We start from the raw sequence: 57,671 nt of genomic DNA on the forward strand, positions 1-57,671 counted from the left end.
ATGATGAATTGGATTTGTGATAATGGAAAAATATTGGGTGTTAAAATTGTGCAATCATACAAAAAATATAAAAGATGCACAAAAAAATGAATTGCAAGCTTGAAAATTTGTGCGAGTAGTTATACAATGAAAGTACGAAAACGATTACGAAAATTTTAGGAGGCATACCTATGGTTTCGATGAAAGAAATTGCGAAAAAGTGTAATGTCTCTGTGGCCAGTGTCAGCAAAGCATTGAACGGTTATTCCGATATCAGTGAGGAGACGAGGAAGCTGATCTTACGAACTGCTTCGGAAATGGGCTATCTTCCTAATTCCTCTGCGAGAACGTTAAAGACGAAGAGAAGCTATAATATCGGAGTCATGTTTGTTGATGAAGCGGCCAGTGGACTTACGCATGATTATTTTAATCATGTGCTGGAAAGCTTCAAAAGGACCGCAGAGGAGAAAGGGTACGATATTACCTTTACGAGCGGAAAAATTTCCGGACAGAAACTAAGCTATTACGAACATTGCCGTTACAGAGGGGTAGATGGAGTTGTGATCGCGTGTGTGGATTTCTATGCAGATGAGGTGCAGGAGCTGATTCGTTCGGAAATTCCGGTGGTAACGATCGACCATGTGTTTGATGGAAATATTGCAGTTGTTTCCAATAATACACAGGGAATGGAAGATCTTGTTTCGTATGTTTATGAGCAGGGACACAGACGCATTGCTTATATTCATGGAGATAATACTTCTGTAACCCGTATGAGACTTTCTGGCTTTTACAGAACCTTACAGAGACTGGGAGTAGAGATACCGGATGATTATATTAAGGAATGTCCTTACAGAGATGCGGATACCGCTGCAATGGTGACAGGGGAGCTGTTAGATCTTCCGTTGCCGCCGACCTGCATTCTTTATCCGGATGATTATGCTGCGATAGGTGGAATTAATGAGATCAGGGAGAGAGGACTTCGCATTCCGGAGGATATTTCTATTGCAGGGTATGATGGAATCACGATCGCGAAGATTCTGGAACCTAAGCTGACTACACTTTGTCAGAATACGGTTGCAATTGGCAGAATCGCAGCGGAGAAACTGATCGATCTGATTGAGAACCCGAAGACGACATTGATCGACCGATTCACAGTAGATGGTACTTTGTTTAAAGGAGCATCCGTAAAACAGTTGTTGCCGGATAAGTAAAATATTATGCGGGATATTGCCAGCGAACAGTAATATATGTTATTCTGGATATTAGAGTCAGAAGAAGAGGAAGAATGTCTTTTGGCTCTGATATTATGTTAAAGAAAAATAATCAGGAGTTAAATTAGATATGGATTATCAGTCAATCATGACATTTATTATGGAAATGGCAGGTACGATCGCGTTTGCAGCTTCCGGAGCAATGGTAGGAGTAGAGCGTAATATGGATATTTTTGGCGTCAGCGTTCTTGGAGTAGCAACTGCGGTGGGAGGCGGCATGATCAGAGACGTGGTGCTGGGGGTCATTCCACCGGCTGTATTTACAAATCCGGTATATGCACTTGTATCTGTGCTTACCTCGTGCATTGTTTTCTTTATTTTTTATTTTAAGAGAGAACTTCTGGAAGGACACAGGCGTGAGACATACGATAAGTTTATGCTGGTGCTGGATTCTGCGGGACTTGGTATTTTTACGGTAGTGGGTGTTAATGCAGGAATCCGCCAGGGTTATATGGATAATGCGTTTCTGCTTGTGTTTCTTGGAACGATCACAGGAGTTGGCGGCGGTCTGCTGCGTGATATGATGGCAAGTGTGCCGCCTTATATTTTTGTAAAGCATATTTATGCCTGCGCTTCTATTATCGGTGCGATCGTATGCGTGTACATGAATCGTTTTGTGGGAAATGTAGAGGCTATGGTAGTGTCATCGGTGGTAGTAGTGTTGATCCGTTATCTTGCGGCTCATTATCACTGGAATCTGCCGAGATTGTCACCGCGGAAATAACAAGAAAAACCCAGGAAATGATTTTGTATCAATTTCCCGGGTTTTTCTTGTTTTATTTGGATATTTATTATGAGTGGAGGCCTATTTAGTATCCTGGAGAGCGAGATAACCTTCTTCTCCGGTACGGATCTTCACTACATTTTCGATATCATATACGAATACTTTACCATCACCAATCTCACCTGTGTGAAGGACAGCTTTTGCAGTTTCAATGACTTTCTTAACAGGTACGAGGCTGACAACGATTTCAATCTTGATCTTCGGAAGAAGATTCATTTCCATCTCAACACCACGGTAGTAAGCAGGAGCACCTTTCTGTACACCGCATCCTAAAACGTTTGTGATTGTGATACCGGTAACGCCGATCTCATTCATTGCCTGCATAAACTCATCAAGTTTGTTCTGACGTGTGATGATAACGACTTTTGTAAACTTCGTTCTCAGGTTGGTACAATGTATGGAACTCTGAAAAAAGGACCTCGTTACCTTGAAATGGCAGAAGGTTATGTAACAGGTATTGCTCTTGATGCAGATGATGAGATCATCGGATATCAGTTCGTAAGCCTTGGAAAAATGACTGATTTCATCAAAAAAGGCGATGACCCGAATACTGCATGGGAAAAAGCAAAAGGTCAGTACGGCCGTGTTGCAGACGCTGTTAAAATTATCGACCCAAGAAAAGAATAATTTAGGAGGTAACAGGAAATGGCTTTATTTGAATCATATGAGAGACGAATTGACAAGATCAATTCTGTTTTAAACAGCTATGGCATTGCTTCTATCGAAGAAGCTGAGAAAATCACAAAAGACGCAGGTCTTAATGTTTACGATCAGATCAAAGGCATTCAGCCGATCTGTTTTGGGAACGCTTGCTGGGCATATACAGTAGGTGCTGCGATCGCAATCAAAAAAGGATGTAAGAAAGCAGCAGATGCAGCAGCAGCTATCGGTGAAGGACTTCAGGCATTCTGTATTCCTGGATCCGTTGCTGATACACGTAAAGTAGGTCTTGGACATGGTAACCTTGGCAAGATGCTTCTTGAAGAAGAAACAGAGTGCTTCTGCTTCCTGGCTGGACATGAGTCCTTCGCAGCAGCTGAAGGTGCTATCGGTATCGCTGAGAAAGCTAACAAAGTTCGTCAGAAACCATTACGTGTTATCCTGAACGGTCTTGGTAAAGATGCTGCTCAGATCATCTCCCGTATCAACGGCTTTACATATGTAGAGACAGAATACGATCCATACAAGAACGAAGTTAAAGAAGTATTCAGAAAAGCATACTCCGAAGGACTTCGTGCAAAAGTTAACTGCTACGGCGCTAACAGCGTTCCGGAAGGTGTTGCTATCATGTGGAAAGAAGACGTTGACGTTTCTATCACAGGTAACTCCACAAACCCGACACGTTTCCAGCATCCGGTTGCAGGTACATACAAGAAAGAACGTCTTGAAGCAGGTAAGAAATACTTCTCAGTTGCTTCCGGTGGTGGTACAGGACGTACACTTCACCCGGACAACATGGCAGCAGGTCCAGCTTCCTACGGTATGACAGATACATTAGGACGTATGCACTCTGATGCACAGTTCGCTGGTTCTTCTTCTGTACCGGCTCACGTAGAGATGATGGGTCTCATCGGCGCTGGTAACAACCCGATGGTTGGTATGACAGTTGCAGTAGCTGTTTCCATTGAGGAAGCTGATAAGGCTGGAAAGTTCTAATCAAACCTTTTTAATCAAAGAGTCAACAAACCTAGAAAGTACCGTAGTTCCAAGGGCTGCGGTACTTTTCTTAGTTTAGATCAAAAAATGAGAAAGTAATTTGAGACACGGTGAGAAGCCTTGAAAATGGCAAGATAGGCAAACAGGTAGGTAACAAGTAGGCAACAGAGCGAAGGAAACAAAAAGAAGAGCCGATCACAGGAAAAGAAATGCCGCAACCACAAGGGTTACGGCATTTTTTCTATCTCATCTCTGAGTCACTCAATATCACGGATTGTATAGACCGCCTCGGTTACGTCTGTGATCTTGTGACCGGCAAGACGTTTCACAACGTACTCATCTACGCCCGCTTTTTTCGCCATCGTAATGAATGTTGTTCGGGGATCGTGCGGCCGATGTTCGGAACGAAGGTGCAGTGCGGCAACGACCTTGTTAAAACGCCCAGCGGATGCTGCATTATCTCAAGGGATATGGGCAGTATTGGCAGTATTTCTTTTGATCTACATTGTGAAATCAAATGAAAGATTTTCGGCAAGACAGGAAGAGCGGGAAAAACAGTATCAGGAATTACTGTCAGCATTAACAGAAAAATTTAATGTATTAAGTGTTATCGAGAGGGATATTACAGAGGTAAAAGAGTACATTATGGCAGATACAAAAGAAATCAATAAAAAAATATAAAAAGCAGTTTCCGAAAATAGAGAAAACGGGTTTTTATTTTATGTAAGCGCTTATGAAACAGACCAATAAAACTATAAGGGTCTGCAAAAAACAGAAGGAGGATATTTTATATGCCAGGAACATTTAATGGAAAAACACTTGTTATTTCAGCGACACCTACAGCAGGAGCAAAAATTGTGGATGCAGGAGCTGCGACGAATGTAGCGGGAATTACAATCAGCGGAGACACTATGTACAGTGTGAAAACAAGCGGAAAGGTAACAACCTTATATAAAACACCGGATTATTCAAACGCAGATGCACAGGCTGTGGCAGTTAAAACCGGTTTGGGATATTTTGCATTAGGGCTTAGCAAAATCGGCACAGAATTATTTATGCTTGCTGAAGATACAGCGGGATATGGAAATACTGCAAAGATTGTAAAAATGGATACTGCCGGTAATGTTATTAAGGAGTTTGATATTGTAAGTGAATTTCAGTATGGAGCGCTTGGAATTGCACATACAGGTGCGGCAAATGAATTTTTCATTCTTGCACGAGGCTCCAACGATGCAGATAACGATACTCTGATTGTAAAAAAACTGAGATTGGAGAGTTCTAATAGTTATGAAGTAGTTCATGAATTTAAGGTTACAAACAGAGGATATGGATATACAAGCCGTATCCAGGATATTTATTACCATTTAGACTACGGTCTGTTTATTCTGACAAATGATGAATTGTCTGCCGGAAGAAACAGAATTGTACATGTGGATTACAGAAGTAATGTGAATTCATATATTCCAGACGGAGTTATTAATGTTGAGATGAAAGGGTATAAGCAGTATAATCTGGAATCTATTTGTATGAAAGCAGGTCATCTTGTACTGGCTGCAAATGTAATTACAGGAACCGGGAAAGCAGAGGACCGTTTTTCTGTCCTGAATGGAATTACTTATGAAAAAGGTACTTATAGTTTTAACTGCGCTCTTGCCAAGGGAATGAAAGTAGACAATAAGGAAATAGGAAATATTAAAACGACAAATTTTGGCGCGTTAGCATTTGATGGGGATGACAGAACTCAAAAGTTGTATGGTATAAAAGCCGGTACAAATGGAGAATATAAAGAACCGAGTAAGTGCGCAGCAGCCATTTGGGAATTTGAGGATTACACAAGCAGTACGAAGGGCGTAAAAAGACTGGCTAATAAGGTAGTACCGGGAGAGAAAAAATGTCTGTATCATGCCAATGGAATGGATATATACAATCATGAATTGTATGTTACCTGTGCGGAACCTAATGGAAAAGGTGAATATTCGGTTGTGAAGCTTACTATGGGCAGTACATCTGAAGAATGGCCCTATAATAGGTATACCTGGGAAAACCGGACAAACGCAATCAGCCATTACAAAGGCAATCAGTTTATTCTTCTTACCGAAACCGGTGCAGAGGGTGAAGAAGATAAAAAAATATATAAACTGTGTATTGTACACTTCTCAGCAGGAAAAGTTGTGGTTGATCAAACAAAATATTTTATGAATACCGGTTATGAAGTGCTTCAGGGAATCAATTACAGTGACAAATACGGATTATTTATTGTTACGACGAAAAAACTGGAATATTTTCCTAATGGTGATGTGCAAACCAGTGGAAGCAGGGTACTACACATTGATATGAGCAGAACTAAAACAATGAAATTTAAAGATGGCAAGAAATATCCTGTTTTAATTCCGGATTTTGCCTTTAACAATGAACTGGATGAATCAAAGTTCTTTAGTTTTGAAATGGAATCCGTAGCGATTGACAGAAATACAAACAATATGATTGTGTCGGTTAATGCGAACAGTCCGATTGCGGGCGATAATGGTAAACATCCGGGGGAAGACTACATCTACAGATTTTCTTCCATTGAATTTAAATAACGAAACTTATCTTTACAGAGATTGGGTTCCTGCAAAGGTAGAAAAAAGCGGCTTTTCAAGCCGCTTTTTCTGCATAGTTAAATATGTTAAATAAAAAAAGATTGTTGAAAAAATATTACATATATGATACAATTGTTAACATAAACGTAACATTATAACGAGGTATAATGATGGAAAGAAGGCAAAGTATTATGAGAAGGAGAGGCAAAACATTTTTATCGCTGTTTCTTTCTGCTGTGATCGTTACCGGTCAGCCGGTATTGGCAGCCGATTTTTCTGCTGGAGAGGAAACATTTATTTCGGAAACCACAGAGCAGGAAGGCAATGTATCGGAAGCTTCAGCTATTTTCGAGGATACTGTGGATTCAGACAGTGAAATGAGATATGAGAAATATGAGGCGACAGTTTCTAGTGAAATCCTTGATTTGGGACAGACTGGAGTAAACGGCAGTGGTTGGGAAAGGCTAGAGATAAAAAATACAGGTACAGAGAGCTGGCAGATCAAATCCATTTCAGAATTGAATGATTTTAGACTTGAACATTTAGAGCATCCATTATTATATGAGGGAAGACTTCCGATGAAAGTTGGGAATAAGGTTAAGCCCGGAGAAGCTGTTGCAGTGGATATTTATGTAAAGCCAAATCTTTCTCAGGGGATTCATGAAGAAACTTTTGTCATGGAAACAGAAGAAGGAATTCAGGCAGAGTGCAGGATACGGGTTCTCGTTCGTGGGGAATCAGAGGAGGATTACGAGGTTAACTGTGTACCAAATAGTGGTACGAGATTTCTCACAATTACTCAGGAAGAGTACGATTCATGGGATGATGTAGAACCAGAGCCGGATATGTTGATGTGCCCATCACGGTTGATTACAATATGCAACAATGGGCAAAAACCTGTCACAGTTGATTTTGAGGATACGGAACATTTCAGGGCATGGTTCTATATTGACGAAGACACGGGAGTTGTTATGCCGGGGGAAAATACGATAATTCAGGTTTTTCCGAAAGCAGAAGAACAGGTAGCTACTGATATTTTTAAGGTTTCCATCACAGGAGGAATAGAATTATCTTATATAATTTCCCAGAATTGTCCTCATATTGCACCGCCTTATCCGGAAGGAGCAACGATAAAAGATGTGAAAGTACAGGGGTCAACTATTAAGGCAGCGGCTTATGACTGCGCAAACAGCGAAGGTTTCGATGCGGTTCTGACAAAGAAAAGCTGGGTTGACAGACCTGAGAATTATGTGAAGGTGGCGAAGAATCAGGATGCAAAGACCATCACCTTCACAAATGTAAAAAACGGCACGTATTATCTGGGAATCCATGCGTACAACAGGGATTATTATGATGGAAATGTGTCCGGGAAAAGGTTTGGGGCATGGAGTTATCCAGTAAAAGTAGTAGTAAAGAACGGAATTCCCACAGAGAGGGTGAAGATTAAAACTGTAAAAACAAGTAAAGGAGCTGTGTCTGTAACAGTTGGCGTACCAAAAGGATTTGCAAGAGCAGATATGGAACTGAGATCTACAGGCGGAACCACCGTATATAAACGGAACAATCGGACAACCTATACAAGGATTACAGGCGTGAAGCCCGGAACCTATACTCTGAGAGTCCGCCCATGGGCCAAAATTAACGGAAGGAAAGCTTACGGAGACTGGGTATCCTGGGGAAGAAGAATCAGGGTAAAATAAAAAGAAACAGACAACGGCCCCTTGTTTAGAAAAGTTTAAATTGGTTTGAGAAAGAGAAAAGTAAATTCTGTAAAGTTGACTTCACAAAACCTGAAAAACAGAAAGAGAGCTGCCAGACAGCAGAAGAAAAAACAGAACGGACAAAAAAGACGGATTGATTACATAATAGGAAACTGAAAACATGCGACAATCTGCAGGGATACCGGGGTTAGGCTGAAACACTATATCACGGAACCGTCTATGTAGTACAGCAAAATAGGCTGTCCTCATACCGAGGGTTTCCACTTCAGTAAGCCTGAGAAGTGTCAAACTGACACTTCCTCAAACATACTAAGGTCACAACTCTCATTGCATCCACAGTCACAACAAAAAATAGAGTATTCCCTTCAATGCGTGCGATATTTCACTTGTGATTGTGATCTCGTGTTTCCATACAGCCGCACGGACAAGAAATATATTCCTTTCCCTCTTTGATTTCAATAATTTCCCAGGTATGTTCATGAGAAGTGAAGGGTTTATCCAAACAGACATGTCCATGCACAGTTGAAATAGTTGCAACGATGGCCATTGTAGCAATGCACCCAATAATTAGGTTTTTTGATTTTGCTTGCATATATTTGTCTCCTTTCATTTAGTGAATACGTATAGGCGTTTGCGAAACGCCAAACACTGCATAAATACGGTGTTTTTTGTCGTTAAAATAAAATATCTCCTCAAGGTTTATGGTAAAATAGAATTGACTAGAAACTAATTAACTAATCCACCTAAAGGAGATATACCTACATGATAACATATAAACAGCTCACTTTGGCAGAAATTTTTGAATATAGAACGAAAATAAGTTTCTGCACCATTGGGGGAATACTACGAATTGTAGATGAAGATAAGAGCATGAAACAGAAATTTGAAGAGAAAGCGTAACCAAAGCATAAGAAATACGATGTTTATTATGAGAGCCTTTTTTGTTATGATATTTGCACAGGATGTTTGAAAGTACGAAATCGGAGAACGCTGTATGGAAGATACTTATATTATAGACTTGTTCTGGAGAAGAGATGAAAATGCAATACAATTAGTTGATAAAAAGTATAATTCCACTTGTTATTCTATTGCGTGGAAGATTCTTATGAATAGGGAAGATTCCGAGGAGTGTGTAAATGATACATGGTTTGCGGCATGGCGGTATATCCCACCCCAAAGGCCGCCAAAACTGGTAGCTTTCTTAGGAAAAATTACAAGAGGATTCGCAATTGATATGTTAAGAAAAAAGCATGCGGCAAAACGGATGGATATGCATATTGCAAACATAACGGAAGAGGTAGAAAGTTTAAATACCGCTAGAACGCATATTTTAGATGAACATATGGAAGCTGAGGAACTGATAGAAATCATCAATCGTTTCCTGGGCGGTTTATCTGACAGGGACAGGGATATTTTGTCCAGAGATATTGGGTAATGGAATCCATTAAAAATATTGCCGCCAGACATAAGATGTCAGAAGGGGCAATTAAGCAGAATCTGCTGCGGAATAAAAGGAAACTGAAAAAGATATGTATAAATTTATCATACATATATTTTTATCAATGTCATTTAGATAAGCATTTCGTCTGATAAAAACAGTATATCACGTTATTTGACTTTAGAAAACATGGTTCAGTTAAGAAATATTATGTTCAATGGGAAGTCCTGTCTGCCCCCCCAGATGACTACCTGTGAAGAACATAAAATACAATTTCGTATACCAAAAAGACAGATTGCAGATCTGTCTGAAAAAGAAGTATAATAGTGATGATATTTAAGCCGCTCGATACATGAAATCCCTATTTCTCTTTGGACGGAGGCGGATAGGATATTTACGGTTGCTCCTGACTGGTGTCAGGTGCTTTTGTATGAGAAGCATGGTCTCAATTTCGTCACTGCTATGTTTTAAATATGCTCTGCATATGTTGACTGCGGTGGCGAAATTTATTTTGTAGATATGCTTTGTGTTATCTCGTGTTCTCACAACGGCCTGAGCTGTCACAAATTCGCAGAAGTTATATAGTATCATCCGGGCATTGAGTTCCTGAAGGATCCCGTCATACTTGCTGCTATGCCAGTTAACAAGACCTATGGTGTATTTCAGCTCACGAAAGCTTGTTTCCTCGCTCCAGCGCATTCTGTAAAGCTTTTTAATCTCTTCTAAGGGGAAGTCTTCTTCCGAAAGATTTGTGGCAATGCAGATGTAGGTCCCATTATCAAGAAGAATACGAACAATACGGAATTCGATATCATAATATGTACAGTTTTCATCCAGGAAATCCAGATCGGTAGTCTGCTGAAGAATGGTATACGTATTGGGATCCCCAAGAGTTTCTTTTGTATGGCGTCTGGTAAGAGTGGTTTTTATATGGGTATCGAACTGACTGTCAGGTAGATCATAAGCGGAAAGAATGCCGTTACTGTTGATGTCTTTCATGCGAATAATGAATTTCATATTCTTTTGAATAAGATGAGCAAAGACATTGAAGCTTTCATATCCCCGGTCTGCCATTAAAATTGCCGGCACAGAATCGGGATAACGGTCAGTTATGGTATTCAGTGCAGCACGTTCATGAAGCTTCTTTTTTCCCTGAACCAGAAAATCACAGTAAGTATGGTTCATGATATCGTAAAGAGCATTGACGTGAATCGCATTGTAACCCTTTTCGCCTTCATGGATAAAAGTTCTTTCATCCTCTGGGTCTCGTGCTATATTGACATCGGAACCATCACATGCTAAAAGGCGATAGCCGTGATAGGGCTGATCAGAAAGTTCCCTGCACTGTTCCACAAAAATATGGAACAGAAAGCTCCATCCTTCCGGTTGGAGTTTGAAATGCTGCTGGGTAAAAGAAGATTTTGCAGGGGCTGCAAGTGAATGCTCAAAGAAATCCAGGATTTCATTTGAAACAGATTTACTCTGCATTTGAACCATAAATTGAATATAATCATGGAAAGAAAGTTTACGATTTCCTGTGAAATCAGCTTCCGGGTTTTGGCAGAACATGAAATGAAGTTCATCCAGTTCAGCAATGCAGTTTTCGAGTGTTGTTTTTAAGTCAGCTAAAAAGTTTTGAGTCATAGGGTGCCTCCTTGAAATGTGTTTATATTCAAGGCTTACACAACATATATTGCTTATCCTGTCAAGTGTTTTTTGAAAAAAATGAGGATAAAAACTAAAGGAAGAGAGAAGAAAAATGCAGTTATATCAGTTTGAAAAAATATACTCTCAAATGGAAAAAGAGTTTGGAAAAATCAGAAAAAGTGATGAGGAAACTTACAGTATGCTTCTTTTGCCGATGGAAAGTAATGCGTTAAAAATCCATCGAAAGTTTCCCGCTTCAAACAGCAGAAGAATGAAAGAGGCAATTGCCCTTGTATTGTTTGATATTAAATCAAGATGTACCGGAGAAAGTTTTGACACGGGAAACTTTCGCAATGAGGATAATGAACGGCTTGAAACTGCCCTGCTTATGGCATTTGATCCATACACGAATAGTGAAATAAAGGAGCTGCTTATTTCCAGAGGGAGGCAGCATGAGTTAGATTTAAAGAAAATGCAACAATACTATAAGATTCCGGTAATGTGTCTGCTAAGGATTAAGGCTTCGATAGATACTTGGGAAAAGAATGCTGGAACGAATGGATACTTCGATTTTATAGAGGGATACATGGGAACATCCATTACGGGAGATGAAATGAAATATTCGGTGATGATGCAAGATTTGTACTATTTATCGTATAGCCGTCGTCTAAACAGAGTGTGTTCAAATATTCAACAACACTCTGTTTAAATTGTCACGCAGGCTTAACTAAATGACATTGAGGAATTATTATTTGTGTTAAAGATTTGGAAAAACACAATAATTCAGTTAATAAATCTGAAAATATGCAGTAATAGAAGAGAAAGAAATGACAAAATCATGAAAAAAGCTACACTATATTTACTGATGATTTCTTTGATAGGAATGCTGGAAGTGCCTGTACATGCGGCAGATGTGTATGCGGATGAATCAACGGAGTTATATTCTTTTGATGAAGGAGCAATGTGCGATGATGATTTCGCAACGGAGTGTCAAGCAGACGTGAGCGATAAAAAACTACAGCAAGATTTTGAATCGGCCATGAAAGATGGAATTGGTCTGGGACTGGATGATTTTTTAGAAACTTCATATTCTGGAAACAGCACTGGCTCAACGCAGTCAGACAGTGAGGCCGAAGTATTAGAGGCAGATTTTGAAGCTGCTATGCAGGATGACAACATAAAACTATCAGAAGCAGGAATTGAATCCATGAATTTGATTTCCACTAATGACGACAATATAGACGCAGAATATGCCGCTGAAATTAATGAGTGGGAATCAAAGCCAATTTTAACAAGGGCTGCTTCGACAGTGAGCAGGGTAGAGTATGGACAGCAGTGGAGAATATACAGAAAAAGTGACAATGCAACGATGGTACAGTGGGTTTTAAGGGGACTGTTCTTATATAATGGCTAGCCAGTGTAAACAGACATCTATGAACTGATATAATAATGCATCTAATACTTTTACGGTTACTTCAAAGTCACACTATCCATCCGGAATGTATGCAGTGGGAAATTGCAAAGCGGTACAGAAAAAGGGTGGAAAATTGTATTCACATGTTCTCCGGATTGGGGTAACACCTACAGGAAAAGTAGTTAAGTAACAATGATGTTGGAAATGGCAGAAGTAAAAAATACCATTTAAGACCTGGAAGAGGATGCATGATTCTCTTCCTGTTTTGTCGAAAAAATCTTATTGCATAAGTATAATGAAAGCACTTATAATAAGAATATGAAAAGAAAGTGAATGAATGCAGGTGTTGAATTTAGACGAGAAAAATACAGAACGCATGGACGCCATTAACAAGTTTACGTTAATGGATGATACGTTTATGACACAGGTGTTTTCCAGTGATTTAGAGTGTACTGAGGAACTCTTGAAGATCATTTTAAAAAGAGATGATCTGACGGTAACGAAATCTGTTACACAGTTGACGATTGGAAATTTGTTTGGACGATCTGTCAGATTAGATATATACGCTAATGATTCCGAAGGAAAACAGTACGATATCGAGGTCCAACAGGATGATAGTGGGGCAGTACCAGAACGTGCCAGATTAAACAGCTCATTATTTGATACCAGACTTACAACATCAGGAAGTAAATATACAGAGATGCCAGAGACATATATCATATTTATAACGTCTAATGATGTGTTGGTAGGTGGACTTCCGATTTATACAATAGAAAGAACAGTACAGGAAACAGGGAAACTGTTTAATGATAAAGCACATATTGTATATGTAAATGGCTCTTACAGAGGAGATGATGAGGTTGGCTGGCTAATGCATGATTTTAACTGTGTTAATTATCACGAAATGCATAATGCAAAAATAGCTGCGAGAGTAAGATATTTTAAAGAGGAACCGAAAGGAGTGGCTGATATGTGCAAGACGATGCAGGTAATTGTAGATAGAGAACGTGATGAGGCAGAAGTAAGCAGAAGTAAAAAAATCGCATGGAATATGTGGAAAAATGGAGAGCATGATCTTGATAAAATTGCAGAGACCACATTGCTGTCCGTTGAGCAGGTACGAGAGGCTATTACACAAAAGAAAGCGTAAAATCTATTACAGAGGATGTTGCAGTTCAGGGTTCTTCCGATACTGAAGCGGCTGTCTGATGATATTTCTATTGCAGGTTATGATGGAATTGATATTGCGAAAATTCTGGAGCCAAAGCTCACCACCCTTTGTCAGGACACAGCGGCAATTGGCAGGATAGCTGCGGAGAAGCTGATCGATCTGATTGAGAATCCCAAGACTACGTTGATTGATCGTTTCTCAGTAGACGGAGCTTTGTTTAAGGGAGCGTCTGTGAAGAAAATAAAAAAATAAGATGTCTAAAAAAGCAGGATCCTGCTTCACATAAGTTATAAAAAATGATATAATTTATGAACTAAAATGTAAAAGTCAGAGGTTAATATGGATTATCAGAGTATTATAACTTTTTTATGGAAATGGCAGGTACGGTTGCTTTTGCTGCTTCCGGGGCAATGGTAGGTGTAGAACGGAATATGGACATTTTCGGTGTGAGCGTACTGGGTGTAGTTACAGCTGTAGGCGGAGGTATGATCCGGGATATTGTGCTGGGGATTATTCCACCTAATGTGTTTACAAATCCGGTATATGCCTTGGTGGCTACCATTACTTCCTGTGTGGTTTTTCTGGTTTTTTACTGGAAACGGCAGCTTTTGGAAGGGCATATGCGGCTTACCTATGACAGAGTCATGTTGGTGATGGACTCTATCGGTTTAGGAATTTTTACGGTAGTGGGAGTGAATACAGGAATTCGCAGTGGATATATGGATAATGTGTTTCTCCTGGTATTTCTGGGAACGATTACCGGAGTAGGGGGAGGCCTGATGCGTGATATGATGGCAGGAGTACCGCCTTATATTTTTGTAAAGCATATTTATGCATGCGCATCTATTGTAGGAGCGGTTGTATGTGTGTACATGAATCGTTTTGTAGGAAATGTGGAAGCTATGATGGTAGCCTGTTTCGTAATCATACTGATTCGGTATCTGGCAGCACATTATCGCTGGAATCTGCCCAGATTGCATAATGGTAGTGAACAATAAAAAGGAGTCCGGAATAAATCCGGGCTCCTGACCTTATAGCAGGATATTTATTGATTGCTTATTTATTTTGTATCCTGGAGAGCGAGATAACCTTCTTCGCCTGTACGGATCTTAACGACATTTTCAATGTCATATACAAATACTTTACCATCACCAATCTGACCGGTATGGAGGACTGCCTTGGCAGTTTCAATAACCTTCTGTACAGGCACGAGACTTACAACAATCTCAATTTTGATCTTAGGAAGAAGATTCATTTCCATCTCAACACCACGATAGTAGGATGGAGCACCTTTCTGTACACCGCATCCGAGAACGTTAGTGATAGTGATACCTGTAACACCAATCTCGTTCATTGCCTGCATAAATTCATCAAGTTTATTCTGACGGGTGATGATAACAACTTTTGTAAGCTTATGAACGCCTTCTTTCGGAAGTTCAGGAACTGATTCAGCAGGAGCAGAAGGTCTGGCTGTAACAACAGGAGCTTTTACGGAAGTTCCCATAGGAGTCGGAACACTTGCCATTGCAAAACCGTCATAAGCACTTGCAAGACCATGTTCTTTGGAGTCAAGACCTGCGATCTCTTCTTCAGCTGAAACACGAAGTCCGATTGTATGCTTGATTACCTGGAAGATAATTGTCATAGTAACAACAACCCATGCGATTGTGATGATCATACCTGTGAACTGAACACCAAATCCGTGGAAGCCGCCGCCTGTAAGGAGGCCTTTCCAGTCTGTGCCTGAACCGTCGGAGAAGAGACCAACTGCAAGGGTACCGAAAGCACCGTTTAAACCATGAACACCGACAGCACCAACAGGATCGTCGATTTTCAGAACCTTATCAATAAATTCAATACCAAATACTACGATGAAACCGGAAGCAATACCGATAATCGCTGCAGATGTAGGAGAAACTGTATCACATCCTGCTGTAATTGCTACAAGTCCTGCAAGAGAACCATTCAGGGACATGGAAACATCCGGTTTTTTGTAACGTACCCATGTGATGATCATAACAGTTACAGTTGCAACAGCTGCTGAAAGGTTAGTAGTAACGAAGATTTTACCGGCACTTACGATTGCATCGCCTTCCATACTTACTGTGGAAGCACCGTTAAATCCGAACCAACAGAACCAGAGGATAAATACACCTAAAGCGCCAACTGTAAGGTTGTGTCCCGGGATAGCCTTTGATTTGCCGTCCTTTGTATATTTACCGATACGAGGTCCAAGGATGATGGCACCAATCAGAGCTGCCACACCACCTACCATATGTACTGCACAGGAACCTGCGAAATCATGGAATCCCATCTGGCTGATAAATCCACCGCCCCAGATCCAGTGTCCGGATACCGGATATACAACAAGACTGATCATAAGGCTGTAGACACAATAGGAAAGGAACTTGGTACGTTCTGCCATTGCACCGGAAACAATTGTTGCGGATGTTGCACAGAATACTGTCTGGAAGATTAAGAATGCCCAGAAAGGAACTCCGTCAGGAAGCATTCCTGAACCATAGTGTGCTTCTGTTGCAATACCACCGATCTTTCCGATAAATCCATTACCTGCACCGAACATCAGACCGAAGCCGACCAGCCAGAAGACCGGGGTTCCGATACAGAAGTCCATCAGGTTTTTCATAATAATGTTACCTGCGTTTTTGGCTCGTGTGAAGCCTGTTTCTACCATTGCGAATCCGGCCTGCATAAAGAAGACCAGCGCGGCGCCAACCAGCACCCATATTGTGTTTACTGCGGAAAATTCCATAATAATATTCCTCCCTCATAAAAAATTTCCTAATATTTTATATAAATCAAAAAGCGCGATGTCCTGATCTTTACAGGTTCATCGCGCTTTTGCGAATATAAAATCCATATTTAATTTTATTGGCTTTATAGTGCAGAACATATCTGATGCAAAAAGATGCGGGTTATCTGTTATGTAATGCATGAAAGCTACAATTAATTATATGTAAAACAAGGGAATATCCGTATATCGTGTGATTAATGGATGAGGAAATCGATAATGAATTATGAAGTAGAGTTCATAAGGATATTCCCCTGTTATTACCTGATATCTGCGGATTGCTCCGCTGCTTTGCAGCTCCCGCAATCCTACAAATTATACGGAAAACAGAAGCTTATCATATGTAGGATATGGAAGCAGTGCATCCGGAATCAGAACCTCTGCAGCATCTACAGATTTTCTCAGTGTTTCCATATCGGAGAGAACAACTGTCTGATATGCTTTTGCATTTGCCAGAGGATCTTCGGTAGCCAGAGCTTTTGCTGTGTCTGCCTTTAAGGTGTCAAGACCTGTGGAAATCTCGTCGGCAAGCTGTGAAAGCTCTTTGATTAGTTTTCCTTCGGAAGCTGTGCTTACATCTGCGACAACTGATTTCTTGGCAACAGCAGTAGCTGCAATCTTATCAATGTATGCAAATACAGATGGAAGGAAGTCCTTCTGTACCATTTCAACCATAGTATTGGACTCAATGTTAAGAATCTTGGAATAAGTTTCCAGCCAGATCTCATAACGGGACTCAATCTCTTCTTTTGTGAAAATATGATATTTGGTAAAGAGTTCAATATTCTTATCTGCGATCCACTGTGGAAGAGCATCCGGTGTGGATTTCAGGTTGTAAAGACCACGCTTTTCGGCTTCTTCAATCCATTCGTCGGTATATCCGTTGCCATTGAAGATAACGCGTTTGTGATCTGTGATTGTTTTCCTGATCAGTTCATGGATTGCATCGTCCATCTTGTCATCCGGAACATCTTTTAACTGTTCTGCAAACTGGTGTACACACTCAGCAACCGCAGTATTTAAGATGATGTTCGGGTTGGCGACAGAAGCCTCGGATCCAAGCATACGGAACTCGAATTTGTTTCCTGTGAATGCGAATGGTGAAGTACGGTTTCTGTCTGTATTATCCTTTACGAAATGAGGAAGTACTTTTGCACCGATATCCATCTGGACAGCGCGGCTTCCTGCAAAGTATTCACCATTTTCGATAGATTTTAAGATCTCTGTCAGCTCATCGCCAAGAAATATGGATACAACAGCAGGCGGAGCCTCGTTTGCGCCAAGACGGTGATCATTTCCGGCACTTGCTACAGAAATACGAAGTACATCTGCGTATTCATCAACAGCCTTGATAACAGCTGTCAGGAAAATCAGAAACTGTGTATTCTCAGCAGGTGTTTTGCCTGGATCAAGGATGTTTACACCTGTGTCTGTAATCATAGACCAGTTGTTGTGTTTACCACTTCCATTGATTCCCTCGAAAGGCTTCTCGTGAAGGAGGCATACAAGATCATGTTTGTCTGCGACTTTCTTCATGACTTCCATTGTTAACTGGTTATGGTCAACTGCAACGTTTGTGGTATCAAATACAGGAGCCAGCTCATGCTGTGCAGGAGCAACTTCGTTATGTTTTGTTTTAGCCGGAATACCAAGTTTCCAAAGCTCTACGTCCAGGTCATGCATGTAAGCTGCAACACGTGGTTTAAGAGCACCGAAGTAATGATCTTCCATTTCCTGTCCTTTAGGAGCAGGGGCACCAATCAATGTACGTCCGCAGAATACAAGGTCTTTTCTCTGTTTATATAATTCTTTGTCTACCAGGAAGTATTCCTGTTCAGGACCTACGGTTGTATTGACGTGTCTGACTTCTTTATTTCCCATTATATGAAGAAGATTTGTAGCTTCTTTATCAAGTGTTTCCATGGAGCGAAGGAGAGGAGTCTTTTTATCAAGGGCTTCACCGCTGTAAGAACAGAATGCTGTAGGAATGTAAAGTGTTCCATCTTTAATAAATGCCGGTGAGGTAGGATCCCATGCTGTATATCCTCTTGCCTCGAATGTGGCACGAAGACCGCCTGACGGGAAACTGGAAGCATCTGGCTCACCTTTTACAAGTTCTTTACCGGAGAAATCCATGATGACCTGTCCATCTCCTGTAGGAGAAATGAAGCTGTCATGCTTTTCAGCAGTTACGTTTGTCATTGGCTGGAACCAGTGAGTATAATGGGTAGCTCCGTTTTCGGTAGCCCATTCTTTCATTGCAACTGCAACGGAGTTAGCAACATCAAGTTCAAGATGTGTGCCGTTCTCGATTGTTTTCTTTAATGCTTTGTACATGTCTTTTGGCAGTTTGCTTCGCATTACTTTGTCGTTGAAAACTAAGCTGCCGTACAGTTCAGGGATATTCTGTGCCATATAGGTACGCTCCTTTCGGTTTGTGATTTCGCTGATAAAATGAATATGTGTAGTCCGGCTACAGATCACGATAAAATCTGTAACGGATTTCGTCTCATAGAAAATTCCTCATCGAAAATTTTCTATAAAGCGAAAAGTATAAAACGAAAAAGGCGCCTTGGACTCATCTCAAATCCAAAGCGCCTTTGCTTTATGTGCTGTACTATAAACGAAATGAAAACAGATGTCAAGCACTTTTTTTGAAAAAATTCAGAAAAAATTTTTGAGATGTGGCAAAAAAAGGATAGGTTGACAAATTTGTTTCAATTATTATAATTTGGGATGTCAGGGTTTAAGTGACGAAAAGCTGTTCGTGCCTGCACGATAAGATTTTTTGGATTTGAAACCTGCCAGACAAAAGAACATTTGAATAGAATCGGAGGAAATCAGATGGCTGGAATAAAAGAAGAGTGCGGCGTCTTTGGAATCTATGACCTGGATGGCGGCAATGTAGTTCCGTCCATATATTATGGACTGACTTCTTTGCAGCACAGAGGTCAGGAATCCTGCGGACTTGCAGTTTCTGATACTAAGGGAGAACGTGGAAATGTGAAGTTTCATAAGGATCTCGGTCTGGTAAGCGAGGTTCTCAGACAGGATGTTGTCCGTAAATACGAAGGAGACATCGGAATTGGTCATGTAAGATATTCTACCACAGGAGCTTCTGTTGCCGAGAATGCACAGCCGCTTGTTTTATCATATGTAAAGGGAACTCTTGCACTTGCACATAACGGAAATCTGGTAAATACACCGGAGCTGAAATGGGAACTGATTCAGAATGGAGCGATTTTCCACACGACTACAGATTCAGAGGTTATTGCATTCCATATTGCAAGGGAGCGTGTACATTCTAAGACTGTAGAGGAAGCGGTATTAAAAACTGCCAGAAAAATCAAAGGTGCTTATGGCCTGGTTGTCATGAGCCCGAGAAAACTGATCGCAGTTCGTGACCCTTATGGTTTAAAACCGTTATGTCTTGGAAAAAGAGGAAATACATATGTGGTTGCTTCTGAAAGCTGTGCACTTACTTCTGTCAGTGCGGAATTTGTCCGTGATATTGAGCCGGGTGAGATCCTTACGATCACAAAAGATGGGCTGAAATCCAATATGGAACTTGCGACTCTTGCAACTGCAAAGAGAGCCCATTGTGTATTTGAATATATATATTTTGCAAGACTGGACAGTACGATTGACGGAGTGAAGGTTTATGACGCCAGAATCCGTGGCGGAAAGTCTCTTGCCAAGTCTTATCCTGTAGATGCGGATATCGTAACGGGTGTTCCGGAATCAGGACTTCCGGCAGCGAAGGGATATTCAGAAGCTTCTGGTATTCCGTTTGCTTTTGCCTTCTATAAGAACAGCTATATTGGAAGAACTTTCATCAAACCTACGCAGGAAGAACGTGAGTCCAGCGTACATCTGAAACTGAGTGTACTGGAATCGGTTGTCAAGGGTAAGAGAATCGTACTGGTGGATGACTCTATCGTAAGAGGAACGACGATTGCCAATCTGATTCATATGCTAAAAGAGGCAGGAGCAAAGGAAGTTCATGTGCGTATCAGTTCACCGCCGTTCTTGCATCCATGCTATTTTGGAACCGATGTTCCATCCAATGACCAGCTGATCGCTGCAAGTCACAGTACAGAAGAAATCCGAAAGATGATCGGTGCGGATTCTCTGGGATATATGCAGACAGATTATCTGGAGGGAATGGCAGGCGGTCTGCCATTATGCAAGGCATGCTTCGATGGAAATTATCCAATGGATATTCCGGATTATAGTCATGCGGAGTTTGCTGATATTGTGAAATGTTGATGATTCATATTTGAAAGGTGCAGTGTGCTGACAGTGTACTGCATCAGTTGTAGTGAATCTGATTTATAGATAGAGGTGGGATTACCTGCCTCTATATTTTTATGCTTATATACAAAATTTGTTTTAGATACATACATGCATTGTTGTTCATGTGTCAATGCTTTACAAAACGTACTATTAAGAACGGAGTGAATAGTAATATTTATTTCGTGAAAAATTGCAGAAACTTGTCACAGATTATGGGATCAATCTCACATAGTGGTATAACCAATATAGAGGATGGATGAACAATAGTGACAAAAAATAACACTTATTATATGATAAAAATATACTGAATGTATAAAAATAACGTTCCTATGGATAAAATTACATGCTCGAAATAACTTGACAAAATTCGCAATGAGGAAGATAATGTGTGCATTCCATAAAATGAAACCGTAATTGTCAGGTGTTGATTATTTTTGCTATATGGTACAGCAGCAACAGATACAGGACAGTTACTCATAACTTTAGAAAGGGTGATTTTCATGTCACAGAGCAAGATTAAATTAAATGCAACGGAAGAAGTGCAGGAATTTGTAAACGCAGCAACCAGATGCGATTTTGATGTTGATGTATATTATAACAGATTTTTAATTGATGCCAAATCAATTCTTGGCGTACTCAGCCTTGACCTGACAAAGGTTCTGACTGTAGACTGCCATGGTGAGAGCAAAGAATTCAATCGTACTTTGAAAAAGTTTGCAGTGGCATAATGAGAGTTTTCGCTCATAAGTAAATATTGATTTCAAAAAAGACAGACTTGAAGAATAAAGAATTCAAAGCTGTCTTTTTGATTAAAGATGAAACTTCATTGTTGACAAACGAAAAAAAATGTTTTATAGTATAGCATATTTTTAAGAGACATCTGTGAGGAGTATTCTTTTCTCTCGATGAGTTATATGTAGAAGATTTAACCGAATCAAGTAAGTCCCCTGCGGAGGTTGCGAAGAACAATAAGCAGTGGTGGGCAGAGAGAAATCGGTATCTCCTATTGACATAGGACAAGTCACAATCAGCGGTGAGCTGACAGGTCAGATTTTGTGAAATTACTGACTGTGGATTGAAATAAAGGAAAACACATATTGATTAGGATATGTTGATCTGACAAAGGCGTCAGATGCAGGATATCAGATGGGTCAAGTGCCCTCTGAATACTGCATCTGACGCTTTTTCATTATAAACCAAGGATGATGGAGGAGGAAATCAAAATGGCAGTAAAGTATGTATTTGTCACAGGAGGCGTTGTTTCCGGTCTTGGAAAAGGAATCACAGCTGCATCCCTGGGACGTCTTCTCAAGGCGAGAGGATACCAGGTAACCATGCAGAAGTTTGATCCATATATCAACATTGACCCGGGAACCATGAACCCGATTCAGCATGGAGAAGTTTTTGTAACAGATGACGGTACAGAGACAGACCTGGATCTGGGACATTATGAGAGATTTATTGATGAGAGCCTCGACAAAAATTCCAACGTGACGACCGGTAAAGTTTACTGGTCCGTTCTTCAGAAAGAACGTCACGGAGATTTCGGCGGAGGAACCGTACAGGTAATTCCTCATATTACAAATGAGATTAAGAGTCGTTTCTACCGCGCCAAATCACCGGAGGAAAACAAGATTGCCATTATCGAGGTCGGAGGAACAGTTGGCGATATCGAAAGCCAGCCATTTCTGGAAGCCATCCGTCAGTTCCAGCTTAATGTGGGGCATGACAATGCAATTCTGATTCATGTAACGTTAATTCCTTACTTAAAAGCATCCGAAGAGCTGAAAACAAAACCAACCCAGGCGAGTGTAAAAGAACTTCAGGGAATGGGAATTCAGCCGGATATACTGGTATGCAGAAGTGAGCATGAGCTGACAGAGGAGATTAAAGAAAAAATCGCACTGTTCTGCAATGTGCCAGTCAGTCATGTACTCCAGAACCTGGATGTAGAATATTTATATGAAGCTCCACTTGCAATGGAAAGAGAAAAACTTGCAGATGTCGTTCTCTCAAGTCTGAGACTGGAAAACAGGAAACCAGATTTAAGCGACTGGGAAGCGATGGTAGAAAGCCTGAGAAATCCAAACAAAACAGTAAAAATTGCGATTGTAGGAAAATATACACAGCTTCATGACGCATACCTCAGTGTGGTAGAGGCATTGAAACATGGTGGAATTTCCTGCAAAGCAAAAGTGGAGCTTGACTGGATCGATTCAGAAGAGCTGACAGAGAAAAATCTGGATCAGCAGCTTCATGATGTAGACGGAATTTTAGTTCCCGGCGGTTTCGGAAACAGAGGTACAGAAGGAATGATTCTTGCAGCGCAGTATGCAAGAGTATATAAGATTCCATACCTTGGAATCTGTCTGGGAATGCAGATGGCAATCGTAGAATTTGCCCGCCATGTACTTGGATATGAAGATGCAAACAGCATTGAACTTGATCCGGATACCAAACACCCGGTGATCGCACTAATGCCGGATCAGGAAGATGTCGAGGATATCGGTGGAACCTTAAGACTTGGAAGCTACCCATGTATCCTTGCAGAAGGCTCTAAATCATATGAACTCTTCGGTAAGAAAGAGATTCATGAGCGTCACAGACATCGTTATGAAGTAAACAACGCATTCCGTAAAGAACTTCAGGAGAAGGGAATGAATATTGTAGGAACTTCTCCTGACAACCGAATTGTAGAAATGATCGAGATTGCAGGGCATCCGTTCTATGTAGGAACCCAGGCACATCCTGAATTCAAATCCCGTCCGAACCATGCACATCCTTTATTCAGAGGATTTATTCAGGCGGCAGTCGATTATAAAGGTAATTAATTACTCAGACACATTCGTGTACTTGAAATAAAAAATAAGCGAAGAACAGCAGAAATAGAAAGGATGAGGAGATTATGAAAGAAGTGAGAGAACAACAGCAACAACAAGGTCTGTACCGGCCTGAATTTGAACATGACAACTGCGGTATCGGAGCAGTTGTCAATATCAAAGGAAAGAAAACCCACGATACTGTTGCAAACGCATTAAAAATCGTAGAACATCTGGAGCACCGTGCAGGTAAAGATGCAGAAGGCAAAACCGGTGATGGTGTAGGTATTCTTCTTCAGATTTCTCATAAATTTTTCAAAAAAGCCTGTAAGAAAGAGGGATTTGAAATTGGCGATGAGAGAGAATACGGTATCGCACAGTTTTTCTTCCCACAGCACGAGATCAAACGTGCACAGGCAAAGAAGATGTTTGAGATCATCCTTGAAAAAGAAGGTCTGGAGCTCCTTGGATGGCGTCAGGTTCCGGTATTCCCGGAGGTACTTGGACATAAAGCCAGAGAATGTATGCCATGCATTATGCAGGCATTTATCAAAAAACCGGAAGATGTGGAAAAAGGTCTTCCATTTGACCGTATGCTCTACATTGCAAGACGTGAGTTTGAGCAGAGTAATGATAACACTTACGTAGTTTCCATGAGCAGCCGTACTATCGTTTACAAAGGTATGTTCCTGGTTGGACAGCTTCGTACTTTCTTCGAAGACCTTCAGAACCCGGATTATGAATCTGCAATCGCCATGGTACATTCCCGTTTCAGTACCAACACAAATCCAAGCTGGGAGAGGGCACATCCTAACCGTTTTATGGTACACAACGGTGAGATCAACACCATCCGCGGCAACGCAGATAAGATGCTTGCAAGAGAAGAAAACATGGAATCTCCATATCTGGAGGGACAGCTTCATAAAGTGCTCCCTGTTGTAAACAGAAATGGTTCCGACTCTGCAATGCTTGACAATACACTGGAATTTCTGGTAATGAGTGGTATGGAACTTCCGCTGGCAGTGATGATCACAATTCCTGAACCATGGGCAAACAACGATACAATTTCTCAGGCAAAACGTGATTTCTATCAGTATTATGCAACCATGATGGAGCCATGGGATGGACCTGCTTCCATTCTTTTCTCAGATGGTGATGTGATGGGTGCAGTTCTTGACAGAAACGGTCTTCGTCCATCCAGATATTATATTACCTCCGATGGTTACATGATCCTTTCCTCAGAAGTGGGTGTTCTGCCGATTCCGGAAGAGAAGATTGTATTAAAAGAGCGTCTTCATCCTGGAAAAATGCTTCTTGTAGATACTGTAAAGGGAAAAGTAATCGATGACAATGAACTGAAAGAGGGATATGCAAAAATGCAGCCATACGGTGAATGGCTGGATAGTCATCTGGTACAGTTAAAAGACATCAAGATTCCTAACGAAAGACCGGAAGAATATACACCTGAGCAGAGAGCACGTCTGCAGAAAGCATTCGGTTATACTTATGAGCAGTACCGTACTTCCATCAGAAACATGGCATTAAACGGAGCAGAGAGCATCGGCGCCATGGGTGTGGATACCCCACTTGCAGTCTTTTCCAAACAGAACAGACCATTATTTGACTACTTCAAACAGCTCTTTGCACAGGTTACCAACCCTCCGATCGATGCAATCCGTGAGGAAATCGTTACCAGCACGAGTGTTTATGTAGGTAAAGACGGAAACCTGCTGGAGCAGAAACCGGAAAACTGTCAGGTATTAAAGATCAATAATCCGATCCTGACAAATACAGACATGATGAAGATTAAGAGCTTCAAACATGAGGGCTTCAAGACAGCGGTTGTTTCTACCTTATACTATAAGAGTACGAAACTGGAGAGAGCGATCGATCGTCTTTTCGTAGAAGTAGATAAAGCATTCCGTGAGGGTGCAAACATCCTCGTTCTTTCAGACAGGGGAGTAGATGAAAACCATATGCCGATTCCGTCACTTCTGGCAGTATCCGCAGTTCATCAGCATCTTGTAAAGACGAAAAAGAGTACCTCCCTTGCAATTATCCTGGAATCCGGAGAACCAAGAGAAGTACATCACTTTGCAACCTTGCTTGGTTATGGTGCAAGTGCCATCAACCCGTACCTTGCCCTTGAGACCATTCATGAACTGATCGACAGCCATATGCTGGAGAAAGACTATTATGCAGCAGTAGATGACTACAATCATGCAGTGATCAGCGGTATTGTAAAGATTGCTTCCAAGATGGGTATTTCCACCATCCAGTCTTATCAGGGATCTCAGATCTTTGAGGCAATCGGTATTTCCTCAGATGTAATCGAGAAATACTTTACTGGTACAGTCAGTCGTGTAGGCGGAATCACTCTGGATGATATTGAAGAGAATGTAGAGAAGCTTCACTCAGAAGCATTTGACCCATTAGGACTTCCTACAGACCTGACTCTGGACAGCGTAGGCGCACACAAGATGAGAAGTCAGGGAGAGGAACATCGTTACAATCCTCAGACTATTCATCTTCTGCAGCAGTCCACATGGACAGGAAGCTACGATCTGTTCAAACAGTATACAGATCTGGTAGATAAAGAAAACCACGGAAACTTAAGAGGACTTCTGGACTTTAAGTTTGCTGAGACTCCGGTTCCCCTTGAAGAAGTGGAGAGCGTAGATGATATCGTAAAACGATTTAAGACAGGTGCCATGTCTTATGGCTCCATTTCACAGGAAGCACATGAGACACTGGCAATCGCCATGAATCACCTCCATGGAAAATCCAATACAGGTGAAGGTGGTGAAAGTGATGAAAGACTGGATTCCGCAGGAAGCAGCGATGACAGATGCTCCGCGATCAAACAGGTTGCCAGCGGACGTTTCGGTGTAACCAGCCGTTACCTTGTATCTGCAAGAGAAATCCAGATCAAGATGGCACAGGGTGCAAAACCGGGTGAAGGCGGACATCTTCCTGCAAAGAAGGTATATCCATGGATTGCCAAAACCCGTCATTCCACACCGGGTGTCAGCCTGATCTCCCCGCCACCGCACCACGATATCTATTCTATCGAGGACCTGGCACAGCTAATCTATGACCTTAAGAACGCAAATAAATATGCAGATATTTCTGTCAAACTGGTATCTGAAGCAGGTGTGGGCACAGTCGCAGCAGGTGTTGCCAAAGCAGGTGCACAGACGATCCTGATCTCAGGTTATGACGGAGGTACAGGTGCAGCTCCAAGAAGTTCTATCCACAATGCAGGACTTCCATGGGAACTGGGACTTGCAGAAACACATCAGACATTGCTTAAAAACGGTCTGAGAAATCGTGTCCGCATTGAGACAGACGGTAAGCTTATGAGTGGCCGTGACGTTGCGATCGCAGCATTGATGGGTGCAGAGGAATTCGGTTTTGCAACAGCTCCTCTCGTAACTATGGGCTGTGTAATGATGCGTGTATGTAATCTGGATACCTGCCCGGTTGGTGTGGCAACACAGAATCCGGAGCTCCGCAAGAGATTTAAAGGAAAACCGGAATATGTCGAGAATTTCATGCGCTTTATCGCACAGGAATTAAGAGAGTATATGTCCAAACTGGGATTCCGTACAGTCAGCGAAATGGTTGGACGTACAGATCTTCTGGTTCAGACAGACAATGTACCAGAACCACATCAGGGTAAAGTAGATTTAAGTGCAATCCTGAACAACCCATTTGCAGGTAAAAATCAGAAAGTTACCTTTGACCCGAAGGCTGTATATAATTTCGAGCTGGAAAAAACCATGGATGAAAAAGTTCTGGTTAAGAAATGTGCAAATGCCATCAATAAAGGCCAGAAAACAGAGTTTTCTGTAAATCTGACAAACATTGACCGTACATTCGGAACCATCCTTGGTGCAGAAATCACCAGAAAGAATAAAAACGGACTTGCAGATGACACTATCACTGTACACTGCAATGGTGCCGGCGGACAGAGCTTCGGCGCATTTATCCCCAAGGGACTTACACTGGAACTGACCGGTGACAGCAATGATTACTTTGGAAAAGGACTTTCCGGTGGTAAACTGATCCTGAAGGTTCCGGAGAAAGCTGCATACAAAGCAGAAGAGAATATTATCGTAGGTAATGTTGCCCTTTACGGTGCAACCAGTGGTACTGCATTTATCAATGGTGTTGCAGGTGAGCGTTTCGCAGTCCGTAACTCCGGTGCATCTGCAGTTGTAGAAGGTGTAGGAGAACATGGCTGTGAATATATGACAGGCGGCCGCGTAGTCGTACTTGGTAAGACTGGCAAGAACTTTGCAGCAGGTATGAGCGGCGGTATCGCATATGTACTGGATGTGGATAATGTTCTTTACAAGAACCTGAACAAAGCCATGATTTCCATCGAAAAAGTGGAAAACAAATATGACAGAAAAGAACTTCGCGACCTGATTGAAGCTCATGTAGAAGCAACAGGTTCCAAACTCGGTGCGAAAGTTCTGGCTGACTTTGATTATTATCTGCCGCACTTTAAGAAACTCATTCCGAATGAGTACAAGAAGATGATTACTTTAAGTGCAAAACTGGAAGAAAAAGGTCTGAACAGTCAGCAGGCACAGATGGAAGCGTTCTACGAAAGTATTGGCGCCAAGCATTGAGAGAGGAGAGGAAATCATGGGAAAACCTACGGGATTTTTAGAGTATAAAAGAGAGACGGCAAAGGTTCTGCCGCCAAAGGTCCGCATTGCAAATTTCAAAGAATTCAGGACCCCGTTAAATAAAGAAAAACAGAAACTTCAGGGTGCACGCTGCATGGCATGCGGTGTCCCATTCTGCCAGTCGGGTATGATGATCGGCGGTATGGCATCCGGTTGCCCTCTGCACAACCTTGTACCTGAGACAAATGATCTGGTTTATACAGGCAACTGGAAACAGGCATTCTTAAGACTGAGCAAGACACACAGCTTTCCGGAATTTACTTCACGTGTCTGCCCTGCACTCTGCGAAGCAGCCTGCACCTGTAATATAAACGGAGAACCGGTGTCCACCAAAGAAAACGAACGTGCGATTATTGAGACAGCCTATGAGAACGGATGGGTAACTCCGCAGATTCCAGAAGTACGCACAGGCAAATCTATTGCAGTCATCGGAAGCGGTCCCTCCGGACTGGCAGCAGCCCAGCAGTTAAACAGACGAGGCCACAGTGTAACTGTATTTGAAAGAAAAGACCGTGTAGGCGGACTTCTCCGCTACGGTATCCCTAACATGAAGCTGGACAAAGCTGTTGTTGACAGAAGAATCCATCTTATGGAAGAAGAGGGAGTTAAATTCGTTACAAATGTAAACGTAGGAAAGGAGATCAAAGCAGAAGAACTTCTGAAACAGTTCGACCGCGTCATCCTTGCCTGCGGAGCATCCAATCCACGAGACATCAAAGTTCCGGGAAGGGATGCAAAAGGAATCTATTTCGCAGTAGATTTCCTGGGACAGGTAACAAAAGCGCTGTTGGATTCTGACTTTGCCAAAGTTCCATATGAACTTGCAAAAGGTAAAAATGTTCTGGTCATCGGTGGTGGTGATACAGGAAATGACTGTGTGGGAACTTCCATCCGCCTGGGTGCCAAATCTGTGATCCAGTTAGAGATGATGCCGAAGCCGCCTGTAGAAAGAACACCATCCAACCCATGGCCACAGTGGCCGAGAGTCCTCAAAACAGACTATGGACAGGAAGAAGCAATCGCTGTATTCGGACATGATCCACGAGTATACCAGACTACTGTTACAGAATTTATCAAAGATAAAAACGGCAATGTCTGCCAGGCCAAACTCACGAAATTAAAGAGTGAAAAAGATCCGAAAACAGGACGAATGATGATGGTACCGGTAGAAGGTACTGAAGAAGTCATCCCTGTAGATGTAGTTCTCATCGCAGCCGGATTCCTTGGCAGTGAGAAATATGTAACAGACGCATTTAAGGTAGCCATTAACGGAAGAACCAATGTAGATACAAAACCAGACCAGTATCAGACCTCCGTAGACAAAGTCTTCACAGCAGGAGACATGCACAGAGGCCAGTCGCTGGTAGTATGGGCAATCCGTGAAGGCAGGGAAGCTGCAAAGGCGGTAGATGAATCACTGATGGGATATTCCTATCTGTAAAAATAAGATAAAATATGACAAAGGTGCTATTGCCTGACGGAAAAGGACGTCAGGCAGTGGCACCTTTTTTTTGAAGTGATTTTCTGGTGTTTCGGGTATTACAATAATTGTAGTTTAGTTTAAATAAACAAAAATACTTAGTAAACCCAGCGTAGTCCTATCAGCGATTATACGGCGAAGATGTGATTACCACACCGAAAACAAAGAAAAGTAATCGTATGATCAAAATGCCGAAGTTCCTCTGTGAAGAAATGCAGTAATATTTGCAGATGCTTTACGGATTGGAAATACTTGTATTTATGGACTTGTTGGAAGAAATGGAGCTGGAAAGACTACCCTTTTGAATATACTTTCGAATTATGACAAAAATTATACGGGAGTAATTTCTATCGATGGAGAAAAAATGAACAAGGTTGATTATCTTGATATGCCGGTTGCCTATGCAATGGATCAACCAATTTTTTTCACCCATGATATTCTGAAAAATTTATAGGAATGCGCTATTATCAAATTGACATAGGAATGTGGTAGAGTATAATTACAATTGAATACACTGAAAAAATGGAGGAATTATATGAAAGCACATAAATATTGGTCAGTTGGAGCATTAATTACAATGTTTGGGACTTATTACACTGGATATAAAAAGCTAAAATCAAGTCATAAATACTTTGCTTTAAGTTCTATGTTATGTATGGTAATGGCGATATATACGGGTCATAAAATGATTACCGGGAATAGGAAGAAAAAGGCGAATAAAGAGAAAGATACAGAAAGGGAGGGATAAATAATGTTGGAAGTAGGAATTAAGGCACCTGATTTTGAGTTGCCCGATCAAAATGGGAAAATACATAGATTATCGGATTATACAGGAAAAAAAGTGATTTTATATTTCTATCCCAAGGATAATACAGCGGGATGCACGAAACAGGCATGTGGATTTTCTGAGCGATACCCTCAGTTTACCGAAAAAGGAGCAGTTATTCTTGGAGTCAGTAAGGATTCTGTATCCTCTCATAAGAGATTTGAGGAAAAATATGGATTGGCATTTACACTTTTAGCAGATCCAGAGCGGAAAGTTATTGAAGCTTATGATGTATGGAAAGAAAAGAAAAATTATGGAAAAGTCTCTATGGGAGTAGTAAGAACCACATATCTTATTGATGAACAGGGGATTATTATAAAGGCAAATGATAAAGTCAAGGCTGCAGATGATCCTGAAAATATGCTTAAGGAATTAGATTAATGAAGATAATATTATCCCCTGCTAAAAAGATGATTACAGATATTGACAGCATAGCACCGGATGCATTGCCTGAATTTATTGAAAAGACGACTGAGATACAGAGTTGGTTGAAAAGTAAGTCAAAAGAAGAATTGAAGACTATCTGGAAATGTAATGACAAAATTACAGAACAGAACTTCAATAGATTTGAAAACATGGATCTTTATCATTTACTTACTCCAGCTGTGTTATCATATGAAGGAATTGCTTTTCAATATATGGCTCCATCCGTGTTTGAAGATATGCAGCTTGAGTATGTGCAAAATCATTTGAGAATATTGTCTGCATTTTATGGTGCTCTGAAACCAATGGATGGTGTGACACCTTATCGTTTGGAAATGCAGGCAAAGATCAGGATTGGAGATTCCAAAAATCTGTATGAGTACTGGGGTGACTTGTTATACCGTTCAGTAATAGATGACAGCAGGATTATCATTAATCTTGCATCAAAAGAATACTCAAAATGTATAGAAAAGTATTTGACACCACAGGACAGATATATTTCGGTTACATTTTGTGAAGCTTTTGGAGATAAAATGGTAACAAAAGGTACATATGCCAAGATGGCTCGTGGTGAAATGGTCAGATTTATGGCAGAAAATAATATTGAGAATCCGGTGGATATTAAGAAATTCGACAGACTTGGTTATTCATTCCGGTCTGATTTATCATCAGATACTGAATATGTTTTTGAACGAAAAATAGAACAATGATTTAGATTAAAGATGCTCAGCATGGGCATCTTTTAGTAATAATGAGAATTATTACTATATTATTGACAATATAATAATGATGATATACAATCCCGTCTTTTATTTGATAATTATGCAGATAAAGATTTGCCTGTTATTTTTGTATAAATAATAATGAAACCTTTTTTATATAAATTTTTTGTGATAAAATAACTGTCAGATATATAATACAGACAGGAGACAAAAGGGGATGAAATTAGATGTTTTGGGATTGTTGGGAGCGTGTTCCTATGCATTGGACTGTGTGGAAGCAGAGTTAGTGCATGTAACAGATAAGCATGCGAAGCGTGTTGCATATATGAGTGTCTGCATGGCAGAACAGATGGGAATTCAGGGGGAGAATCTGCAGGATCTGACAGCCGGTGCGTTGTTACATGATAATGCACTGACTCAATATATTCAGGAAGAATTACACAATGATATTGCAAGTGCAATAGGTTCGGCGATTCCACTGGAGCTGGGAATTCACTGTGCGGCAGGTGAGAAGAACATGAAAGACATTCCATCCCATACGGATATAAAGAATGTCATTTTGTATCATCATGAGAATGCAGATGGAAGTGGACCTTTTGGAAAAAAATGGACAGAAGTACCGGTTTTTGCACGAATTATCCATCTATGCGATCTGCTTGACCAGGTCTGCTGCAGTGATTCTTTTGATTCAGACACCTGGCAGAAGGTAGAAGCATTTCTTCAGGAAATCACAGGTTCTATAGCGGATGAAGAATGTATAGAAGCATTTAGACATGCTTTTTCTGAACAACATTTTCTGTCACTTGGAGAAAAAGATGTGGAGACTCGTTTATGGAACAGAGTGCCGCGTACAAAACAAGATCTTAGCTTTGAACAGATTAAAGCACTGGCGAAATTTTTCGCACGCATCGTAGACTATAAATCACCATTTACGAGTACACACTCCATAGGTGTGGCGGCAGATGCTGAGAAATTATCCAGATTTATGGGATTTGATGAGGAGACAATGCAGAAAATGTATCTTGCAGGAGCGCTGCATGACATTGGAAAGGTTGCCATAGGTAACAAAATTCTGGAGAAGCCGGGAAGACTGACGGATGATGAGTTTGCAGTTATGAAACACCATGCAGCATATACTTATTATATTCTGTCAGAAATCGATGATTTTGAAGAGATACGTGACTGGGCTGCCTTTCACCATGAAAGACTGGACGGGACAGGCTATCCATTTGGAAAAACAGCTGCTGAATTAAACACACAGGAACGCATCATGGCGTGTGTCGATATTTATCAGGCACTGACAGAAAGCCGCCCGTATAAACAGGGAATGCCACATGAAAAAGCTTACGGTATTTTAAATGATATGGTAGAAAAAGGATGGCTTGATGGAGAAATCGCTTCACAGGTTGATGCTTGTTTTGATCAGAAAATGACAGACATAATTCATGAGGAGAAACAGCTTGGAGAATAAAAAATTATTCCAGATTGGTGATGTGGCAAAAATGTTTCATATCAGTGTTGGCAGCCTGCGGCATTATGAACAGGCAGGTTTGTTGAAACCAGAATACACAGATCCGGAAACAGGCTATCGCTATTATAGTGCACGTCAGTTTGAGGTTTTAAATACGATTCGTTACTTGCGCGTTTTGGATATGCCATTGGGTCAGATTGGAGAGTTTTTGGGAAACAGAGACATCGACGTGATAGAAGATAAGTTGTTAAATCAGAAAAAACTGATAGAAAAAAACGGCGGGAGTTGGAAACAATCGAACGCAAGATATAAAAGCAGCATATCCTACAATCGGAAAAGGAACTGTATATAGAAATCTTGATATATTGGTAGATGAGGGTTCGTTAAGGAAGGTTGAAGTTCCGGATGGAGCGAATAGGTTCGATTTTTCATTGAAAAATCATTACCATGTCAGGTGTACAAAATGCGGTGAAGTTTCAGATGTGGATATGGATGAAATACCGGATTTGCTGGAAAGAATTCATAACACTCATGGAATCGAATTTTTGGATTTGGATATTTCATTTAAAGGTATTTGCCCAAAATGCAGGGAGAAAGTAAAGGAATGGCATAGTTATTGAAATGAATATTATTTAAGGTTCAGGATAAACTGTAAAATGCAGACAAACAAGAAAAAAAGTAAAAATATAATAGGTATTATACAGAGTGTCCTTATATTGATATTAGTAGTTCTTATTATTTTTATGATGATTCAGATTAGTAGGCTACAGGGGACAGCACGCGTAATAAATTATGCAGGCCTAGTACGTGGAGCTACACAGCGCGAAGTAAAATTAGAAATTACAGGAAACCAAAATGAAGAATTAATTAAATATTTGGATGATATTTTTCTTGGATTAAGATATCAGGATGGACATTATGATCTGGTAAAACTCAATGACGAAGAATATCTGGAAAAATTGCAAATTCAGAGTGATTACTGGGATAAATTAAAAAAAGAGATTGAAGCAGTAAGAAACAAGGGATACGAAAATACAGACATTGTTAATATGAGTGAAATATATTTTACGATGGCAGATGAAACTGTCTCTGCCGCAGAAAGCTATTCAGAAAAGATTGCTATAAAGATTCGTACCATAGAGTTTCTGTCGGCACTTGATATGTTGAGTCTGGTGATATTGGTTATTATGCAGACTCTAAGGGCAATGCAGATGGCAATGCAAAACAGACTGCTGGAACAGAAAGCATTCATAGATGCCTATACTGGACTGCCAAATAAAAATGCCTGTAATGAGCTACTTAATAAAAAAGATATAATTACAGATCCTACAGCATGCATAATGTTTGATTTAAATAATCTAAAAACTGTAAATGATACAATGGGACATTCCGCAGGAGATCAGTTAATATTGAATTTCGCAAAGCTTTTGCGCAGTGTTATTCCAGAAAAGGATTTTGTTGGAAGATATGGCGGAGATGAGTTTATAGCAGTCATTTATCATACAAGCGAGGCGGAAATTAAGGTGATATTAAAATCATTGTACAGAGAAAGAGACAGATTAAATAGTTATGAAAATCAAATACCAATCGACTATGCCTGCGGATGGGCATTATCCTCCGATGATATGTCAGGTACAATGCAGATGTTATTGGATGAGGCAGATGCTTATATGTATAAAAATAAAAAGTTATGCAAGAAATATAATTAGCTTTCAGCTCAGAGTAGTTGAATCTTCTTAAATGAGTAATCGATAGAACCCTGTTGGAAAAACCAATAGAGTTTTTACTATGTAATAGTGTGATAATATCACGAAAGTCAGTTTATAATACAGTCATAAATTAAGCAAGTAAGACTCCGAAAGATTTTTGAACAATTCCGTATTGGTATGAAGATTTGTCATGAAGTTATCGCTATACTTCCGGGCTGCACCGCAGAGAAATCTGCGGTGTTTTTTGACTTTCTGTATATGGTGAGTTTGATGGAAAACAGATCAATGATACTGGAGCAGGGCTTCCGCGGATATTGAGAAACCTGTTCGGATGTGGTATCTTTTGGATGTAAGGAGGATGTGTCATGGTTATTTACTTTTTCAGGAACAGGAAACAGCAAGTATATAGCAGAGAGGATTGCCGGCAGCCTGCAGGAAAAACTGATTTGTATGAATGAAAGGGATCAAATCGGGCGATACCGGGTCTGTTAAGACAGGAGAGAATCTGGTAGTGGTGGTACCGACTTATGCATGGAGAATCCCGCATGTGGTTTCTGACTGGATCGGACAGACAGAATTTGTCGGGGCGAAGAATGTCTGTTATGTGATGAGCTGCGGAAGCGGTATTGGTGGCGCAGATATATACGATCGAAAACTGAGTGAGAAAAAGGATTAAAGCATATGGGGAGATCATTATGCCGGAGAATTACATTGCCATTAATGATGTGAGAAAATATCCCACTTGCAGCAACATGGCTTTGTGTGATATAAAATAGAAGATTGTTTAGTGCTTTTTCTGAAAAGTGCAGGAGCAGTCAGATTCCGGAAGCACATTAGGTCATGATTCTCGAAGTGTTTTGGAATAAAAAGTCAAAGAATAATATCGAAGATTATTGCAGAAAGCATATATGTTCTGAAACAAGAAATCTATATGCATTCCGCGGAAAGAAAAGAGGACAAACAAATGCCCAAATTACTGATCATAGACGGCTCATCAATGCTGTCTACGTCTTATTACGGGAATCTTCCCAAAAGTATACTTTTTGCAAAAACTGAAGAAGAGAAGGAGAAACATTACGGACAGATCCTGCATACTTCTGATGGGAAATACACAAATGCCATGTTTACCATGCTGCGGACATTACTTGGGATATATAAGAAGGTAAAACCGGAATATGTAGCTTTTGTGTTTGATAAGACCAGGGATACGTTCAGAAGGACGGAGCTTGGAGCGGACTTCTATAAGGCAAACCGAAAAGAGACCGCGAAACCATTAAAAGAGCAGTTTATCCAGATGGAGGAATTTCTTCAGGAGATCGGTTGTGCCGTGTTCATGAGTGACGACTATGAGGCAGATGACTATGCAGCCTCACTGGTGGAGAAGTTTGAGGGACCGGATCTTCAGACCTATGTACTTACCAAGGATCATGACTATTTCCAGGTTGTAAGTGAATACACCCGTATGTGGCGTGTGGTAAATAAGGATAAGCTGGAACAGCTCAAGGAAACTTATGGGCTTTTTGGAAACGATGTATATGAATCCCTTCCGGCAAATGTGTTTGAGTATACTCCGGAAATCGTATATGCAGAAGAAGGTGTGTATCCGCAGCAGATCCCGGTACTTTTGGCAATCACCGGAGATCCTGGAGACGGGATACCGGGATGCAAAGGTGTTTCTTCCGCGGCGGCCTCTTTGGTGGATGAGTATAAATCCCTGGATGAGATCTATGCAGCCATCGATGACTGTGAGGGAGTTGCAAAAAAGGAAAAAGAGCTGAATGGTTTCTGGAAAGAATACCTGGGGATTGGCAGAAGTCCTTTAAAAGCATTAAAGACAAACCGGGAGATGGTATACTTAAGTGAGAAGCTGGCAACCATGAAGCGGGATATTGACATCAGCTGCGGAATTGAGGATTTAAAACTTTGTGTGGACATTGACAAGCTAAAAGAAGAACTGGGACGGTATGAGATGTCCAGCCTGATCAAGGAAGTCGAGAATCTGTAATCAGGGAAGGAGAGTGGTAAAGCTTTCTTAGCATTTTTTTCGTACCAGTTTGTTCGGCTTGCAGTATCTGCTACAATACAAATATGGACAGCAAGAAAAGCCGTCCATCATTATTCCTTTCGTTTTGGGACACTCACAGGGTTCGGAATTAACTGTGGGTGTCTTTTTTTGTTGTTGCTTGGCGATAGCGAACTTCTTTCATGACCAAAATGAACTAATTACTTGATACATGGATCTTCTATTATAATACAACAGAAATCTGTTTGCATGTGTTGTTGCAAGTCTTAACAGCTTATTGTGGTCTTTCATATTTGAACTTAAAAAACCTCTTTCAAAAGAATAGAAAGAGGTTTTTTTATTATAATAAATTTCGATATTCCCGCCTGCCATCTGAATAATCCGGTGCCCGCACAAGAATATTCAGCCATCCACAACAGCGTAAATGGTTTACGCTCTGCTGAGATTCGTTGACCTTGTAGAATACAAGATGCCGTTCCACAATCAGAACTCTGTAACCCTGTCGGCGTAAGGCATGTAAAAGATGCTCCTGAATGGTTTCAGAATGATATGAAAGAACAAATTATAATGACAGCTACCTCAGATGGATTTTTCTCTGTTTGGATGACAGTTTTTTCAGATGAGCCACAGATTTTATTGGCTTTGATTGACAAGTTTCCAGGAACTAGGAAAGGGTGTTATGATAAACAGGGAGAAATTAAAAAGGATTTGTTTTCCGAAAAGTTAGGATAATTGTCAGAGGTCTGCCTTTTGCACAGACAGAATGTTGCAAATGGCAGACCTCAATATGATTACCCACTTACAATGTATCAGAAACCAGTAAGCCTGAATACCATTAATTCACTTGCGGATTCATCTTCTCGCTTCTGTGTCATAAGAAGCATTACAGAACCATCGTCTGCGACTTTCATATCTTCAAGCCAGGGGTATCTGATTCCGAAAATATCACTGCATTGTATTTTACCGAGAAGAGTTCCGTCTTTTGACCAGAAGTAGAGTATTCTGGCATTTCCATCTGTTGCAATATATCCGTTTGCTGTCTCTGCTACTACGGTGATGTAGCCAAAAGAAGCAGAATCATCGGATGGATCACGACCAAGAAGCAGCTGCTGGTTTTCATCCTAATCATATACTGCTATTTTATAGGGGGCATCATCTCCGACAAGAAATCCATATACCATAATATGTTCATTTCCAATCTTAATCAGACTGACTTGTTTAAAAATACCGGTTCGTGTTTTGTCATCATCCATTGAGGTTAAGATCCAGGGTTCTTTGAGTATGTTGCCATCCTGGAATGTTATTTTCTCCGTATCATTGCTATAGGAATAGGCCAGTCCCCACTCTCCGGACGGATGCATGGTCAGGTTGCCGCTTATGTCAGGTAATACTCGGGGTCAGACTCCATGAAACTGCTGGCTTTTATTTTTCTCAGGGAAGAAATAACGTGGCTGAAATTTGTTTCAATGATTCTTATCGGTATCGGTACTTATTTGATGATACAGAAAAAGGAAACAAAGGAGAAGGCAGAAGATAAGAAGTGGCAGCTTTATGCAGTCGGTTCCGCTGTTTTTGCCAGTCTTACCTCTATTTTGGGAAAGATTGGAATTCAGGATGTCAATTCAAATCTTGGAACTGCAATCAGGACTGCTGCTTATAGTTGCAGGAACATTAGCTTTGCTGATATAAAGGGGTATCTGCCTCAATTGCGAATATTTACATGATACAAAAGTTAAAAATATAACAATTTATATAAGGAGAATAGTACTAAGGTAATAGCATATAATAAAAAAACAGTAAATATATGATGATAATATAGGAAAAACGATAAAAAATATCAAAAATGAAAATGATTCAAAAAATTATTGCGTTATAAAATTAACAATGATATAATGCAAGCGAACAGAAGAAGTGAATGCCTTCTGCAGTAACATGTAAACAGACATAATTTTTTAAGGAGATAACAGCAATGGCAAGATTTACATTACCAAGAGACATTTACCATGGAAAAGGATGTCTCGAAGAATTAAAGAATTTAAAAGGAAAGAAAGCAGTTCTTGTTGTAGGCGGCGGCTCAATGAAACGTCAGGGATTCCTGGACAAAGCAGTTAATTATTTAAAAGAAGGCGGAATGGAAGTTCAGCTGATCGAAGGTGTTGAACCGGATCCGTCAGTAGAAACTGTTATGAAAGGTGCAAAGATAATGCAGGAATTCCAGCCGGACTGGATCGTAGCGATGGGCGGCGGATCCCCAATCGATGCAGCGAAGGCAATGTGGACATTCTATGAATATCCGGATACAAAATTTGAAAATCTTATCACACCATTTGGTTTCCCTGAATTAAGGCAGAAAGCAAAATTTGCAGCAATTCCATCTACATCAGGAACTGCTACAGAAGTTACTGCTTTTTCCGTAATCACAGACTATCATACAGGGATTAAATATCCTCTGGCAGATTTCAACATCACACCGGATGTAGCAATTGTTGATCCGGAACTGGTTGAGGGACTTCCTGTAAAACAGGTAGCATATACAGGTATGGATGCATTAACACATGCAATTGAAGCATATGTTTCTACGCTTCACTGTCCGTATACAGACCCGCTTGCACTGCAGGCAATCGAGATGGTTCTGGCATATCTGCCGGCATCTTATAATAAGAATATGGAAGCACGTGAGCAGATGCATTATGCACAGTGTCTGGCAGGAATGGCATTCTCCAATGCACTGCTTGGTATTGTACATTCCATGGCTCATAAGACAGGTGCAGCATTCTCTACAGGACATATTCCGCACGGATGCGCAAACGCAATTTATCTTCCATATGTAATCAAATACAATGCAAAAGATCCTGTAGCAGCAGAACGTTATGCTGAGATTGCAAGAAGAATGGGACTGGAAGGAACATGCCAGCAGGCACTGATCAACAGCCTCTGCGAGAAGATTGACGAGTTTAATGTAAGATTGAACATTCCAAAGACATTAAAAGACTTCGGAATCCAGGAAGAAGAATTTAAAGAAAAAGTTGCCAAAATCGCAGAGCTTGCAGTTGGTGATGCATGTACAGGCTCCAACCCGAGAGCAATCGATCCTGCAAATATGGAGAAACTTCTTACATGCACATATTATGGTACAGAGGTTGACTTTTAATTAGTCAAGCGGATAAAATCAACCGCTTCACTAATTGCTTGATTTGATTAAATAAAGAGGGCACATTGGCAGATGAGACATATCGCCGATGTGTCCCTTTTGGCATCTGAAGTAATTTCTTGACGAAATGTGATTTGTTCAATATACTTGAAACAAGTTAGATATAACAAACTCATTATGAAATATGTATGTGATGTGTGTGATTGGGAATACGATGAAGAAAAGGGCTATCCGGAAGGCGGCATTGCACCGGGTACAAAATGGGAAGATATTCCGGATGATTTTGAATGCCCCTTATGTTCAGTTGGCAAAGACCAGTTTTCTGTGGCTGAGTAAGGAAGCACAACAAAACCTATAAACAAAGAGCCGTGAAGCAGTATGTAAGATACCGCTTCACGGCTCTTTTGGGTTTGTACAAAAATTTCCGTAATGTGACCTCGTCACAGAAAAATGCTTTGCCATGCGGTATGATAAAGCCACGATAAAGAAAGAGGTGGCGAACATGAAAATCAAACTCAATCCAGATCAAGAGGTCGTTCAGACCATCAGGGAGGGACTCAAGCGCACCGGCGGATACTGTCCCTGCCGCATAGAGCGCACAGAGGCAACCAAATGTATATGTCAGGAGTTCAAGGAGCAGATCGCAGACCCAGACTTCGAGGGGTTTTGCCACTGTATGCTTTACTATAAGTCCTTGCAGGAGTAAAGGAGGAGCATCATGCTGTCAAAGAAACTGGCTGTCATAGATAAGCTGCGATGCGTTGCCTGCGGTGTGTGCGAAAATACCTGCCCGCTGGAAGCTGTTCAGGTGCATTGCGGCTGTTATGCGGTAGTACAGAAAGAACGCTGCGTAGGTTGCGGGAAGTGCGCAAAGCTCTGTCCCGTCGGCTGCATTGAGGTGAAAGTGAGGGCTGACGCATGAAAGCAAAGCATTGGTACGATTACCTGTGGGTATATGCCATCATCTATTTTGCACTGGGCTTTTTCAATATCCTGTTCGCGTGGCTGGGCATGATCGATTTTCTCTTGCCGCTGTTCTTAGCCATCTTCGGCGGGAACAAATTCTTTTGCAACCACCTCTGCGGACGGGGTCAACTGTTCAGCAAGCTGGGGACAGACCTTAAATGCTCCCGCTGCAAGCCAACGCCCCGCTGGATGTCCTCTAAGTGGTTCCGTTATGGCTTTTTGCTCTTTTTCCTGACGATGTTCGGCAACATGGTGTTCCAGACATATCTGGTCGCTGCGGGTGCTGCGTCCCTGCGGGAGGCCGTTAAGCTGTTCTGGACATTCCGTGTGCCGTGGAGCTGGACTTATACAGCCGGTACAGTCTCTGATTGGGTGGCGCAGTTCAGCTTTGGCTTATATGGCCTCATGCTGACCTCTCTGCTGCTGGGTCTGATCGTTATGGTTCTCTACAAGCCCCGGACATGGTGTGCGTTTTGCCCGATGGGAACCATGACGCAGGGTATTTGCAAGCTGAAAAACAAAGAATCATAAAAGATCAACGAAAGGAGTCATTCTCATGACTGAACTGAAAATTACTGCTGCGAATTTTGAAAACGAGGTACTGCATTCCGACAAACCCGTTTTGCTGGATTTCTACGCGGACTGGTGCGGACCGTGCAAAATGCTCTCTCCTATACTGCATGAGCTTGCCGAAGAAAAAAGCGGTGCCCTCAAGGTGGGCAAGATCAATGTAGACGAGCAGATGGAGCTGGCAATGCGTTTTCAGGTATCCAGCATTCCGATGCTGGTCGTTTTCAAGGACGGAAAAGCCGTCGCCAAGTCGGTGGGCTATCGGCCTAAGTCGGAGATCGCCGCAATGGTGGAGAGCGCAAGATGAAAGTTGTGATCGTAGGCGGTGTGGCGGGTGGTGCTTCGGCCGCTGCCCGCATCCGCCGTTTGGATGAACACGCGCAGATCATCATGATCGAGCGCAGCGGCTATGTGTCCTATGCCAACTGCGACCTGCCGTATTATGTGGGCGGTGTGATCAAAGAGCAAGCAGAACTGACGCTGCAAACTCCGGAGAGCTTTTGGGATCGCTTTCGCATTGATGTACGAGTACGGCAGGAAGTAACTGAGATCATTCCCGCAGAGAAAACCGTCACCGTCCGTGCACTGGACAGTGGGAAGGTCTACACGGAAACCTATGACAAGCTGCTTCTTGCCCCCGGCGCAAAGCCAACGGTTCCCGCGCTTTCCGGTGTCAGCAGTGAGCGTGTTTTCACGCTGCGCACCGTGGAGGATACCCTCCGCATCAGGCGCTTTGTTGAGGATCAGAAGCTTTTGGCTGGCGGCGGCTTTATCGGTCTGGAAATGGCGGAAAACCTTGCAGAAATGGGTGTTTTCGTCACCATCGTCCAGCGTCCCAAGCAGCTTTTAGCGCCGCTGGATGCGGATATGGCGAGTTTTGTCCATGCGGAAATGCGCAGACACGGCGTGGCTCTGCGGTTGGGTGAAACCGTCACCGGATTCCGACAGGACGGAGATTCCGTGCTGACACTGTTGGAAGAAAGTGAACCACTGCATTCGGATATGGTGCTGCTGGCCATCGGTGTTACCCCGGATACGCATTTGGCAAAAGAAGCCGGACTCAGGCTTGGTATTCGTGGCAGTATCGCTGTCAACGAGCGGATGGAAACCTCCGTGCCGTACATCTATGCTGTGGGCGATGCCGTAGAGGTTACCCATTTCGTGACCGGACAGAAAGTGCTGATTTCGCTGGCGGACCCGCCAACAAGCAGGGACGCATTGCTGCTGACAATATCTGCGGCGGAAACAGCCGCTATCACGGCTCTCAAGGCTCGTCTGTTCTGAAACTGTTTGGCTTGACAGCGGCCTTTACGGGGATCAATGAAAAGACAGCGCGGGTAGCAGGGATTGCTTACGACAAAGTCGTATTGTTCCCGGCATCCCACGCGGCCTATTATCCCGGTGCACAGTCTATGGTAATGAAGGTGCTGTATGAAAAAGAAAGCCTGCGGCTGCTCGGTGCGCAGATCGTTGGCGGCGACGGTGTGGACAAGCGCATTGATGTACTGGCAACGGCCATTCGCGCAAAAATGACAGCTCTGGAACTGACGGAGCTTGACCTTTCCTATGCACCGCCCTATTCTTCTGCCAAAGACCCGGTCAATATGTCCGGTTTTATGATCGAGGATTTAGAGAGCGGGAAGGTACGGCAGTTCCATTGGAATGATGTTGAGGACTTGCCTTGCGATGGCAGTGCGACGCTGCTGGACGTCCGCACGGCGTGGGAGTATCAGCGGGGTCATCTGGACGGCTTTCGGAACATTCCCTTGGACGATCTGCGGGAGCATTTAGACGAGTTAGACCGGGGTAAGCCTGTTTATGTGAATTGCCAGACAGGGCTTCGCAGTTATCTGGCCTGCCGACTTTTGACGCAGTACGGTTTCACCTGTTCCCATCTCTCCGGCGGATACATTTTTTATCAAGTCGTAACACAAGAGCGGCAGACAGCGCGGAGCGCCTATCCCTGCGGAATGGAGAAGCTATGAGTGAGAATTTATTTGGCTTGACGGTTGCGGCAGATAAAGGCTTAGATGATTTGCAGTGCCAGCGCCTTTTAAGCGAAAATCGCAGGTATCAGGAAGTCATGCTGCAATACCGATGTGCGCTGAAAGCACTGGAAAGCAGGTTGGAAATTCTAAACGAAGAGTTTTCATTGCAGCATGATCGCAATCCGATAGAAAGTATAAAAAGCCGCTTGAAGTCGCCGTCCAGCATTATGAATAAAATGCAGAAGCGCGGACTTTCTCTGGATTTTCCGACCATGCAGGCAAATATCATGGATATTGCCGGTGTGCGGGTGATCTGCTCTTTCGAGGAGGATGTGTTCTTTTTGGCAAAGTGCTTAAAAAAACAGTCCGACATTGAAATCATCACGGAGAAAGATTATATTTCACACCCTAAGCCAAATGGCTATCGCAGTCTGCACTTGACGATCCGGCTGCCGGTATTCTTTGCGGAAAAAGAGATCCATGTGTCGGTGGAGATACAACTCCGTACAATCGCTATGGACTTCTGGGCAAGCCTTGAGCATACCATCCGCTATAAGAAAAACTTGCCGATAAATGCTGAAGTCGAAACTGAACTGAAAGAGTGCGCCGATTCCAGCAGAGAATGGGCAGCAAAATGGAGCATCTACTGCACATCTTAACATAATGCGTCGAATATAAAATGAAAAGTACGCACTTTATTGCTTGTTTCGGTTGGACGGCTTAGGCTTGTCAGGGATCGTCTCATCCGCCCTGGGCGGGCGACCCCTGCGAGCCCCAACCAATTTCTCCGCTTTCGGGTTTTCAGTCATAGTCTTTTCTGCTTTCGGCGGACTGCCACGGCACAGCTTTTTCGGCTTCTATAATTGTAAGGAACATGGCTTTTCGCTGAATGGAAAGCGAAGCTGACCCGGGCTGGGGCGGTCTGTGTTAAAGCGCTAATTTTTTTTGAAATTATCTTGACAAAATTTATCAAGATTGATATGATGGCACTAACAAGCAAGCGAAAAGAGGATGCGGAGCATGATCATTACCAAAGAGACGGACTACGCGATGCGCATTTTGCGGGTGCTGCTGGACGGGGAGAAGCATTCGGTGGCTGAGATTTCGAAAACGGAATTGATCCCCACTCAGTTTGCCTACCAGATCCTGCGCAAGCTCTCCGCCGGCAATTTGGTGCGGGTGAGCCGCGGCGCCCTCGGCGGCTGCGCGCTGTCCTGTGACCCGGACGCGACCTCCCTCTACGATCTCATGGGGGTCATGGGGGAGCGGGGCGTCCTGCGTGCCTGCATGGAGCCGGGATATGAGTGCCGCTGGCAGAACGAGCACGGGCGGTGCGCCATCCACTATCAGCTGGCGGCCTTGCAGCGAAAGCAGGACGAGGCGTTCCGCGCCGTGAGCCTGCGCAGGCTGCTGACCGGAGGATACGATCTCCAAGATACAAGCGAACTGTAAAATTTTAAGAGGAGGTACCCGTATGCTGTTTCAAACCACGGCGGTGCACGAAGATCCGGAGTTTTGCGGAGGAGGAGATCAATCCCCTCGCATTTTTAATGGATCAGAACAATGAGTTTCCCAAGAAGACTGTCAAGAAGCTGGGGAAGCTGGGCTGGATGGGCATTCCCTACCCCAAGGAGTACGGCGGTGCCGGTCTTGATGCCCTGAGCTACGCCATCGCGGTCGAGGAGCTGGCCCGTGTGGACGGCGGCACGGAGACCACGGCGCTGGATAAGGGGGACTACTACCTCCTCAACGGCGGCAAGATTTTCATTACCAACGCCCCTAAGGCGGACACCTATGTGGTTTTCGCCATCATCACGCCGGACATCGGCACCCGGGGCATCTCCGCTTTCATCGTGGAGAAGGGCTGGAAGGGCTTTGAGTTCGGCGACAACTATGACAAGATGGGCATTCGCTCCTCCTCTACGGCGGAGCTGATCTTCAACGACGTGAAGGTCCCCATGGAAAACCTATTAGGCAAGTGACCGGAGAAGAGGAGAGAATCGAAATGGAGATAAGAAAACGAAACGGGGAGTCTGTTCCCTTTCAACAGGAGAAAATTTTCAACGCCATGAAAAAGGCGTTTGACGAACAGGGCAAGGAGATCGGGAGCAGAGAGCTGGATGAGATCCTCGCCACCGTTCTCGACAATCTCTCCGTCACAGTGCCGCTCACCGTGGAACGTGTGCAGGACGAGGTGGAGCGAACGCTCATGGAGCGCGGACACTATGAGGTGGCCAAGGCGTACATCCTCTACCGAGAAAAGCGGTCTGCGCTGCGCCGTGTCCGGCATACCATCGCGCGGACGGTTGGGGATGACTCGCTTGACGAGGTGCTGCGCCGCATCCAGATGGATTTTACCGAGGAAGTCTACTCCCTCGCGGCGCTTCAAATGAAGTTTGAGAGTTTCTGTCGCCCGGGCATGACGGAGGATGAGCGGGCTGAGGCACTGACCAAGGCGGCGGTAGAGCTGACTACGGCAGAGGCACCCAAGTGGGAGTTCATCGCGGCGCGGATTCTGAACCACTCCTTTCGCTGTCGCAACGCACAGGAATGGGAGGGGCGCGGCGTCGGCGACCTCTATGGCAAGCTTCGCTATCTGACGGATAAGGGACTCTACGGTGACTATATCCTTGCCCACTATACCCACGAGGAGATTGCCATGGCGGAGGACTTTCTCTGCCCGGAACGGGACGAGCTGTTCACCTACTCCGGCCTTGACCTGCTGCTCAAACGCTATGTGATCCAGTCACGCAGCCGCGTGCCGCTGGAAACACCGCAGGAGATGTTTTTGGGTATCGCGCTGCATCTTGCTATGAACGAAGGCTCTGACCGCATGGGGTGGGTAAAGCGCTTTTACGATATGCTCAGCCGTATGGAGGTCACGATGGCGACACCTACCATGTCTAACGCGCGAAAGCCCTACCATCAGCTTTCAAGCTGCTTTGTGGACACTGTGCCGGACAGTCTGGACGGCATCTACCGCTCGCTGGACAACTTCGCAAAGGTCTCTAAATTCGGCGGTGGAATGGGGATGTACTTCGGTAAGGTGCGCGCTGCAGGCAGCACCATCCGCGGCTTTCAAGGGGCGGCGGGCGGTGTTATCCGCTGGATCCGGCTGGTCAACGACACCGCCGTGGCGGTGGATCAGTTGGGGATGCGGCAGGGCGCTGTGGCGGTTTACTTAGACGCATGGCACCGGGATCTGCCGGAATTCCTTCAACTGCGCACTAACAACGGCGACGACCGCATGAAGGCGCATGATGTGTTTCCCGCCGTGTGCTATCCGGATCTCTTCTGGCGACTGGCGGAGGAGAACATAGACGCGCCGTGGCATCTCATGTGTCCGCATGAGATCCTCACGGTCAAGGGCTACGCACTGGAGGATTACTGGGGTACGGAATGGGAGAAGCGGTATCTGGACTGCGTCAATGACCCGCGCATCGAAAAGCGTAGCGTCACCGTCAAGGACATCGTGCGGCTGGTGCTTCGCTCGGCAGTTGAGACCGGCACGCCCTTCGCCTTCAACCGCGACAGCGTAAATCGTATGAACCCAAACGGCCACACGGGAATGATCTATTGCTCCAATCTCTGCACGGAGATCGCGCAGAACATGGCGCCCATCGAGCATATCAGCACTGAGGTGCACACGGAGAGCGGCAACACAGTGGTGGTGACGGCCACACGCCCAGGTGAGTTTGTGGTCTGCAACCTGGCGAGTCTGTCTCTCGGTAATCTGCCGGTGGAGGACGAGGCCTATATGGAACGCACGGTGGAAACGGCCATCCGCGCACTGGATAATGTAATCGACCTCAACTTCTACCCGTTGGAATACGCGCGGCTTACCAATCAGAAGTACCGCAGCATCGGCCTGGGCGTCAGCGGCTACCACCACATGCTGGCAAAGCGCGGCATCCGTTGGGAGAGCGAGGAGCACCTTGCCTTCACCGACGCGGTGTTCGAGCACATCAACTACGCCGCCGTCAAGGCGGACGCAGCACTGGCACGGGAAAAGGGTCGTTACGCACTCTTTGAGGGCAGCGACTGGCAGACGGGCGCGTATTTTGAAAAGCGGGGTTATACCTCCGAAAAGTGGCAGGCGCTTGCGGAAAAGGTGGCGGTGCAGGGAATGCGCAACGCCTATTTGCTGGCGGTCGCACCGACCTCCAGCACATCTATCCTCTCCGGCACGTCAGCAGGCATCGATCCAATTATGAAGAAATTCTTCTTAGAGGAGAAAAAGGGCAGCATGCTGCCCCGCGTTGCCCCGGAGCTTTCTATGGATACATGGTGGTACTATAAGGCGGCGCATCTGATCGACCAAAGCTGGTCGGTGCGCGCCGCGGGCCTTCGCCAGAGACATATTGACCAGGCGCAGAGCATGAATCTCTATATCACCAATGACTATTCCATGCGTCAGGTGCTCAGACTGTATTTAGAGGCGTGGAGGGTCGGCGCCAAGACCATTTACTATGTCCGCAGCAAGGCCCTTGAGGTCGAGGACTGCGAAAGCTGCTCGTCATAAGGAGGATAGCATGACGGAACTGAAGAAAAAGTCCCTTTTTAACCCGGAGGGCGACCTTGATGTGCGCCTGCGGCGCATGATCGGCGGCAATACCACCAACCTCAACGACTTCAACAATATGAAGTACGTTTGGGTCAGCGACTGGTACCGGCAGGCCATGAACAACTTTTGGATCCCTGAGGAGATCAATCTCTCGCAGGATGTGAAGGACTATCCCCGCCTGTTGTCAGCCGAGCGCAGCGCCTACGATAAAATTTTGAGTTTTCTTGTCTTTTTGGATTCCATTCAGACAGCGAACCTGCCTAATATCGGCGCCTACATTACCGCCAACGAGGTCAATCTCTGCCTGTCCATTCAGGCGTTTCAGGAGTGTGTCCACTCACAGAGCTACAGCTATATGCTCGACACCATCTGTTCCCCCGTGGAGCGCAATGACATCCTCTACCAATGGAAAACGGACGAGCATCTGCTACGCCGCAACACCTTCATTGGGGACTGCTACAACGAGTTTCAGGAGCGGAAGGACGCTCCTTCGCTGCTGCGCGTGATGATGGCGAACTATATTTTGGAGGGCATCTATTTTTACAGCGGCTTTATGTTCTTCTACAATCTCTCCCGAAACGGGAAGATGCCCGGCTCGGCGCAGGAGATTCGCTACATCAACCGCGATGAGAACACGCACTTGTGGCTGTTCCGCAATATCATCACAGAGCTGCAAAAGGAGCAGCCGGAGTTGTTCACCGCTGAGAGCGTACAAGCGCTGCGCGAGATGATGCATGAGGGCGTGGAGCAGGAGATCGCATGGGGGCATTATGTGATCGGCGACGACATCCCGGGGTTGAACCGGCAGATGATCAGCGATTACATCCGCTATCTCGGCAATCTTCGCTGGACGAGCCTTGGCTATCCGGCATTGTATCCGGGCTTTGAGAGCGAACCGGAGAGCATGGAATGGGTCAGCCAGTACGCCGACGCCAACATGGTCAAGACCGATTTCTTTGAGGCACGCAGTACCGCTTACGCCAAGAGTACCGCACTAATAGACGATTTATAAGAAAACAAAGGAAAGGAGCTGGCAGATATGGCAGCTATGAACATGAATCAGGAGCAGTTTAAGCAGTTGATCCGGGAGGAAAAGCCTGTTTTGGTGGATTTCTGGGCGCCCTGGTGCAGCTATTGCCGGAGGATCGGCCCTGCGTATGAGAAGATTGGAGAGGAATACGCGGACAGCCTTGCCGTCGGCAAGATCAATATTGACGAGGAGCCGCAGTTGGCGGGGGCCGAGGGGATCAAGGTCATCCCGACTCTGGTGCTGTTCCGGAACGGAAAGGCCGTGGGTTCCATCACCGCGCCCGGCTCAAAGGCGGAGATCGACCGTTTCATTCAGGAAGCCTTGGCGAAATAACGGAGGGTTCAGATATGAACAACAATCATGTTTATGATATGATTGTGGTGGGCGAAGGATTACACATCATCCAGACCTTTGAGCCGCATTCACTGTACGCTGTCATGGAGGGCTTGGGCTACGAGCACCACACCGAGCAGCGGAGTGAGGCGGAGTTCCATGTCTGGTTCTGCCGTGTGGAGAAGAATGCAGGCGACAGCTCCGCTCCCTTCAAGCCGCTGGATCTTTTGAACTATCCCATGATTGATGAAAAGCTGGGGCAGATCGCCGTGGATTTTTGGGAGACCACATGGCAGAGCGAGAAGCGCGTACTGCCCTACGAAACGCTGCTGCTGCTGCTGTCCCTGACCAACGCTGTCGGTGCGGGCCGGATGAGGCAGGCGGCGCGGGAGCTGGTAAAGGCATATATCCACGGTGTGGAGAGCGCCGCGTTGGACGACGTGTTCGAGCTGCTGGCATGGAATCAGGGCATCGGTTTTTTCAGCAGCGAGATCGGCCCCTCTGCGCTGTTTCAGGCGTACAAGCTCATTAAAAACGGTGAGAAGCAGGGCAAGTCCCGGGAGGATATCTGCAGTGCGCTGCGCGAGAAATTCGGGGAGAAGAACCCGGAGATGCAGGTCTTGAACAGATGATAAGGAGTTGTTTTGTATTATGACCATTCAAACGGTAACAGATGCCATCCGCTATGTAGGGGTGGATGATAACACATTGGCACTCTTTGAAAACCAGTACCCCGTCCAGCCTATGGGAGTGAGCTACAACTCCTATGTCATTCTGGATGAGAAGATTGCCGTGATGGACAGCGTGGACGCACGGGCGGCGGAAGAATGGCTTTCCAATGTGGCGCGGGTGTTGGAGGGGCGCAGCCCCGACTATCTTGTGGTCACACACATGGAGCCGGACCATTCCGGCAGCCTCATGCGGCTGGCACAAAAGTACCCGGAGATGAAGATCGTGGGAAACGCGAAAACATTTACCCTGATCAAGCAGTTCTTCGGCACAGGTGCATTGCCGGAAGACCGTATGCTGGAGGTTGGCGAAAGAGATACGCTTTCCTTGGGTTTGCACCGACTGAGCTTTCTGCTGGCGCCGATGGTACACTGGCCGGAGGTGATGGCAGCGTATGAAGAGGAGGAAAAGATCCTGTTCTCGGCGGATGCCTTCGGCCGCTTCGGTTCACTGGAACGGACTGCCCGTGCCCCCTGGGCGCCGCAGGCCCGGCGGTATTATTACAACATCGTCGGAAAGTATGGCGCACAGGTGCAGGCGCTGCTGAAAAAAATCTCCGCGTTGGAGATCAAAACGATCTGCCCGCTCCATGGCCCCATGCTCACAGAAGACTTGGGGGAGTATCTGCGGCTCTATGATCTCTGGTCACAATGGAAACCGGAAAAACCGGAGGGCATCCTGATCGCTCACGCATCCATCCATGGAAATACCGCATATGCATCGGAGGCCCTCAAGAGCAAGCTGGAGGGTAAAGGTGCGCAAGTCACCATGTGCGATCTGACGGCAACAGAACTTTCCTATGCCGTGACCAGCGCATTCTACTGTGGGAAACTGGTGTTGGCCTGCTCCACTTATGACGGAGGACTGTTCCCGCCCATGAAGGCCTTTTTGGATCATTTACAGACAAAGGGATTCCGAAACCGCCGGATCGGCCTCATGGAAAACGGCTCATGGGCCCCTGCTGCCGCGCGGCTGATGCGCGCCGAGTTGGAAAAGATGAAGGAACTCCGACTGTGTGAAACAGATGTATCGCTGCGCGGCGCACTGAACCAAACCAGCGAAGCGCAGATGGACGCTCTGGTGGCGGAGCTCTGCGCGGAGTAGGCGGCGAGTCTGACTTCGTCTGTCCGCCCGATGCCTCAAAAGCAAAATATCGTCGCTGATTTATTTAGACAACAATATAGCGTTGAGTGATGCCGAAGCTTTGAAAATGGATCGAAGTGCAGCCGCAGATGTTCTCTGCGGCTGCGCTTTTTGCATTTTGACCATGGAGCAAACGGATGGCTTTGACCGTTGCCCTCGGTTTCTAAGGAGACACGAAGTGCTACATGGAAGCGTATCATAGATCTGCTCCATAGCCACGCCCTCACTGCGCCAGCGTTTCCCGGATAAATGTCTCAATGGCGGCTTTGGAGCCGGGCGCAACCGCAGAGCCGATCACCTAGCCGCTCTTAAAGAGCATCAGCGTGGGGATGGTGTCGATGCCGAAACGCTCGATGAGCTGCGGCTCCTCGTCGTAGTTGATTTTGCCAGCGATGAGCGTGTCGGCGTACTACTCCCCCACTTTGTCGAAGGCCGGGGCAATACGGCGGCAGTAGGGGCACCACTGGGCCCAGAAATCCACCAGCTCGGGCTTGTCCGCGTGCAGGACGTCATTCTCAAAGCTGTTGGTCGTAATGGTAAGCATCGTAAAATCCTCCTATTTCTGTGTGAAAAGCTGTTTTTCAATATCCGTGATCGTAATGTGCGAGAGATAGGCGGCGCATTCCTCATTCATGCTCCGGTAAAGCGCATCTATCACGCCCGCCATGCCGGAGCAGATGGCGCAGTCCCGGTCAATGTCGCCGCTGTGCCACGCGCAGTCCACAAAGCGGGTATTCACCGCCTCCGCTACCTGCCGGAGAGAAAGGGTTGCGGGGTCTGCCGTCAGGCGGTAGCCGCCGTCCAAGCTCTCCCGGGTCTCCACCATTCCCGCTTTTTTCAGCCCCGTCAGCACCCGGCGGACGCGGGTGGGATTGGTGCAGACGTTCTCCGCTTGCGCTTCGCTGCTGAGGGAGCGTCCACTGTGGCTCAGGCAGACCAGCGCATGGACGGCCAGATTAAAAGAACTGTCCACAATCATCCCTCCTTCACAAGCTCGTAGGGCCAGTCGATGACGCCGCCGAAGTCGTAGACGCTCTGATACCCCAGCGCCAGCAGCTTTTGTGCAGCATCCTTGCTGCGGCGGCCGCTGCGGCAGTAGATCAGCAGCGTCACCTCCTTATCGGGCATCGTCTCGGGCATTTTGCTCCCGATGCTCTCGTTGGGCACAAGGACGGCGTTTTCAATATGCCCGCCATCGTATTCCTCCCGGGTGCGGACATCCACCACCACGACCTCCTGCGAGACCATCATCTCATAGGCTTCCTCGGCGCTGATCTTATGATACGCCGCCTTGCCTGGAGCGTCCTCCGCCGTGTCCGCTTTTGTCTTGGACAGCGTGCAGCCGCTCAGCAGCGCAAGCGAGGTGGCAAGTGCCGCACAAAGTAATATCTGACGCATAATCAACCTCCAACGCAACTGTATTTGCTACTGATATAGGTTATACTGAAATATAAAAGATACAGTTAAAACTGTCAAGGTACTTCGAGGCAGCTTTTGGAGCACAAGCCCTTTGTGGTTGTTGACAGAGAAAAAAATATAGGTATAATAAAAGCATAAGAATAAGACTCATTCTTGCATTTGGAGGATTGGCGGTATGCCAAAATACGCAGAGGAGATATTGGCCGCCGTAACGGAGCTGCAACAGCATCCTACGGCGGAGCAGGTGTTCCTGGAGATGAAAAGGGAGCATCCCAGCATCGCTCTGGGTACGGTATATCTGCCCCCCTGCCGGGAGCAGGAAAAAGACAATCTTATGGAGGAGAAGTATCATGAACGCTAACGTATCTAAGCTGCTCAACGAGCAGATCAATAAGGAGTTCTACTCCGCCTATCTGTATCTGGACTTTGCCAACTACTACGCCGCCGTCGGACTGGACGGCTTTGAGAACTGGTATCGGGTACAGGCGCAGGAGGAACGGGATCACGCCATGCTGTTTTATCAGTATTTGCAGAATAACGGCGAGGGCGTCACCTTTGAGGCTATCGCAAAGCCGGAGTGGGAACGAGGCGACAACATGACCCCGCTGAAAAAGGCACTGGAGCACGAGAAGCTGGTCACCGCCAGCATCGATGCCATCTACGCCGCCGCATACGAGGTCAGGGACTTCCGCACCATGCAGATGCTGGACTGGTTCATCAGGGAACAGGGCGAGGAGGAGAAGAACGCCGCTGACCTCATTACCAAGATGGAGCTGTTCGGCGGTGACAGCAAGGGGTTGTATATGCTAAACAGCGAGCTGAAGGCACGGGTCTACACCGCGCCCTCGCTGGTGCTGTAAGCCCCGCGTGTCTGCGGACTTTAGCATCAGGCAAAAGGCAGACTGCATACAGGTGGTCTGCCTTTTCTTCCACCAGACGGTTAGTTAATACTAACTATGTATAAAACAGAAAGGACTTCAGAACTTGAACAAGGAAAAGGAGATCGAAACCGTTACCCTCATGGTGCGCCGGTATTGTTGTGGCGTGCATGGGACAAGGGGCGAGGCGCTTTGTCCGGTGTGCAATCACTGCTGGAATACGCCAGAGAGCGGCGGGACAGATGCCTGCACGGGAAAATTTAGTGGCACTTTGAATCCTTTGTCTGATTTGCTGAGATGAGCGTTGCTTTTTTGATACATTAGCCGTGACTCAAATGGTCACCAGGAGATAAACGGGTACCAGTTTACAGAAAACAGAATAGAATCGTCTTCGATGCCTCGTTGGGAAACCAACGAGGTATTTTTTTGCCCCAATCCGACAGCATAGGACACTGAAAAAATCAAAACGAACCGTATGTAGTCCTGCAAGGACAACCAAAGTGCGCCTACGAGGCCAACGCGAAACCGGAGGATTCTTGTTAAACTTACTTTGTAAGGACGAAAGTCCGGATGTCCCTTGAAAACTGAATACTCATTCTTCAGGTACATTCCTATTTGGTCGAGCCTTCGACTGCACGCCATGAAGCCCATCGGGGCGATAGCGGTTTCGCAGAAGCAAATGCCGGATTGCAACCGGCGGCGGTGTTAAAGCCAGACAGGGACAATGATACTTCCGTAATTCGCGGTCCGGCTATAAGGAAGGCGGGATGGTTAAATTCCAATGGAGCAGTGAAGCACACTGCCGCCTGTGAGAAATCCTACATCTCTGGGGTGATAAGAAAAAAGTACAGAGAAACCATATTTTCAGAAAGCACTGCTGGGTGCTGTATCAGCATAATACCTGGCAGGCTTTATCCATATCAGTGTATGGAGATTGGAGACAACAGCAAATGAAAGAAAACTGGGTTTATCGGCGAGGTGATTTATATCTTGCCAATCTCGGTGTTCCGGTCGGATCAAAGCAGGGCGGTGTTCGTCCTGTTGTGGTTCTTCAGAATGATGTCGGCAATTATTATGCGCCGACGATCACGATTGCTCCGCTGACATCGAAAATTGAGAAGAAGCGAAAGCAGCCAACGCATTTCTTTCTCCGTAAAGCAAAGGGACTGGCAAAACCGTCTATGGTATTGGCAGAACAGCTCGACACCTGCGACAAGATATGCGTGATTCGCTATATTGGGTGGGTAAGTAAGGGGCAGATGCGTGGGATTGACGAAGCTGTAAGGATTCAGCTTGGTTATTACATTCCGGAACAGGCAGAGAAAAAAAGACAGGGCAAATGCCGAAAGGCAGGCGAAGAAGGCGATGGATAAACTGATTACAAGGAAGGAAGCAGCCAGTATACTGGGAATCAGCGTAAAAACACTGGATGCTGCAAGAACAGACGGTTTGATCTCCTATGTTCAGTATGTGGAAAACGGCTGCGTTTATTTCACGGAAGTGAGGATTCAGGAGTATATTGCAAAATGTACGCACCGTGCAAAACCGATGGAACGTGCTGCGACATATCGCAAACCTCGAAGCTTTCGGCGGTGAAAATCGACATCGTTGAGTATGGACGATGAATCCGCAATAATGAAAGCAACAACAGGATTGGAGGTAATGATATGGCTGCAAGAAGAATGATGCTTCCCGATTATGGTACGGTGAGTATGAAGGGAACGCAGTATTATCGCACCCGTGTAACAGATCAGCAGAGGTGGCGGGTTTCTTTATATGCAAGAACGAGAGAGGAACTGTACCAGAAGGAACAGGAAGCGATCCAGCAGATTGAGAACAAGACGTATCGCCGCAGTACACCTACAGTGGAGGAGTATTGCGAGAAATGGCTGCTGATGCAGTCGGCACAGATCAGGATGACAACGCTGATTGACTATACATCGAAAGTGAAGAACTACATCATTAAGCCATTGGGCGATATGCATATGGGAGATGTAACAGCAGATGACATTCGCCTGGCACTGCTGGTGGCATCAAAAAAGTCGGCATCCGTGTACAAATCGGTGAACGTTATATATAAGTGTATTTTTACGGCAGCAATGGAGAGCAAGATCATTGATGATAAGAAAATGGAAGAATTAGCGGAAAGTATTACACAATATATCTTACGGTATGTAACAGAATCCACATTCGACAGTTATATGTGGCAGTTGATCGAGAATAAGCAGAAATTCATCTCCCAGATCATGACCAGCAAAGCACCTGTCCGAAGCTGCGAAGATGTGGATGAAGCTGCACTTTCCTATGCGGAGGTCAAAGCACTTGCAACCGGAAATCCGGCAGTAAAAGAGAAGATGGCATTGGATGTGGACGTAGCAAAGTTGAAACTTTTAAAAGCGAACCATATGAATAACCAGTACCGACTGGAAGATGATATTGCAAGGAATTTTCCGCAACAGATCGCAAAACTGACAGAGATCATTGACAGATACAAGGCAGACATCGCACACTTTTCTGAGCATAAAATCACAGATCCAGAGCAGTTTTCTATGGAAATCAGTGGAAAAGTGTTCACAGAAAAAAAAGAGACAGGTGCGGCACTTCTGGCGGTCTGCAAAGACATTAAGTCTGTAGATGCAGCTATGGACATTGGAAGCTATCAGGGATTCAACATGAGAATCCAATTCGACAGCTGGAGCAAAGAGTTTATCCTGTCTGTAAAGCATGAATCGGTAGCTAAAGTTCGGTTGGGGGCAGATGCCCTGGGAAATATCACTCGTATCAATAATCTTTTGGAAAGCTATCCGGAGAGACTGGCAGAAGCAGAACAACGGCTGGAAACGGTACAGGAGCAGCTGGCAAATGCGAAAGCGGAAGTTGGAAAGCCATTCCCAAAAGAAGAGGAACTGAACCAGAAACTGGAGCGGTTGTCAGAGTTAAATGCGCTTCTCAATATGGATGAAAGGGAAGATACAGAAGCAGAGCAGCCAGAATCAAAAGAGAAAGAAGAAAGACCGGCACATGGTTCTATCCATGAGAAATTGCAGATTTATAAAGAAAAAAGCCAGCGGGAAAGTGAAACTGGCAGGGAAACCAGAAAACGGGACTTCGGTCTGGAATAAATAAACAGGAAAGATGGCATAATTTGGTAGAAGAAGGTTCTGCCGGTTATGCCATTTTTTAGAACACAGGAGGAATTTGAATGGCGAGAAATATGATAACAGGAAAAGAAACGCAGAAAATGCAGGAATATACGCAGGAACAGATAGATCGTGCAGAACACATGGGAATAGAGATTCCATCGGATGTAAAGGAACAGATTTTTGAATATGCAAATCTGATTGGCGGGGAAGAGAAAGTAAGGACGTTGGTAAGAAATCTGACAGATGCAATCAATCAGGCAGATGAAGATAAAGTAGAGGAACTTCTGGATGATGCAAAAATGGATATTCAGGACCTACCAGATCCAACCATAGGTAAGCTGGAATTACGTGATTATGGATATACAGCAGAAGACATGGTGCCGCTTAGAAAAGAAGCAGCTTTGGATTATCACAGAATGGGTTCTAAAATTTATTGCCTGGGCAGCGATGGCGACAAGGGAGAGTATGCAAGTAAAGAAATGATACAGGCGCATGAAGGTCTGTTTGGCATGGAATTACAGATGTGGGAACGGATAAGGGATCAGGATCTGGATTATACCGATGAAGATTTTGGAGCATTTCAGGAGCCTATGAGTGTCATTGAGCAGGAAGAAGCACTGAAATTATACGATGCCGGAGCAGATATTTATCTGATTACTAATTTTTCGTCACCAATCTATGTCACGGAACGCATGGAAATCGAACGAGGACCGGAGCATTATCAGATGTCCATGGCAGAACGGGAGCGTTTCCGTAACCTGGAATGGGAAATGCAGAAATATCCACAGATTCAGTCTTTGAAAGAGGCAAACT

At 44.3% G+C, this 57,671-nt stretch carries 55 protein-coding genes and 7 pseudogenes (1 of these 62 cut by a window edge); 53 read left to right on the forward strand and 9 right to left on the reverse strand.

Annotated elements, in window-relative coordinates:
• Window positions 1-170: 170 nt before the first annotated feature.
• Entirely contained in the window at window positions 171-1,190 is a 1,020-nt protein-coding gene (locus tag WKT11_RS06450; protein ID WP_118419950.1) for a LacI family DNA-binding transcriptional regulator, read from the forward strand.
• Window positions 1,191-1,320: 130 nt separating this feature from the next.
• The gene (locus WKT11_RS06455) at window positions 1,321-1,974 is read left to right on the forward strand and encodes a trimeric intracellular cation channel family protein (RefSeq protein WP_340283294.1); all 654 of its coding nucleotides are present in this window, start codon (window positions 1,321-1,323) and stop codon (window positions 1,972-1,974) included.
• Window positions 1,975-2,055: 81 nt separating this feature from the next.
• On the opposite strand, the pseudogene WKT11_RS06460 reads toward WKT11_RS06455, so the two are convergent.
• Window positions 2,056-2,409 (reverse strand): annotated as a pseudogene (locus WKT11_RS06460) (P-II family nitrogen regulator); the annotation flags it as partial.
• On the opposite strand from WKT11_RS06460, the pseudogene WKT11_RS06465 reads away from it, so the two are divergent.
• From WKT11_RS06465 to WKT11_RS06485, 5 genes and pseudogenes are all read left to right on the forward strand, one after another.
• A pseudogene (locus WKT11_RS06465) lies at window positions 2,407-2,661 on the forward strand (hypothetical protein); the annotation flags it as partial. The pseudogenes WKT11_RS06460 and WKT11_RS06465 sit on opposite strands and share 3 nt — an antisense overlap.
• Before the next feature lie 18 nt (window positions 2,662-2,679).
• Window positions 2,680-3,690, forward strand: a complete 1,011-nt coding sequence (locus WKT11_RS06470) for a GGGtGRT protein (RefSeq protein WP_340283296.1) — start codon at window positions 2,680-2,682, stop codon at window positions 3,688-3,690.
• A 429-nt stretch (window positions 3,691-4,119) separates the two neighbouring features.
• Window positions 4,120-4,371 (forward strand): BhlA/UviB family holin-like peptide, encoded by a 252-nt coding sequence (locus WKT11_RS06475; protein ID WP_025577260.1) that lies wholly within the window; start codon window positions 4,120-4,122, stop codon window positions 4,369-4,371.
• 110 nt (window positions 4,372-4,481) lie between these two features.
• The gene (locus WKT11_RS06480) at window positions 4,482-6,272 is read left to right on the forward strand and encodes a hypothetical protein (protein WP_340283299.1); all 1,791 of its coding nucleotides are present in this window, start codon (window positions 4,482-4,484) and stop codon (window positions 6,270-6,272) included.
• 191 nt (window positions 6,273-6,463) lie between these two features.
• Window positions 6,464-7,972, forward strand: a complete 1,509-nt coding sequence (locus WKT11_RS06485; RefSeq protein ID WP_340283301.1) for a hypothetical protein — start codon at window positions 6,464-6,466, stop codon at window positions 7,970-7,972.
• A 403-nt stretch (window positions 7,973-8,375) separates the two neighbouring features.
• On the opposite strand, the gene WKT11_RS06490 is transcribed toward WKT11_RS06485, so the two are convergent.
• Window positions 8,376-8,585, reverse strand: a complete 210-nt coding sequence (locus WKT11_RS06490; protein WP_019161171.1) for a hypothetical protein — start codon at window positions 8,583-8,585, stop codon at window positions 8,376-8,378.
• 170 nt (window positions 8,586-8,755) lie between these two features.
• Between WKT11_RS06490 and WKT11_RS06495 the strand changes: the two genes are divergently transcribed.
• Window positions 8,756-8,893 carry a hypothetical protein gene (locus tag WKT11_RS06495; protein WP_019161172.1) on the forward strand — a complete coding sequence of 46 codons (138 nt, stop codon included), beginning with the start codon at window positions 8,756-8,758 and terminating at the stop codon, window positions 8,891-8,893.
• A 94-nt stretch (window positions 8,894-8,987) separates the two neighbouring features.
• Window positions 8,988-9,428, forward strand: coding sequence for an RNA polymerase sigma factor (locus WKT11_RS06500; protein ID WP_227567412.1), 441 nt, complete (start codon window positions 8,988-8,990; stop codon window positions 9,426-9,428).
• Window positions 9,429-9,767: 339 nt separating this feature from the next.
• On the opposite strand, the gene WKT11_RS06505 is transcribed toward WKT11_RS06500, so the two are convergent.
• Entirely contained in the window at window positions 9,768-11,075 is a 1,308-nt protein-coding gene (locus WKT11_RS06505; protein ID WP_118136687.1) for an IS4 family transposase, read from the reverse strand.
• 151 nt (window positions 11,076-11,226) lie between these two features.
• On the opposite strand from WKT11_RS06505, the gene WKT11_RS06510 reads away from it, so the two are divergent.
• From WKT11_RS06510 to WKT11_RS06530, 5 genes are all read left to right on the forward strand, one after another.
• Complete coding sequence (locus WKT11_RS06510) at window positions 11,227-11,787, forward strand: hypothetical protein (protein WP_243101810.1); 561 nt, start codon at window positions 11,227-11,229, stop codon at window positions 11,785-11,787.
• Window positions 11,788-11,916: 129 nt separating this feature from the next.
• Complete coding sequence (locus WKT11_RS06515) at window positions 11,917-12,492, forward strand: hypothetical protein (protein ID WP_117677530.1); 576 nt, start codon at window positions 11,917-11,919, stop codon at window positions 12,490-12,492.
• A gap of 337 nt (window positions 12,493-12,829) precedes the next feature.
• On the forward strand, window positions 12,830-13,642 hold the full coding sequence (locus WKT11_RS06520) for a PD-(D/E)XK nuclease family transposase (protein ID WP_019161176.1): 813 nt from the start codon (window positions 12,830-12,832) through the stop codon (window positions 13,640-13,642).
• Between the two features lie 15 nt (window positions 13,643-13,657).
• On the forward strand, window positions 13,658-13,915 hold the full coding sequence (locus WKT11_RS06525) for a substrate-binding domain-containing protein (RefSeq protein WP_226839487.1): 258 nt from the start codon (window positions 13,658-13,660) through the stop codon (window positions 13,913-13,915).
• A gap of 116 nt (window positions 13,916-14,031) precedes the next feature.
• Entirely contained in the window at window positions 14,032-14,661 is a 630-nt protein-coding gene (locus WKT11_RS06530) for a trimeric intracellular cation channel family protein (RefSeq protein WP_118610151.1), read from the forward strand.
• A gap of 62 nt (window positions 14,662-14,723) precedes the next feature.
• Here WKT11_RS06530 and WKT11_RS06535 read toward each other — a convergent pair whose 3' ends face one another.
• Window positions 14,724-16,436, reverse strand: coding sequence for an ammonium transporter (locus tag WKT11_RS06535; RefSeq protein ID WP_117846048.1), 1,713 nt, complete (start codon window positions 16,434-16,436; stop codon window positions 14,724-14,726).
• 354 nt (window positions 16,437-16,790) lie between these two features.
• On the reverse strand, window positions 16,791-18,890 hold the full coding sequence (locus WKT11_RS06540) for a glutamine synthetase III family protein (protein WP_340283320.1): 2,100 nt from the start codon (window positions 18,888-18,890) through the stop codon (window positions 16,791-16,793).
• 429 nt (window positions 18,891-19,319) lie between these two features.
• On the opposite strand from WKT11_RS06540, the gene purF reads away from it, so the two are divergent.
• The 17 genes and pseudogenes from purF to WKT11_RS06620 all read left to right on the forward strand — a co-directional run bounded on the left by purF (window position 19,320) and on the right by WKT11_RS06620 (window position 37,676).
• Window positions 19,320-20,744, forward strand: coding sequence for an amidophosphoribosyltransferase (gene purF, locus WKT11_RS06545; protein ID WP_117846050.1), 1,425 nt, complete (start codon window positions 19,320-19,322; stop codon window positions 20,742-20,744).
• 527 nt (window positions 20,745-21,271) lie between these two features.
• A complete protein-coding gene (locus WKT11_RS06550; protein WP_117677525.1) occupies window positions 21,272-21,499 on the forward strand; it encodes an HPr family phosphocarrier protein in 228 nt (75 codons plus the stop codon).
• Between the two features lie 495 nt (window positions 21,500-21,994).
• Window positions 21,995-23,602, forward strand: coding sequence for a CTP synthase (locus tag WKT11_RS06555; RefSeq protein ID WP_340283323.1), 1,608 nt, complete (start codon window positions 21,995-21,997; stop codon window positions 23,600-23,602).
• A gap of 74 nt (window positions 23,603-23,676) precedes the next feature.
• On the forward strand, window positions 23,677-28,230 hold the full coding sequence (gene gltB / locus WKT11_RS06560; RefSeq protein ID WP_196002891.1) for a glutamate synthase large subunit: 4,554 nt from the start codon (window positions 23,677-23,679) through the stop codon (window positions 28,228-28,230).
• A gap of 16 nt (window positions 28,231-28,246) precedes the next feature.
• Entirely contained in the window at window positions 28,247-29,731 is a 1,485-nt protein-coding gene (locus WKT11_RS06565) for a glutamate synthase subunit beta (protein ID WP_118136701.1), read from the forward strand.
• A gap of 155 nt (window positions 29,732-29,886) precedes the next feature.
• Window positions 29,887-29,988 (forward strand): annotated as a pseudogene (locus tag WKT11_RS06570) (site-specific integrase); the annotation flags it as partial.
• Window positions 29,989-29,990: 2 nt separating this feature from the next.
• The gene (locus WKT11_RS19970) at window positions 29,991-30,224 is read left to right on the forward strand and encodes an ATP-binding cassette domain-containing protein (RefSeq protein ID WP_117846054.1); all 234 of its coding nucleotides are present in this window, start codon (window positions 29,991-29,993) and stop codon (window positions 30,222-30,224) included.
• A gap of 81 nt (window positions 30,225-30,305) precedes the next feature.
• Window positions 30,306-30,518 carry a DUF6219 family protein gene (locus WKT11_RS06575; RefSeq protein WP_118136703.1) on the forward strand — a complete coding sequence of 71 codons (213 nt, stop codon included), beginning with the start codon at window positions 30,306-30,308 and terminating at the stop codon, window positions 30,516-30,518.
• 3 nt (window positions 30,519-30,521) lie between these two features.
• Window positions 30,522-30,977 carry a thioredoxin-dependent thiol peroxidase gene (gene bcp, locus WKT11_RS06580; protein ID WP_117846056.1) on the forward strand — a complete coding sequence of 152 codons (456 nt, stop codon included), beginning with the start codon at window positions 30,522-30,524 and terminating at the stop codon, window positions 30,975-30,977.
• On the forward strand, window positions 30,977-31,729 hold the full coding sequence (gene yaaA / locus WKT11_RS06585; RefSeq protein ID WP_340283331.1) for a peroxide stress protein YaaA: 753 nt from the start codon (window positions 30,977-30,979) through the stop codon (window positions 31,727-31,729). The genes bcp and yaaA overlap by 1 nt, the downstream gene beginning before the upstream one ends.
• A gap of 229 nt (window positions 31,730-31,958) precedes the next feature.
• Entirely contained in the window at window positions 31,959-33,212 is a 1,254-nt protein-coding gene (locus WKT11_RS06590; RefSeq protein WP_340283333.1) for an HD-GYP domain-containing protein, read from the forward strand.
• 31 nt (window positions 33,213-33,243) lie between these two features.
• Entirely contained in the window at window positions 33,244-33,564 is a 321-nt protein-coding gene (locus WKT11_RS06595) for a MerR family transcriptional regulator (RefSeq protein WP_243000330.1), read from the forward strand.
• Window positions 33,521-33,832, forward strand: a pseudogene (locus WKT11_RS06600) (Fur family transcriptional regulator); the annotation flags it as partial. The gene WKT11_RS06595 and the pseudogene WKT11_RS06600, both read left to right, overlap by 44 nt.
• A gap of 36 nt (window positions 33,833-33,868) precedes the next feature.
• Window positions 33,869-34,921, forward strand: coding sequence for a GGDEF domain-containing protein (locus tag WKT11_RS06605; protein ID WP_119245126.1), 1,053 nt, complete (start codon window positions 33,869-33,871; stop codon window positions 34,919-34,921).
• 454 nt (window positions 34,922-35,375) lie between these two features.
• Window positions 35,376-35,597: a hypothetical protein gene (locus tag WKT11_RS06610; protein WP_119244991.1), complete on the forward strand. Its 222-nt coding sequence runs from the start codon at window positions 35,376-35,378 to the stop codon at window positions 35,595-35,597.
• Window positions 35,598-35,885: 288 nt separating this feature from the next.
• A complete protein-coding gene (locus tag WKT11_RS06615; RefSeq protein ID WP_119244990.1) occupies window positions 35,886-36,926 on the forward strand; it encodes a 5'-3' exonuclease in 1,041 nt (346 codons plus the stop codon).
• A 567-nt stretch (window positions 36,927-37,493) separates the two neighbouring features.
• A complete protein-coding gene (locus WKT11_RS06620; protein ID WP_119244989.1) occupies window positions 37,494-37,676 on the forward strand; it encodes a hypothetical protein in 183 nt (60 codons plus the stop codon).
• Between the two features lie 389 nt (window positions 37,677-38,065).
• Here WKT11_RS06620 and WKT11_RS06625 read toward each other — a convergent pair whose 3' ends face one another.
• The gene (locus tag WKT11_RS06625) at window positions 38,066-38,197 is read right to left on the reverse strand and encodes a hypothetical protein (RefSeq protein ID WP_271724938.1); all 132 of its coding nucleotides are present in this window, start codon (window positions 38,195-38,197) and stop codon (window positions 38,066-38,068) included.
• A 159-nt stretch (window positions 38,198-38,356) separates the two neighbouring features.
• On the opposite strand from WKT11_RS06625, the pseudogene WKT11_RS06630 reads away from it, so the two are divergent.
• The 16 genes and pseudogenes from WKT11_RS06630 to WKT11_RS06705 form a co-directional block, all read left to right on the forward strand.
• Window positions 38,357-38,593 (forward strand): annotated as a pseudogene (locus WKT11_RS06630) (EamA family transporter); the annotation flags it as partial.
• Between the two features lie 320 nt (window positions 38,594-38,913).
• Window positions 38,914-40,095 (forward strand): iron-containing alcohol dehydrogenase, encoded by a 1,182-nt coding sequence (locus WKT11_RS06635; RefSeq protein WP_055200404.1) that lies wholly within the window; start codon window positions 38,914-38,916, stop codon window positions 40,093-40,095.
• A gap of 177 nt (window positions 40,096-40,272) precedes the next feature.
• Complete coding sequence (locus WKT11_RS06640) at window positions 40,273-40,431, forward strand: rubredoxin (protein ID WP_340283351.1); 159 nt, start codon at window positions 40,273-40,275, stop codon at window positions 40,429-40,431.
• A 124-nt stretch (window positions 40,432-40,555) separates the two neighbouring features.
• Window positions 40,556-40,801 (forward strand): ferredoxin-thioredoxin reductase catalytic domain-containing protein, encoded by a 246-nt coding sequence (locus WKT11_RS06645; protein WP_119244987.1) that lies wholly within the window; start codon window positions 40,556-40,558, stop codon window positions 40,799-40,801.
• Window positions 40,802-40,813: 12 nt separating this feature from the next.
• A complete protein-coding gene (locus WKT11_RS06650) occupies window positions 40,814-41,017 on the forward strand; it encodes a 4Fe-4S binding protein (RefSeq protein WP_055200398.1) in 204 nt (67 codons plus the stop codon).
• On the forward strand, window positions 41,014-41,592 hold the full coding sequence (locus WKT11_RS06655; RefSeq protein WP_119244986.1) for a 4Fe-4S binding protein: 579 nt from the start codon (window positions 41,014-41,016) through the stop codon (window positions 41,590-41,592). Before WKT11_RS06650 ends, WKT11_RS06655 begins: the two co-directional genes overlap by 4 nt.
• 25 nt (window positions 41,593-41,617) lie before the next feature.
• Window positions 41,618-41,938 (forward strand): thioredoxin, encoded by a 321-nt coding sequence (gene trxA, locus WKT11_RS06660; RefSeq protein ID WP_055200394.1) that lies wholly within the window; start codon window positions 41,618-41,620, stop codon window positions 41,936-41,938.
• Window positions 41,935-43,616, forward strand: a pseudogene (locus WKT11_RS06665) (FAD-dependent oxidoreductase). The gene trxA (WKT11_RS06660) and the pseudogene WKT11_RS06665 overlap by 4 nt, the downstream one beginning before the upstream one ends.
• On the forward strand, window positions 43,613-44,278 hold the full coding sequence (locus WKT11_RS06670; RefSeq protein WP_243280284.1) for a GTP pyrophosphokinase: 666 nt from the start codon (window positions 43,613-43,615) through the stop codon (window positions 44,276-44,278). Before WKT11_RS06665 ends, WKT11_RS06670 begins: the two are co-directional and overlap by 4 nt.
• A 361-nt stretch (window positions 44,279-44,639) precedes the next feature.
• Window positions 44,640-45,071 (forward strand): RrF2 family transcriptional regulator, encoded by a 432-nt coding sequence (locus WKT11_RS06675; protein WP_119244985.1) that lies wholly within the window; start codon window positions 44,640-44,642, stop codon window positions 45,069-45,071.
• 22 nt (window positions 45,072-45,093) lie between these two features.
• Window positions 45,094-45,598 (forward strand): annotated as a pseudogene (locus WKT11_RS06680) (acyl-CoA dehydrogenase family protein); the annotation flags it as partial.
• Window positions 45,599-45,624: 26 nt separating this feature from the next.
• Window positions 45,625-48,141, forward strand: a complete 2,517-nt coding sequence (locus tag WKT11_RS06685; protein ID WP_196002864.1) for a ribonucleoside-diphosphate reductase subunit alpha — start codon at window positions 45,625-45,627, stop codon at window positions 48,139-48,141.
• A gap of 10 nt (window positions 48,142-48,151) precedes the next feature.
• The gene (locus WKT11_RS06690) at window positions 48,152-49,195 is read left to right on the forward strand and encodes a ribonucleotide-diphosphate reductase subunit beta (RefSeq protein WP_196002865.1); all 1,044 of its coding nucleotides are present in this window, start codon (window positions 48,152-48,154) and stop codon (window positions 49,193-49,195) included.
• A gap of 27 nt (window positions 49,196-49,222) precedes the next feature.
• A complete protein-coding gene (gene trxA, locus WKT11_RS06695) occupies window positions 49,223-49,546 on the forward strand; it encodes a thioredoxin (RefSeq protein WP_055200381.1) in 324 nt (107 codons plus the stop codon).
• Window positions 49,547-49,560: 14 nt separating this feature from the next.
• On the forward strand, window positions 49,561-50,178 hold the full coding sequence (locus WKT11_RS06700; protein ID WP_196002866.1) for a hypothetical protein: 618 nt from the start codon (window positions 49,561-49,563) through the stop codon (window positions 50,176-50,178).
• A gap of 19 nt (window positions 50,179-50,197) precedes the next feature.
• Window positions 50,198-51,379 carry an FprA family A-type flavoprotein gene (locus WKT11_RS06705; RefSeq protein WP_119244983.1) on the forward strand — a complete coding sequence of 394 codons (1,182 nt, stop codon included), beginning with the start codon at window positions 50,198-50,200 and terminating at the stop codon, window positions 51,377-51,379.
• A 448-nt stretch (window positions 51,380-51,827) separates the two neighbouring features.
• Here the strand turns inward: WKT11_RS06705 and WKT11_RS06710 are convergent, their stop codons facing one another.
• The 3 genes from WKT11_RS06710 to WKT11_RS06720 are packed head-to-tail and all read right to left on the reverse strand — an operon-like array spanning window position 51,828 to window position 52,816.
• Entirely contained in the window at window positions 51,828-51,962 is a 135-nt protein-coding gene (locus tag WKT11_RS06710; RefSeq protein WP_243009406.1) for a thioredoxin family protein, read from the reverse strand.
• 12 nt (window positions 51,963-51,974) lie between these two features.
• Entirely contained in the window at window positions 51,975-52,391 is a 417-nt protein-coding gene (locus WKT11_RS06715; protein WP_119244994.1) for an Rrf2 family transcriptional regulator, read from the reverse strand.
• 2 nt (window positions 52,392-52,393) lie between these two features.
• On the reverse strand, window positions 52,394-52,816 hold the full coding sequence (locus WKT11_RS06720; protein ID WP_196002867.1) for a rhodanese-like domain-containing protein: 423 nt from the start codon (window positions 52,814-52,816) through the stop codon (window positions 52,394-52,396).
• Window positions 52,817-53,012: 196 nt separating this feature from the next.
• On the opposite strand from WKT11_RS06720, the gene WKT11_RS06725 reads away from it, so the two are divergent.
• The 6 genes from WKT11_RS06725 to WKT11_RS06750 form a co-directional block, all read left to right on the forward strand.
• Window positions 53,013-53,198, forward strand: a complete 186-nt coding sequence (locus WKT11_RS06725; protein WP_243280285.1) for a transcriptional repressor — start codon at window positions 53,013-53,015, stop codon at window positions 53,196-53,198.
• A complete protein-coding gene (locus tag WKT11_RS06730; protein ID WP_119244993.1) occupies window positions 53,185-53,697 on the forward strand; it encodes a ferritin in 513 nt (170 codons plus the stop codon). The genes WKT11_RS06725 and WKT11_RS06730 overlap by 14 nt, the downstream gene beginning before the upstream one ends.
• 968 nt (window positions 53,698-54,665) lie before the next feature.
• Window positions 54,666-55,088, forward strand: coding sequence for a type II toxin-antitoxin system PemK/MazF family toxin (locus tag WKT11_RS06735; RefSeq protein WP_119244981.1), 423 nt, complete (start codon window positions 54,666-54,668; stop codon window positions 55,086-55,088).
• A complete protein-coding gene (locus tag WKT11_RS06740) occupies window positions 55,081-55,311 on the forward strand; it encodes a DNA-binding protein (protein ID WP_119244980.1) in 231 nt (76 codons plus the stop codon). The genes WKT11_RS06735 and WKT11_RS06740 overlap by 8 nt, the downstream gene beginning before the upstream one ends.
• Window positions 55,312-55,382: 71 nt before the next feature.
• A complete protein-coding gene (locus WKT11_RS06745) occupies window positions 55,383-56,837 on the forward strand; it encodes an N-terminal phage integrase SAM-like domain-containing protein (protein ID WP_243280286.1) in 1,455 nt (484 codons plus the stop codon).
• Window positions 56,838-56,917: 80 nt separating this feature from the next.
• Window positions 56,918-57,671, forward strand: the 5' portion of a protein-coding gene (locus tag WKT11_RS06750; protein ID WP_196002868.1) for a YodL domain-containing protein. Its footprint extends 2,003 nt past the window's final position; the window shows 754 of its 2,757 coding nt (coding positions 1-754); it begins with the start codon at window positions 56,918-56,920; the stop codon falls past the right edge of the window.

The organism is Blautia sp. HCN-1074 (assembly GCF_037890165.1).
In the GTDB taxonomy this organism is placed as follows: Bacteria; Bacillota; Clostridia; order Lachnospirales; family Lachnospiraceae; genus Blautia_A.

What these genes read in the sequence shown, in the direction of transcription:
- WKT11_RS06450 (WP_118419950.1), top strand. Translation starts at nt 171, where the DNA reads ATGGTTTCGATGAAAGAAATTGCGAAAAAGTGTAATGTCTCTGTGGCC.
- WKT11_RS06455 (WP_340283294.1), top strand. Translation starts at nt 1,321, where the DNA reads ATGGATTATCAGTCAATCATGACATTTATTATGGAAATGGCAGGTACG.
- WKT11_RS06470 (WP_340283296.1), top strand. Translation starts at nt 2,680, where the DNA reads ATGGCTTTATTTGAATCATATGAGAGACGAATTGACAAGATCAATTCT.
- WKT11_RS06480 (WP_340283299.1), top strand. Translation starts at nt 4,482, where the DNA reads ATGCCAGGAACATTTAATGGAAAAACACTTGTTATTTCAGCGACACCT.
- WKT11_RS06485 (WP_340283301.1), top strand. Translation starts at nt 6,464, where the DNA reads ATGAGAAGGAGAGGCAAAACATTTTTATCGCTGTTTCTTTCTGCTGTG.
- WKT11_RS06490 (WP_019161171.1), bottom strand. Translation starts at nt 8,585, where the DNA reads ATGCAAGCAAAATCAAAAAACCTAATTATTGGGTGCATTGCTACAATG.
- WKT11_RS06495 (WP_019161172.1), top strand. Translation starts at nt 8,756, where the DNA reads ATGATAACATATAAACAGCTCACTTTGGCAGAAATTTTTGAATATAGA.
- WKT11_RS06500 (WP_227567412.1), top strand. Translation starts at nt 8,988, where the DNA reads ATGGAAGATACTTATATTATAGACTTGTTCTGGAGAAGAGATGAAAAT.
- WKT11_RS06505 (WP_118136687.1), bottom strand. Translation starts at nt 11,075, where the DNA reads ATGACTCAAAACTTTTTAGCTGACTTAAAAACAACACTCGAAAACTGC.
- WKT11_RS06510 (WP_243101810.1), top strand. Translation starts at nt 11,227, where the DNA reads ATGGAAAAAGAGTTTGGAAAAATCAGAAAAAGTGATGAGGAAACTTAC.
- WKT11_RS06515 (WP_117677530.1), top strand. Translation starts at nt 11,917, where the DNA reads ATGAAAAAAGCTACACTATATTTACTGATGATTTCTTTGATAGGAATG.
- WKT11_RS06520 (WP_019161176.1), top strand. Translation starts at nt 12,830, where the DNA reads ATGCAGGTGTTGAATTTAGACGAGAAAAATACAGAACGCATGGACGCC.
- WKT11_RS06525 (WP_226839487.1), top strand. Translation starts at nt 13,658, where the DNA reads ATGTTGCAGTTCAGGGTTCTTCCGATACTGAAGCGGCTGTCTGATGAT.
- WKT11_RS06530 (WP_118610151.1), top strand. Translation starts at nt 14,032, where the DNA reads ATGGAAATGGCAGGTACGGTTGCTTTTGCTGCTTCCGGGGCAATGGTA.
- WKT11_RS06535 (WP_117846048.1), bottom strand. Translation starts at nt 16,436, where the DNA reads ATGGAATTTTCCGCAGTAAACACAATATGGGTGCTGGTTGGCGCCGCG.
- WKT11_RS06540 (WP_340283320.1), bottom strand. Translation starts at nt 18,890, where the DNA reads ATGGCACAGAATATCCCTGAACTGTACGGCAGCTTAGTTTTCAACGAC.
- purF (WP_117846050.1), top strand. Translation starts at nt 19,320, where the DNA reads ATGGCTGGAATAAAAGAAGAGTGCGGCGTCTTTGGAATCTATGACCTG.
- WKT11_RS06550 (WP_117677525.1), top strand. Translation starts at nt 21,272, where the DNA reads ATGTCACAGAGCAAGATTAAATTAAATGCAACGGAAGAAGTGCAGGAA.
- WKT11_RS06555 (WP_340283323.1), top strand. Translation starts at nt 21,995, where the DNA reads ATGGCAGTAAAGTATGTATTTGTCACAGGAGGCGTTGTTTCCGGTCTT.
- gltB (WP_196002891.1), top strand. Translation starts at nt 23,677, where the DNA reads ATGAAAGAAGTGAGAGAACAACAGCAACAACAAGGTCTGTACCGGCCT.
- WKT11_RS06565 (WP_118136701.1), top strand. Translation starts at nt 28,247, where the DNA reads ATGGGAAAACCTACGGGATTTTTAGAGTATAAAAGAGAGACGGCAAAG.
- WKT11_RS06575 (WP_118136703.1), top strand. Translation starts at nt 30,306, where the DNA reads ATGAAAGCACATAAATATTGGTCAGTTGGAGCATTAATTACAATGTTT.
- bcp (WP_117846056.1), top strand. Translation starts at nt 30,522, where the DNA reads ATGTTGGAAGTAGGAATTAAGGCACCTGATTTTGAGTTGCCCGATCAA.
- yaaA (WP_340283331.1), top strand. Translation starts at nt 30,977, where the DNA reads ATGAAGATAATATTATCCCCTGCTAAAAAGATGATTACAGATATTGAC.
- WKT11_RS06590 (WP_340283333.1), top strand. Translation starts at nt 31,959, where the DNA reads ATGAAATTAGATGTTTTGGGATTGTTGGGAGCGTGTTCCTATGCATTG.
- WKT11_RS06595 (WP_243000330.1), top strand. Translation starts at nt 33,244, where the DNA reads ATGTTTCATATCAGTGTTGGCAGCCTGCGGCATTATGAACAGGCAGGT.
- WKT11_RS06605 (WP_119245126.1), top strand. Translation starts at nt 33,869, where the DNA reads ATGCAGACAAACAAGAAAAAAAGTAAAAATATAATAGGTATTATACAG.
- WKT11_RS06610 (WP_119244991.1), top strand. Translation starts at nt 35,376, where the DNA reads ATGAAAGGGATCAAATCGGGCGATACCGGGTCTGTTAAGACAGGAGAG.
- WKT11_RS06615 (WP_119244990.1), top strand. Translation starts at nt 35,886, where the DNA reads ATGCCCAAATTACTGATCATAGACGGCTCATCAATGCTGTCTACGTCT.
- WKT11_RS06620 (WP_119244989.1), top strand. Translation starts at nt 37,494, where the DNA reads ATGAAAGAACAAATTATAATGACAGCTACCTCAGATGGATTTTTCTCT.
- WKT11_RS06625 (WP_271724938.1), bottom strand. Translation starts at nt 38,197, where the DNA reads ATGGATGATGACAAAACACGAACCGGTATTTTTAAACAAGTCAGTCTG.
- WKT11_RS06635 (WP_055200404.1), top strand. Translation starts at nt 38,914, where the DNA reads ATGGCAAGATTTACATTACCAAGAGACATTTACCATGGAAAAGGATGT.
- WKT11_RS06640 (WP_340283351.1), top strand. Translation starts at nt 40,273, where the DNA reads ATGAAATATGTATGTGATGTGTGTGATTGGGAATACGATGAAGAAAAG.
- WKT11_RS06645 (WP_119244987.1), top strand. Translation starts at nt 40,556, where the DNA reads ATGCGGTATGATAAAGCCACGATAAAGAAAGAGGTGGCGAACATGAAA.
- WKT11_RS06650 (WP_055200398.1), top strand. Translation starts at nt 40,814, where the DNA reads ATGCTGTCAAAGAAACTGGCTGTCATAGATAAGCTGCGATGCGTTGCC.
- WKT11_RS06655 (WP_119244986.1), top strand. Translation starts at nt 41,014, where the DNA reads ATGAAAGCAAAGCATTGGTACGATTACCTGTGGGTATATGCCATCATC.
- trxA (WP_055200394.1), top strand. Translation starts at nt 41,618, where the DNA reads ATGACTGAACTGAAAATTACTGCTGCGAATTTTGAAAACGAGGTACTG.
- WKT11_RS06670 (WP_243280284.1), top strand. Translation starts at nt 43,613, where the DNA reads ATGAGTGAGAATTTATTTGGCTTGACGGTTGCGGCAGATAAAGGCTTA.
- WKT11_RS06675 (WP_119244985.1), top strand. Translation starts at nt 44,640, where the DNA reads ATGATCATTACCAAAGAGACGGACTACGCGATGCGCATTTTGCGGGTG.
- WKT11_RS06685 (WP_196002864.1), top strand. Translation starts at nt 45,625, where the DNA reads ATGGAGATAAGAAAACGAAACGGGGAGTCTGTTCCCTTTCAACAGGAG.
- WKT11_RS06690 (WP_196002865.1), top strand. Translation starts at nt 48,152, where the DNA reads ATGACGGAACTGAAGAAAAAGTCCCTTTTTAACCCGGAGGGCGACCTT.
- trxA (WP_055200381.1), top strand. Translation starts at nt 49,223, where the DNA reads ATGGCAGCTATGAACATGAATCAGGAGCAGTTTAAGCAGTTGATCCGG.
- WKT11_RS06700 (WP_196002866.1), top strand. Translation starts at nt 49,561, where the DNA reads ATGAACAACAATCATGTTTATGATATGATTGTGGTGGGCGAAGGATTA.
- WKT11_RS06705 (WP_119244983.1), top strand. Translation starts at nt 50,198, where the DNA reads ATGACCATTCAAACGGTAACAGATGCCATCCGCTATGTAGGGGTGGAT.
- WKT11_RS06710 (WP_243009406.1), bottom strand. Translation starts at nt 51,962, where the DNA reads ATGCTTACCATTACGACCAACAGCTTTGAGAATGACGTCCTGCACGCG.
- WKT11_RS06720 (WP_196002867.1), bottom strand. Translation starts at nt 52,816, where the DNA reads ATGCGTCAGATATTACTTTGTGCGGCACTTGCCACCTCGCTTGCGCTG.
- WKT11_RS06725 (WP_243280285.1), top strand. Translation starts at nt 53,013, where the DNA reads ATGCCAAAATACGCAGAGGAGATATTGGCCGCCGTAACGGAGCTGCAA.
- WKT11_RS06735 (WP_119244981.1), top strand. Translation starts at nt 54,666, where the DNA reads ATGAAAGAAAACTGGGTTTATCGGCGAGGTGATTTATATCTTGCCAAT.
- WKT11_RS06740 (WP_119244980.1), top strand. Translation starts at nt 55,081, where the DNA reads ATGGATAAACTGATTACAAGGAAGGAAGCAGCCAGTATACTGGGAATC.
- WKT11_RS06745 (WP_243280286.1), top strand. Translation starts at nt 55,383, where the DNA reads ATGGCTGCAAGAAGAATGATGCTTCCCGATTATGGTACGGTGAGTATG.